The following is a 55,979-nucleotide window of genomic DNA, read 5'->3' on the forward strand; positions in this document are numbered from 1 at the left end:
TCGTCGAACACCACCTTGAACTCGCCGAGATATTTCGAATAGGACGCCGCCTGCACCACCGGCACCCTGTAGCCGCCGGGGTTGTCGACCATGGTCGGGTAGGGGCCAGCCGCCTTCGGATCGGTATTGGACAGAAGCGTGTGGCTGTGGCCGCCGACCACGATGTCGATGCCAGGGATCTTGGCGATAACGTCGCGCTCCCTGTTGTAGCCGATATGGGTCACGGCGATGATCTTGTCGACGCGTTCTCCCTTGAGTTTCTCGACCTCGGCCGTGATCGACTTGACGTCGTCCTCGATTTTGATGTTGGGGCCGGGGGAGGCGAGTTCGGGCGTGTCGTTGGTGACGGCGCCGATGATGCCGATCTTCTGTCCACCGACCTCGACGACAACAGACGGCTTGACGCGGTCGCCGAGCTTGGACTGCGCGTTGGCCTTGACGTTGGCGCCGAGCACCGGGAACTTGATCATGTCGAGGAACGGCGCCAGCGCCGCCTCGCCGTCGTCGAATTCATGGTTGCCGAGTGCCATGGCGTCGAACTTCATGTCGTTGAGGAACTCGCCTTCGACCTTGCCCTTGTATGTCGTGTAGAACAGCGAACCCTGGAAATTGTCGCCGGCGCTGAGCAGCAACACGTTCTGGCCTTCCAGCTTCTTGCGTTCCTGGGCAATGGCGGTGATCAGCCGGCCGGCGCCGCCGATGCATTCGCCCTTGGTCTCCTCCTCGGCCGAGCAGGTCGATTCGTATTTGTTGTTGCCTTCGATGCGGCTGTGCCAGTCATTGATGTGCAGGATGTTCAGTGTGTAGTCGGCAAAGGATGCGCCGGCCGACAGGCCAAGCGTCGAAGCGGAAAGGGCGGCAATGGCGGCAAGCTTCTTCATCTTCGTCTCCCGGTAGGCTGATCAGAGGCGTCTGGCGCCCTTGCTTGACTGGGTATTACAGCCAGCCTTTCGATCATGTTCCCATCGCGTTCGGGCCGACGCAAGCGGAAATGCGGCGGTATCTCCAGGCGCGAAACCCGGGATATGCCGGTACAAAAAAGAACGGCGGCCGAGGGGCCGCCGTTCTTTGTGACTGGAATGTTCGCCGAGTTCAGGTGCGCCGCGTCAGCACGAAATTCTGGCCGGCGGAGCTGGTGCAGTTGAGCTGGCTGGTCGACACCATCAGGCAATTGAAGCTTACCGGGGTTTGGCGGATCAGCGAGGTGCCGCTGATCTGCACCGACGTGGCGCCGGTCATCGTGTAGCTGCCATCGGCAAGCTTCTGTCCCGTGTCGGTGGCGACGGTCGTGAAGGTGCCGCCGGTGAAGGTCGACAGGCCGGTGCCCTTGGCATCGATCCAGGAACCTTCGACCCCTTTCGGGGCGGCGGCCATGGGCGGCGTATCTGGGCCGCTGGTGGCACAGGCAGCAAGCATCGAGGCAAGGGCGCCCGCCAGGCCCGTCGAAAGAACTTTGCGCGCAATCGTCATATGAAATCCTCTCCAAACGCGTCGTCCCAGAAATCGGGCCGATTTCTGGGAATTGACGCGAACGTCCAAAGTGCCGGGGTATGCTTTAGGCGTTCAACGGACGCACATCGCCACCCCAGGCCGCCTCCCTTCAATCGCCCGATTTCCGGGCGATTGCAAGGCAATGGCGCATGGTCCGGGTGCTGCTATCGGACGAGGATGTTGCGGAATTGCCACGGGTCGCTGCGGTCGAGGTCCTCCGGGAAGAGACCCGGGCGTCTGTCGAGCGGCGTCCAGTCGGTATAATAGCCCTTGACCGGCCCGAGATAGGGCGACTGCACGTCCAGGCAGCGTTTGTAATCCATCTCGTCGGCCTCGACGATGCCGGCGGCGGGATTCTCCAGTGCCCAGACCATGCCGGCCAGGACAGCCGAGGTGACCTGCATGCCGGTGGCGTTCTGGTAGGGGGCCAGCTTGCGCGCTTCGGCGAGCGACAGCTGCGAACCATACCAGTAGGCATTCTTGTCATGGCCGTAGAGCAGGACGCCGAGTTCGTCGACACCGTCGACCAGTTCGTTCTCGTCGAGCACGTGGTGCACCGGCTGCGGCTTGCCGGCGGCACCGAACATCTCGTCCAGCGACAGCATCGCATCGTTGCAGGGATGATAGGCGTAGTGGCAGGTCGGGCGGTATTGAACCTTGCCCTTCTTGGAGCGCACGGTGAAGAAATCGGCGATCGAGATCGCCTCGTTGTGCGTTACCAGCAGGCCATATTGCGGTCCCGGCGTCGGGCACCAGGAGCGCACGCGGGTGTTGGCGCCGGGCTGCTCCAGGTAGATCGCGGCCTTGGAGCCATGCTTGTGCTTCTTGCCGTTCTTGGGCATCCAGGTCTCATGCGTGCCCCAGCCGAGCTCGGCTGGCTGCAACCCCTCGGAGATGAAGCCCTCGACCGACCAGGTGTTCCAGAACACATCCATCGGCTTGGGCTTCTTGGTCCGCTGGGTGTCGCGCTCGGCGATGTGGATGCCCTTGACGCCGGACTTCTTCATCAGCTTGGCCCAGCCCTCGCGGTCGTCCTGCGATGGCTCGGAGAATTCCATGCCAAGATCGGTGGCGAGGTTGACCAGCGCCTGCTTGACGAACCACGACACCATGCCGGGATTGGCACCGCAGGTGGATATCGCAGTGGCGCCGCCCGGCTTGTCGTGCTTTTCCTTGATCAGCGCCTCGCGCAACGCATAGTTGGTGCGGCTGGCGTTGTCGGCCTTGGCGTCGAAATAGAAGCCAAGCCAAGGCTCGACGACGGTGTCGATGTAGAGCACGCCGAGCTTGCGGCAGAGCCGCATCAGGTCCACCGAGCCGGTATCGACCGACAGGTTGACGCAGAAGCCCTGGCCACCGCCATTGGTCAGAAGCGGCGTCAAAAGCTTCTTGTAGTTCTTCTCGGTCACCGCTTCCTGGACGAAGGCGATGCCGCGCTCGTCGAGCAGCTTGCGATCGGTATCGCGCGGGTCGAGGACTGTCATGCGCGACTTGTCGAACTTGAAATGGCGCTCGATGAGCGGCAGCGTTCCGCGTCCGATCGAGCCGAAGCCGATCATCACCACGGGGCCGGTGATCTCACCGTAAACGGGCCAGTTTTCGTTCGCCATTTTATCGAGCACTCCTTCAACTACGTCCAAAAGCCGGGCAACTGCGTTCAAAAGCTGGGCAACTGCGTGCAAAAGCCCGGCATTTTCGCCCAACGGCCATGCGCTACATCACAGATCATTGTCACAAACCAGCGAAAAGCGCCAACCAGCGACTACGCGTCCTTGGCCATTTGGTTAAGGACAGCGATCAGCCGATCGCGATCCGATGTCAGGCCCTTGTAGTCGAGCTGGGCGACATCGAGTGCTTCGAGCTGCGCGGCAAAGGACGCTGCCAGCGTCGCCCGGTCCGGGTGCCGCGCCAGCACGGCGAGCGGGTCGAGATGGATGCGGATGGTGAACAGGATGTCGCGTGAGGCGGGCAGTTTGCGCAGCGTCTGGCGCTCGACCCGGATGAAGGCGTGCGTCTTCACGTCACCGTCGGGGAAACGCGTCGGCCGGCTGGTGGCGCGGTCGATGCGCTCGATATTGGACAGTGGATGGTAGAGTGCATCGCCTGATTGGATCGACCAATTGTAACGTTCGACAGCCTGGCCCTGCAGGCCATCGAACATCCGGTTGATCAGATCGGCCGGCCTTGTGCCTGGGCCGAAGCCCGGCACCGGGTCGTGGATCCGCTGCAGCGGCTTGCCGAATTTTTCGACAAGCGACCAGGACGAGGGAAAGCACAGCGAACCCGCCGCGAGCCGCCAGCCATCTTCGCCCCGCCGCATGAGGATCAGGTCTTCCTGGACCAGCAGCGAGGCCGCGACGAGGGGGGCTCCGGCGAGGCTGGAGGGGATCGTGGGACGGCTCGTCGCACCCACGACCGCAACGCCCGCATCGCTGCGCCGGTGGGTGTCGGGAAATCTTTCCGGCAGGTAAGCGCCGAGCAGTTCGAGCACTTCCTGCTGGGCGTCACGCGTACCGTCCTGCTCGACGAAGACGCGTTCAGGGATTTCGGCATAGAGCCGGCGCTTTTTAGCGAGGTAGGGCAGCAAATGGCCGTCTACCTCGATCCAGTTCGCGGGGTCGAGCGGCTTCAGCCCGATGGTGAAGAGTTTCGACGAGCCGTCATAGGGCGTGTGGGCGGGTAGGGACGTCATGCCTCAGATCAGTTGACTTCAGATTAGTTTGGCCGGGATCAGCCCGCGCAGCGAATTGCCGACGAACAGCGCCTTGGCGGATTTCAGGTCATTCAAGCTGTAGATCGCTTCACTGGCGCGGCCTTCATCCAGAAGCGCGCCGCGCAGTACGCCAGGCAGCAGGCCGCAATCGAGCCGGGGCGTTGCCAGCACGCCGTCGCCGAAATCGGCGAAGACATTGGTGATCGTGCCTTCGCAGATCTCGCCGCGCTCATTGGCCAGCAGCACCTCATCGGCCTGGGTGACGAGGTATTCGGAGCGGGCATGGGTGTAGGGCTGCCGCCGGCTGGTCTTGTGGCGCAGCAGCATGTTGCTCGAATCGAGCCTCGTCCGCGCCAGCCGCAGCGCCCATACCTTGTCGGCGGCAAGCGGTTCATAGGGCTGCGCCGAGGCATTGGCCTGGCCATTGCGCGACAGGGCGAGCCGCGTGCGCATGGCGACGGGCGATCGATCGACCGCGTCGCTCAGGACCTCGCCAACCCTTTGCGGATCATAGCTGAAGCCCAGTTCCGCCGCCGAGCCGTAAAGGCGGGCAAGATGGCGATCGAGGCGCAGGAAGCCCGAGGCGGGCTCCCAGCGCATGGTCTCGATCAGCTCGAAACCGGCGGTGTCCCCGTCGCGAAACGGGCTTTGAGCAGACACTCCTGGTACTCCTCTTCCGCGACCGAATCGAAGACGATGCCGCCGCCGACATTGTAGACGGCCTCGCCGCTGGCAAAGAGCGAGATGGTGCGGATCGCCACGGAAAAGCGCATCGTGCCGCCGGGCGCGATCCAGCCAATGGCGCCGCAATAGACATCGCGCGGCGTGGCCTCCAGATCGTGCAGGATCTCCATGGCGCGGATCTTCGGCGCGCCGGTGATCGAGCCGCAGGGAAACAGCGCCGCGAACACCTGTCGTATCGAGAGGCCGGGCAGCAGCTTGGCCCTGACGTCGCTCACCATCTGGTGCACTGTCGGGTAGGTCTCGATGCGGAACAGTTCTGGCACCTCCAGCGTGCCGACCTCGCTGATCAGCGATATGTCGTTGCGCAGGAGGTCGACGATCATCCGGTTCTCGGCCTGGTTCTTCTCGTCATTGCGCAGGAAATTCTTCTGCCGCTCGTCCTCGTCCGCGGTTGCGCCGCGCGGTGCGGTACCCTTCATCGGATGCGTCTCGATCATCCCCGCCGCATCGATCTCGAAGAACAGTTCGGGCGAGCGCGACAGGACGATCGGGTCGCCCAGCGCGATCAGGGCGCCATATTTCACGGGCTGGCGTTCGGTCAGCGCGTCGAAGGCGGCGAGCGGATCGCCGGACCATTGCGCGTGCACCGGAAAGGTCAGGTTGCCCTGGTAGCAATCGCCTTGCCTGATGTGCCGATGCAACCGCGAGAACCGCTTCTCGTAGTCCTCGAACGACCACGTTGCCCTTGCGTCGAAGATCGGGCCGTTGGTCGGCGTGCTTGGCGGCGGCACCGCTTCTTCATCAGGAGCATCGAAGACCCCGAGGCAGACCAGCGGGGCCCGGCGCCGGCCCGGCAGCAAGGGAACGAGTTTCGGTTCGAGCAGGTAACCGGCCTCGTAGGAGAAATAGCCGGCCAGCCATTTGCCGGCATCGTGCACGGCCTGCGCCGCTTGCAACGCCGCCGGGAAGTCTTTGGGCTCATGCGCAACGATGACATCGGCCGGCCGCTTGAAAACGAGCTGGCGCGCGCTTTCGTCGTTGCGGAAAATTGCTGCGGGCAGGGACATGGGAACCGGGATCGATGGAGCTGACGATCGCTCTATATAGGGGGCCGGGCGCGCGCAATCGAGGGAACGGCACCCTGTCCCTCAAAGCCGACCTTTGCCGGATCGAACCTTGCCGACAAAAGAAAGCGGCGGCGCCCTTGGCGCCGCCGGTCGCATGGCCTCTGTATCCGTCGTTCAGGTATTGCTGGCGGTTCCGGCCGTCGGAAACTGCTTGGCGAATTCGGCCTCGTTGCCAGCGGCGAGCAGCTTGGCCTGCTCGATCCAGCGTTCGCGCGCGATGCGGCCGTCGAAGTTCATCACCTCCTCGATCCGCTTGATGTCGGCTGGTGTCCAGCCGGCGATCTGGGCGTATGTGGTGACGCCTTGCGCCTTGAGCAGCTTTTCGTTGACTGGGCCGATGCCGATCAACCGGCGCAGATTGTCGGGCTTGCCCGACGCCGGCTTGGCCGCTGCCGGTGCGGTCTTCTTTGCAGCGGGTGCTGCCTTGGGCACGGTCGAAGTCTTCGCCGGAGCCTTGGTCGTCGGAGCCTTGGTCGTCGGAGCCTTGGTCGTCGGAGCCTTGCTCTGCGAAGCCATGGCTGCCGGTGCCGAAGCAGTTGCGAGTTTGGCGGCCGCGGGCTTCGGTGCTGCCTTTGCCGGGGCCGCCTTCGCGGCGGCTGGCTTGGCTGCCGCCGCACCGGATTTTGCAACGGCTGGCGTCGACATCAGGGCTGCCGGTGGCTGACTTGACGCCTTTGCTCCGCCGGTGCCCGACGAGGCCTGGGCCTCGCGCAGCTGACGCTCGAGGTCGGAGCGGCTCTTGCCGCATGCACTGAGTTCGCCGGTCAGGCGGTCGCTGTCGGCGCGCAGCTTGTCGCGCTCGCTGCGGGTGCGATCGAGGTCGCCGCGAAGACTGTCGAGCTCACCGCGCAGGCGCCCCCAGATGAACCAGCCGACCAACACGCCTACCAACAACGCCAGGACCACGTAGAAAAAAGTGCCCATTGTCTCTCTCCAGTCAGATCCGTCTGCCGTGGGTCATGGCCTTCGGCGCAGGACTACTCGATGATGGTTCCGCGGTTCGCGGAACAGCCGGCTTCGGTCAAGCTGTCGGCGATCGGCTTTGCCTGCCCATGGCCAACGGCCGTTGTCGCGTTCGCCTGATCGCCACGGCCGGCTGAGATTTCCCTCGCCGATCCGCATGCGCTCCGGCTGAGCTTAAACGGAAAGCTACCATAGAGCTTGCGGAAAGCTATGGGAAAACGTCGATGTAGAGTTCTTCAAGAACAAATATTTAGGGCAAGAAAAGCGCGACCCGAACATGCATTCCGGCTAAACTGTTCTTGCCGGGCGAGAGGCGTCTCAATCGTCGAGCGTTTCCAGTTCGTCAATCAGGCCGCCGATGACGCCGAGCCCGATCTGCCAGAAGGCCGGATCGGTGGCGTCGAGGCCGAAGGGCGCCAGAAGCTGCGAATGATGCTTGGTGCCGCCGGCACGCAGCATGTCGAAATATTTGTCCTGAAAGCCGCGTTCGGCATTCTGGTAGACGGCATAGAGCGAGTTCACCAGGCAGTCGCCGAACGCATAGGCATAGACGTAGAAGGGCGAGTGGATGAAGTGCGGAATGTAGGTCCAGAACACCTCGTAGCCCTCGCGCAACTTGATCGCCGGTCCGAGGCTTTCGGCCTGCACCTCCAGCCAGAACTCGCCCAGCCTGTCGGATGTCAATTCGCCGTTGCGACGCTCGGCATGCACCTTGCGCTCGAATTCATAGAAGGCGACCTGGCGCACCACGGTGTTGATCATGTCCTCGACCTTCTGGGCGAGCATGGCTTTGCGCTCGCGCCGGTCGGTGGTCCGCTCGAGCAGCGAGCGGAAGGTCAGCATCTCGCCGAAGACGGATGCCGTCTCGGCCAGCGTCAGCGGCGTCGAGGCCATCAGCGCGCCCTGGCCGGCGGCCAGCACCTGATGCACGCCGTGCCCAAGTTCATGCGCCAGCGTCATCACGTCGCGCGGCTTGCCCATGTAGTTGAGCAGCACATAGGGGTGAGCCGAGGGTACGGTCGGATGTGCGAAGGCACCCGGCGACTTGCCCGGACGCACCGGCGCGTCGATCCAGTTGCGGTCGAAGAAGGTGCGCGCGATCTCGGCCATCTCGGGCGAGAAGCGGTGATAGGCCGACAGGACCGTGTTCCTGGCCTCATCCCAGCCGATCACCGCCTGCGGCGTCTCCGGCAAGGGCGCGTTGCGGTCCCAGTGGTTCATTACCTCCATGCCGAGCCAGCGCGCCTTCATCGCATAATAGCGGTGCGACAGGCGCGGATAGGCCTCGCGCACGGCGGTGGCGAGCGCATCGACCACGCCGCGTTCGACGCGGTTGGCGAGGTGGCGTGAATCGGCAATGTCCTCGAAGCCGCGCCAGCGGTCCGAAATTTCCTTGTCCTTGGCAAGCGTGTTGGTGATCAGCGTAAAGGTGCGCAGGTTCTTGCGGAAGGTCGTGGCCAACGCCTCCGAGGCGCGGCGGCGGACCTCGCCGTCGGCATCCTGCAAGCGATTGAGGGCCGGCTCCAGCGTCAGTTCCTCGCCGTCGATATCGAAGCGAAGATCGGTCATCGTCTCGTCGAACAGGCGGTTCCAGGCGCCGCGCCCGGTTATCGATTTCTCGTGGAAAAGCTGCTCAACGCGGTCCTCGAGCTGATAGGGCTTGTCCATTCTGAGATCGAGCACCCACGGGCGGTAATGCCCGAAGGCGGGATCGGCGGCCAGCGCGCCCTCGATCGCCGCATCGTCGATCAGGTTCAGCTCGAGCGCGAAGAACAACAGATGCGCGCTGGCGTCGGTCATCTTCTCCTGGATGTCGCCATAGAGCTTGGCGCGCTGCGGATCGGCGGTATTGCCGGCATAGACGAGGCCGGCATAGGAGACGATGCGGCCGATCAGTTCCTCGAGCGCCTCGTACGCGGCCAGTGCCTCGCCCAGCCTGCCGGTAGTTCCGCGCCCGGCCTCGGCGGCGAGCGTGCCTTTCCAGCGGGCCTCGAATGCGACGGTGTCGGCCGCCGCCTTGGCAATGTCACGCTTCAGTTCCGGCGCGTCCATGCCGGCATAAAGGTCGGCGAGGTTCCATTCCGGCAGATCGCCAAGCCCGGCAGCGCCCTGACCGGACGCTGGCGCTGCAATCCGCCGATCAAACATCATGCGCATCGAGATACCTTCTTTGAATCAAATGGCCTGGGTTGAATCACGTGGCCGCAATCACGGAGCCGGACTCAACGGGAATGGAGAAGCCGGTCAAATCCTAAGGAATTCGTTCACCGGGTTTTTTGAAACCTTATTTAGAACCCTGTGCCAAGATGATCCATGGGGTTTTCGGGCGCGGGCGAAGCAAGACAGTCATGACAGGTTCCATACTCATAGTCGATGACGATCCCGTGCAGCGCCGGCTGCTCGAGGCCGCGGTGACGCGGTTCGGCCATACCGCGATCGTTGTGGATGGCGGTACCGCCGGCCTCGAAGTTCTCGACGGGCCTGGCGCCCGCGATGTCTCGGTCGTGATCCTCGACCTGGTCATGCCCGGTCTCGACGGCATCGGCGTGCTGAAGGCGATGCGCGAGCGCGACATCAGCGTGCCGGTCATCGTGCAGACCGCGCAGGGCGGCATCGAGACCGTGGTTTCGGCGATGCGCCACGGCGCTTTCGATTTCGTCGTCAAGCCGGCTTCGCCCGACAGGCTGCAGGCCTCGATCTCCAATGCGCTCAAGGTCGAGGCGGTAGAGGGCGAGGTCAAGCGCACGTCGCGCAAACGCGGCGGGCTGCTGACCTTCAGAGACATGATCACCCACAGTCCGGCCATGGACCGGGTGATACGTCTCGGCCAGAAAGCGGCGGCCTCTCACATCCCGATCCTGATCGAGGGCGAGTCGGGCGTCGGCAAGGAATTGGTGGCGCGCGCCATCCAGGGCAGCGGCGACCGCCGCTCGAAACCCTTCGTCACCGTCAATTGCGGCGCCATTCCCGACAATCTGGTGGAATCCATCCTGTTCGGCCATGAGAAAGGCTCGTTCACCGGCGCCACCGACAAGCACACCGGCAAATTCGTCGAGGCGCATTCCGGCACGCTGTTCCTCGACGAGATCGGCGACCTGCCGCTCGACGTACAGGTCAAGCTGCTGCGCGCCGTCCAGGAAGGCGAGGTCGATCCGGTCGGCGGCCGCTCGACCGTCAAGGTCGACATCCGGCTGATTTCGGCGACGCACCGCAACCTCCTGCAACAGGTCAAGGACGGCAAATTCCGCGAGGATCTGTTCTACCGGCTGAACGTCTACCCGATCTTCGTGCCGCCGCTGCGTGACCGCCGCGACGACATTCCTCATCTGGTCACGCATTTCATGGAGAAGGTGGCGCCGGCCGACCCGCGCCATCGGCTGAAAGGCATTTCGGCGGCAGCACTTGCGGTGCTGCAGGCTTATGACTGGCCCGGCAACATCCGGCAGCTCGAAAACGCCGTCTTCCGCGCCTCGGTGCTGTGCGAAGGCGATGTGTTGACCGCCGATGACTTCCCGCAGATCCGCGCGCAGGTGGAAGGCACCGTCAATCTCGACGCGGACGACACGTTGGAAGCAAGCAGCGTTGCGCCGCCGCCGTCGCTGGAGCCGCGCGACGAGGACGTTGTGCCCGACGAGACCGCTCCGGCGGCTGTGCTGCCGGCCGGGGTCCAGGCCCGCTTCGGCACGCTGCGGGCGCTCGACGAGCGCGGCAATGTGCGTGCGCTGGCCGATGTCGAGCTCGAAATGATCAAGCTCGCCATCGATCACTACAATGGCCAGATGAGCGAGGTCGCCCGCCGGCTCGGCATCGGTCGCTCGACGCTTTACCGCAAGCTCAAGGAATATGGCATCGACCCGGAAACCGGCCGCGTCGACAGGCTTGCTTCCTGAGCCGCAAGGCAGGCACCAGTTTCCCTCGTCATTATATGGTTCGACAGAGCGCCGTCGCCGGATAATGGCGGCGCTTCGACGGGGTATTGTTCACGCATTGAGGCCGGCGGTAACAGATCGTGTTCGGCCCAAGCCGGAATCCTGATCTAAACCAGCGGTTTACCAAGAAACCTTGCGGACAATTTTTGACGGGATATCGCCATGGTCTTACCGCATTTTGGCTTCAATAAGCGATGATTAACCATTAGGATCGATATTCGGATGTGAAAACGACACGTCCGTTTGGGCAAATCCGGGGACAAACGGCAGCCTGCAAGGCCTTTTGATTTGAACAGAATCGAACGACTCACAAACGGGCGGCACTATCATTTGAGCGTCTGGCCGAGATGGTTGGCGGCGGTGATTGTCGCATTTGGTTTTGTTGCCGCGGCCGCCACGGGCGCCCAGGCCGAAGTTCGTTCGCTGAAGCTCTACCATCTCCACACGCATGAGAAGGCGGAGATCGTCTACAAGCGCAATGGTCGCTACGTTCCCGAAGGCCTGAGGAAGATCAACATCATTCTGCGCGACTGGCGTCGCAACGAGCCGACCAAGATGGACCCGCGCCTGCTGGATCTGGTCTGGGAGGCGTATCGGGAAAGCGGCGCCACCGATTATATCCAGGTCGTCTGCGGCTACCGGTCGCCGTCCACCAATTCGATGCTGCGCAGCCGCAGCCGCGGTGTCGCCGAGAAGAGCCAGCATATGCTTGGCAAGGCGATGGATTTCTACATTCCCGGCGTACCGCTGAAGAAGCTGCGCAACATCGGCCTCAAGATGCAGGGCGGTGGTGTCGGCTATTACCCGACCTCCGGTTCGCCATTCGTCCACATGGATGTCGGCAATGTGCGCCACTGGCCCGGCATCAGCCGCCAGGAACTGGTCAGCCTGTTCCCCAATGGCAAGACGCTGCATGTGCCGAGCGATGGCCGGCCGCTGCCCGGCTATGAACAGGCGCTGGCCTCCTACAAGTCGCGCAAGGGTTCGGGCACACCGAATATCGAAGTGGCCAGCGCCGGCGGCAGCGGCAAGAAATCCGGCGGGTTCCTCGCTGCCTTGTTCGGCGGCGGTGGCGACGACGAAGCCGACGACAGCGCCGACGTCGAGACCGCTTCGGCCGCACCCGCGCCCAAGGCTAGAAATCTGAAGCCGGCCGCGACAGCCAAGAGCGGCAACCTGCCTGGCATCGCCATCGTGGCCCCCGAGAATGCCCAGCGCGCCGACATTCCGCAGATTGCCGACGAGCAGGCTCCGGAACCGGAGAAGGACACGCCGGAGACAATCATCGCGGCGCTGCCGGCCAAGGAAATCCCGCTGCCCGATTTCGCGCCTCGGCCGAAGGCCGATGTCGGCGCACAGACGCCTGAAAACGTTCCCTTCGCCACGGCGGATGCGACGACCACCACGGAACAGGCCGTGGCGACCGCGCAGGCGCCGGCGAACATGCCTTTCGGCAAGGCCGATCCGGCGCTGGCAGCGGCAGCGGCGGCCGATCCGGCGCAGGTCGCCGTCAACAATATCCCCTTGCCGACATGGCGTCCCGAACGCACGCTGCCGGCGGATCTCGCGCCGCCGCCCAGCAAGGATGTGCTGATGGCGCTGGCCGAAACGGCTGACCAGGGCAAGACCGCGACGGATGCGTTCTCCGTGCTGCCGACGGCGCGTCCCGAGCCGGCCAAGCCGGATGCCGTCAAGGCCGTGCTCGACGAGGCCAATGCCAAGGCCGGCGCCGCCGACGAATATCAGCTGGCCTCGCTGTCCGTAGAACCGCGTTCGGCCTTCAACGATCCGTCCGGTGTCGATGCGGCGTCGCCGCGCCAGGCTGTTGCCGGCCGGCCGGCCGGTTCGGATCCGGCCGCCGCGATCGGCGCCGGTGCGAAGACGACCCGCAAGGAAGCCAGGGCCACCGCCCGCGATCAGAAGCCTGGCCCCAGGGCCGTAGTGATTGCCGCAGCGCCGCAGGCCGCCCGCTGGGCACTGACCAGCGGCGAGAACGTCGCCACCGTTTCGAGTGCGACGACCGCGCCGGGTTACGCCTACAACATCGTGCATACGCCGCCGAGCGAGGTCTATACGGCCGGCTTCCAGCAGGACAATCAGATGGCCGACGCCAATCGCTTTACCGGCAACGCCGTCAAGTTCCTGTCTGTCGCCCGCTTCCAGACGAAGTAACGAACAGGCCGCAGTATGAGGCCGCGCCGGGCGACCCGCGCGGCTTTTTGCTGTCCCAGCGTGCGATGCATGCGGCCTCCGACCCCTGAGGATCACGCGCGGCTGAACTTCTCGTGAAGCGGGAACGGCCCGCTCATTTCCGGTTTAGTGTGGGTACGCTCCAACCCGAGGATATTCATGAAAAAGATTCTACTGGCATCAGTTATGGCGCTGGCGGCAGCATCGGCCGCGATCGCGCCATCACAGGCGGAGACCGTTGTCGTCAAGACCGACAATCATATGCACATGATGAAGAAGCACTGCCGCACCAGGGTGGTGACGCACTGGCGGCACCATCACAAGGTGACGGAGACGGTCAAGGTCTGCAACTGATCGCAGTCTGGACTAGCTAGCCAGTCAAAAAGGCCCGGTCGACGCTCGTCGGCCGGGTTTTTCATGCCGTGCGGAAAGGCGCTATTTCCCGAGTTCGCTGGCAGCGCGTGCGAGCGCTTCGATCTGATCCCACTTGCCGGCCTTGACCATGTCGTCGGGCGCCACCCATGAGCCGCCGACGCAGATGACATTGGACAGGCTGAGATAGTCGGCCGCGTTCTTGCCGGTGATGCCGCCAGTCGGGCAGAACTTGACGTCCGCCAGCGGCGAGGCAAAAGCCTTGAGCGAAGCGATGCCGCCGGACTGTTCGGCCGGGAAGAATTTCAGGAAGCGAAGGCCGGCTTCGCGCGCGGCCATGATCTCGCCGGGCGTGATGGCGCCGGGCAGCAGCGGAACCTCGCTGTCGGAGGCGGCAGCCAGAAGCTCGCGGGTGATGCCGGGGCTGACGATGAAGCGCGAACCGGCCGCGGCCGCTTCGTCGAACTGGCTGGCATCCAGAATGGTGCCGGCGCCGACGATGGCTTCCTCGACTTCGCCCGCCACGCGACGGATCGCTTCGAGCGCATCCGCGGTCCTCAGCGTGATCTCGATCGCCGGCAAACCGCCACGCGCCAGGGCACGGGCCAGCGGCACCGCATCGGCAACGTTGGCGATCTTCAACACCGGAATGACCGGCTGGCCATTGAGGAGCGACAGGAGGTTCTCGGTCTTGCTGGGCATTCGGTCTCTCCTTGTCGGCGGCGTATCGAGGGGATTTCAACCGATTAGCAGACCGGTATTGCCCTGTCCACGGAACCCATCGCGGCGCGATGTCACGCGTGGCCACTCAGCTTAAAGGTTCTTTCCCGACAGAGCCATGACAGACGGATCGAACCCGTTTCACTTGAATCGGCTTCTACTAGCGTCTAGTTGCTCTGGCAATGACAACACTGCCCGCGCCATCCCAGCCAGCCCGCGTCGCCGCGCTCTACCGTTTTGCCCGGCTCGATGCTTTCGAGGCGTTGCGCGCGCCGCTTGCGGCCTTCTGCTGCGGGCGCGGCATCAAGGGCACGCTGCTCCTGGCGCATGAGGGCATCAACGGCACCGTCGCCGGCAGCGACGAAGCGATCGCCGCGCTGATCGAACACATCGAAGCGATCGACGGCCTGTCGGGTCTCGAGGTCAAGTACAGCAGTGCCGCGGCCATGCCCTTCCATCGCATGAAGGTGCGGCTGAAGCGCGAGATCGTCACCATGGGCGTCGAGACCATCGACCCGGCGGCAAGTGCGGGCACCTATGTGGAGGCGGGCGACTGGAATGCGCTGATCTCGCAAGCCGACACGATCGTCATCGATACGCGCAACGCCTATGAGGTCTCGATCGGCAGCTTCAAGGGCGCCGTCGACCCGGCGACGGCGAGCTTTCGCGAATTCCCGGCCTGGGTGGAAGCGCATCGGGCGGATCTCGAAGGACGCAAGGTGGCGATGTTCTGCACCGGCGGCATTCGCTGCGAAAAGGCGACCGCCTATGTGAAGTCACTCGGCTTCGAGGACGTGTTCCACCTCAAGGGGGGCATCCTCAAATACCTTGAGGAGGTTCCAGCGGAGCAGAGCCTGTGGCAAGGCGAGTGCTTCGTCTTCGACGAGCGGGTTTCGGTGTCGCACGGCCTCACGGAGGGTGATGCGGAGCTTTGCCGTGCCTGTCGCCATCCGCTGACGGCAAGCGAGCTGGCTTCGCCTCGATATGCCGCCGGCGTTTCTTGCCCGCATTGTTTTGACGCCCGCTCGGACGAAGACCGGAAGCGCTACGCGGAGCGGCAGCGACAGGTCGAGCTCGCGCAAGCGCGGGGCAGGGGACCGCACATCGGGTCCTGATCGAGGGCGCCGGGGCCGGGCAAACCGGGGCACTGTCATTGCAATGTCAAGCTTCGGGACCTACCTCTTCGGCGTTCGAAACCTGCCCGTTCGGCTTGGCAAATCCTGGAGGCATCGATGTTCGATCCCAAGAAGCTTCTCGACGATCTGCTCGGCTCGCAAGTTCCCGGTGCCAGCGGCACGGTCCGCGACAAGGCTGGCCAGGCGGTGCAGATGGCCAAGGACAATCCGCTGGCCGCCGGTGCGCTAGCCGCCGTGCTGCTTGGGACCGGCGCCGGCCGGCAGGTGACGGGTGCCGCGGTGAAGCTCGGCGGACTGGCCGCCATCGGTGGTCTCGCCTACAAGGCCTACCAGAACTACAAGGCCGGCAACGCACCGGAACAGGCGCCCGCGGCTGGCGAGCCGGAATTGCTGCCGCCGCCCAAGGACACCGCCTTCCACCCGTCGCAGGCGCCGCAAGGCGAGGATGAGTTCACGCTGACCCTGGTGCGGGCGATGATCTCGGCGGCCAAGGCCGACGGCCATGTCGACGACGAAGAGCGCCGGAAGATCGCCGGCAAGCTCAGCCTCGCCGGGATCGGCACCGATGCGGAAAAATTCCTGATGGCGGAACTGGAGAGCCCACTCGACCTCGACACGCTGGTGGCGGGTGCTCATACTGATGCGCAGAAGCTCGAACTCTACACGGCGTCGCGCCTCACGATCGACCCCGACACGCGCGCCGAGCGCGGTTACCTCGACCTGCTTGCCGGGCGGCTCGGCCTGCCGGACTCGCTGATCGACCATGTCGAGGCGACGGTTTCGGCGGCGAAAGTGCCCACGGCCGAGGGTACACCACCCAATCCGCAGTGGTAACCCGGATTGGCACACAGGCCGTGGAGGCGTTAGCCATTCGTTAACTCAGGAAGCGCATGATTCTACACAGTCGGATCGGCTTTTCCTCCTCCCAAGCCCGGTTCAGATCAGGGCGGTCGCCAATGACCGCCCTTTTTGTCCGTCCTCGCCGGCTGCCCTCCAAACAAATGGGTTCACTTTTCGAGGCCATGTCCCAGTGGCCGCGCTTGCCATCGCTGCCATCATTTGCGATGCCTTCTCCACCCGAACCAAATTTGTAGATCAGGCGAGCACGCACATCGCTGCCGGAGGACATCAGCCATGACCGAGCAAAAGACCGCCATCGTCACCGGGGCCGGCACCGGGATCGGCAAGAGCGTAGCCACGGCATTGCTCAAGGCCGGCTGGAATACGGTGTTCTGCGGGCGCCGCAAGCCGGTGCTGGATGCCGCGATCGCCGAGATCGGGCCGACCGAGGCCAGAGCGTTGGCGGTTGCCTGCGACATCAGCAAGGCCGGTGAGGTCGACGATCTGTTCGAGACCGTGGCGGAGGCTTTCGGGCGGGTCGATCTGCTCTTCAACAATGCAGGCATGGGCTACAAGTCGACGCCGATCGACGAGATCCCGGTCGAGGTCTGGAACGATATCGTCGGCGTCAACCTCACCGGATCTTTCTTGTGCGCGCGAGCGGCCTTCGGCGCCATGCGCAAGCAGAAGCCGATGGGCGGCCGCATCATCAACAATGGTTCGGTGTCGGCCTATGCGCCGCGCCCGGGCTCGGTGCCCTATACGGCGAGCAAGCACGCCATCACCGGGCTGACCAAGACGCTGGCGCTCGATGGCCGCCCCTATGACATCGCCTGCGGACAGATCGACATCGGCAATGCATTGACCGACATGGCGCAGCCGATGACCGTCGGCGTGCCGCAGGCCAATGGCTCGATATCAGCCGAAGCGGTGATGGATGTCCAACGCGTCGCCGACGCGGTCGTGCACATGGCCAGCCTGCCGCTCGACGCCAACGTGCTGTTCATGACCGTGATGGCGACCAAGATGCCGTTCGTGGGGCGTGGGTGAGCAGCGCGTGCCGGCAGCGCTTTCGCCCGGGCCTCATTTTTCCGCCAGCGGCACGCCGGGCTTGAAGAGTAGAATGGGCCTGATCTCGTAAACGGCGGTCGGGTTGACACGACGAAGATCGCGGGCGATCGCGATGGCGTCATCCCTGGTGACGCAGTCGACGACATAGAGGCCGAGCAACTGTTCCTTGGTCTCGGCGAAGGGCCCATCGATGATCATACCGTCGCCCGGGCCGCGCAAGGTGCAGGCATCCCGTGTCGTTCCCAGACGCGCTGACGGCCCAAGCGTGCCTTCCGCATGAAGCCTGCCGTTGATCTTGAGCAACTCGGCCATCAGCGCCGCATCTTCCTGCGGCGTCAGCGCCTCGATCGCATCTTCCACGTGATAGGCAAGGATTGCATAGAACATGCGAGATTCCCCCATTGGTCCTGATACGGGAATTCGTAGCCGTTTTCGGTATGCCCGCACAGCCTTGGCTACGCGCCTCCGGACGGCTCATGACACCGTCATGGAATGCGGTGGCAAGCTATCCGGCTCGCGCGGCGACGCTGATGCTCACTTGGCCAGAAACGCCCCGATCCGCTCCAGCGCGCGCAGGATGTTCTCCTCGGAATTGGCGTAGGAGAGCCTGATGTAGCCTTCGCCGAGAATGCCGAAATCGGGGCCGCCGATCAGCGCCACACCGGCCTCGTCGAGCAGGGCCGAGGCGAGCTTCTTGGCCTTCCAGCCGGTCTTCGAGACATTGGGGAAGGCATAGAACGCGCCCTTGGGCGTGATGCAGGAGATGTTTGGCAGGGCATTCAGGCCCTCAACCACGATTTTCCTGCGGCGGTCGAAGGCGCGCATCATGGTGTCGACGTCGTCCTGCGGGCCGTCGATCGCCGCGATGCCGGCGAACTGGCTTGGCGCGTTGACGCAGGACCAGCAATTGACCGCCAGCTTGCGCACCTTGTCGTAGAGGTGGGCGCCCTTGTCGCCGTTCGGCCAGATCGACCAGCCCATGCGCCAGCCGGTCATCGCCCAGGTCTTGGACCAGCCGTTGAGCACGATCAGCCGGTCACGGATCTCGGGAAAGCCAAGCAGCGAGCAATGCGTCTCGCCGTCATAAGTCATGACATCGTAGATTTCGTCGGAGAGAATGGCGACGTCTGGATGCTTCTCAAGCCCCTTGACCAGATTCTCGATCTCGGCGCGCGGGGTGACGCCGCCGGTCGGGTTGGCCGGCGAGTTGAGGATCAAGAGCCTGGTCTTCGGCGTGATCAGCCCCAGCGTCTCTTCGGCCGAGAAGGCGAAGCCGTTCTCCTCGCGCATCGGCACGGGAATGGGGGTTGCACCGGTGAACTCGATCATCGAGCGGTAGATGGGAAAGCCGGGGTCGGGATAGAGGATCTCGGCGCCGGGCTCGCCGAACATCAGGATGGCGGCGAACATGGTCGGCTTGCCGCCGGGCAGGATCATCACCGCCTCCGGCGAGACCTCGACGCCGGTGGTCGTCAGCGTGCGTCGCACCACCGCCTCGCGGGTCGCCAGCAAGCCATTGGCCGGCGTGTAGCCATGGTGGCCGTCACGCAGCGCCTTGATCGCCGCCTCGACGATGTGTTGCGGCGTCTTGAAGTCGGGCTGGCCGATGCCGAGATTGACGATGTCGCGGCCCTGGCTCGCCAGCGCCGTCGCCCGGGCCAGCACGGCAAAAGCGTTTTCCTCGCCGAGACGGTCGAAGGCCGAAATCGTGTGGAGCATTTTTCCCGTCCCTGTGGTTCTTACTGTTGGCGAGCGTTTTTGTGAGCGTCCGCCCGCAAAAGTCAAACGGATTGGAGTTTTCGGTGTCGGAAAATCTCAAAGACTGGCAGCCGCGTCCGCGCCCGGAGCGCAAGGTTCTGGAGGGCCGCTATGTCAGGCTCGAGCCATTGAGGGCCGCAACACATGGCGACGGCCTCTATGAAGCATCGTCCGTGGCCGACGTCGACGGCCGCTTCGCGTGGCTGCCCGACTATCCGCCGGAAACCCGCGCCGCCTTCCAGCCCTGGCTGGACAAGGTGGAGGCGAGCGAGGATCCGCTGTTCTTCGCTATTGTCGACAAGGCAAGCGGCAAGGTCGCCGGCCGCCAGACGCTGATGCGCATCGATCCGACCCATGGCGTCATCGAGATCGGCAACATCTACTGGGGACCCCTCATCTCGCGCAAGCCGGCGGCGACGGAAGCACAGTTCCTGTTCATGAAATACATCTTCGACGAACTCGGCTATCGCCGCTACGAATGGAAGTGCAACAACCGCAACGGGCCGTCGAAGCGCGCGGCGGAACGGTTCGGCTTCAAGTTCGAGGGTATTTTCCGCCAGCATCTCATCGTCAAGGGTGAAAACCGCGACACCGCGTGGTATTCGATCATCGACAAGGAATGGCCGGCTCTGCGCAAGGCTTATGAAGCCTGGCTCGATCCGGCCAACTTCGACGCCAATGGCCAGCAGAACCGCCGGCTCGAGGATTTTCGCGCGGAATTCGGCGCCTAACGGGAGTTTGCCATTTGGCGCATATCCACGATCACAGCGGGCACGATCACGGCGGCGGCCATGTGCATGGGTCGACGGACCAGAAGCGCGTCCTGATCGCGGCCTGCCTGACCGCCGGCTTCATGGTGGCCGAGGCGCTCGGCGGCCTGTTTACCGGGTCGCTGGCGCTGCTGGCCGATGCCGGCCACATGCTCGCCGACGCCATTGCGCTCGGCCTGGCCTGGTATGCCTTCCATCTGGCGGGCCGGCCGGCAACCGGCCAGCTCACCTACGGCTTCGGCCGCGTCAAGACGCTGGTGGCCTACACCAATGGCATCGCCATTTTCGTCATCGCTCTGTGGATCGTCTACGAAGCGTGGGATCGCCTGCTGACACCGGCGCCGGTGCTGGGCGGGCCGATGCTGGTGGTGGCGATCCTCGGCCTGCTGGTCAATATCGGCTCCTTCCTGGTGCTGCATGGCGGCGATCGAGACAACCTCAACATGCGCGGCGCCATCCTGCATGTGCTCGGCGATCTGCTCGGCTCGGCAGCCGCGATCGTCGCGGCACTGGTCATCCTGGCGACTGGCTGGACGCCGATCGACCCGATCCTGTCCGTGCTGGTCTCGCTGCTGATCCTGTCCACCGCGTGGTCGCTGATGCGCGCCGCCGCCCACGTCCTGCTCGAAGGCGTGCCGCCAAGCCTCGATCGCGACCTGATCGCCGGGGACATTCAGGCAACGGTCCAGGGCGTGCGCGAGGTGCACCATATGCACATCTGGTCGCTCGACGGGTCGAGCAGCATGGCGACGCTGCATGCCTGCCTCAACGAGGGCGTCGATGCCCATCAGGCGGTCAGCGCCATCAAGAAGCGGCTTGCCAGCGAGCACGGCATCAGCCATGCCACCGTGGAACCGGAATTCGGCCGGTGCGCCGACGATGGCGACGACCATCATCACGAGCATGAGCACGATGCGGCCGCGCATCACGGCCACTATCACTAGGATCGATCGATGACCATTGATCGGACCTGCCTCAGGAGTCCTCCAGCTTTGCAACTCAGCTCGATGAACGACCGCCGTTCCGGTGCGGCATGATGGACCGTGACACGCGCAATGCGGCCATTGCGGCGGTCTGGATCATGCTTCTGTTCGGCATTGCCGCTTTCTACCTGCCGACCGTGATGTTGGCACTCGGCAGTTATTCGACCGTGCTGGCGGGTATCTTCGGCACCGTCTTCGTGCTGGCGTTTTTCCTGGTGTTCTGGTTGCGCGCGCGCACCCAGCGCAAAAATCGGAAGTAAGGGATATCGGACATGCGCATTCTGATCACTGGCGCCGCGGGCATGGTCGGCCGCAAACTCATCGCCCGGCTGGCCAAGGACGGCACGCTGCGCGGCGAGAAGATCACGGCGCTCGACCTCCACGACATCGTGCCGCCGCAGGCGCCAGCCATGGACGGCGTCAGCGTCGCGCTACACACGGGTGACCTTGCCGTAGCAGGCGCCGCGGAAAGCCTGGTTGTGTCGCGCCCCGATGTCGTCTTCCACCTCGCCGGCATCGTGTCGGGTGAGGCGGAAGCGAATTTCGACCTCGGCTACCGCGTCAACCTCGACGGCACGCGTGCGCTGTTCGACGCCATCCGCCTGGCAGGGTTTGCGCCGCGCGTCGTCTTCACGTCGTCAATCGCCGTTTTCGGCGCGCCGTTCCCGGATGTCATACCGGACGAATTCCACCCGACGCCGCTGACCTCCTACGGCACGCAGAAGCAAATGAGCGAAGCGCTGCTGGCAGACTATTCCAGGCGCGGCTTCTTCGACGGCATCGGCATCCGGCTGCCGACGATCTGCGTGCGGCCCGGCAAGCCCAACAAGGCGGCGTCCGGCTTCTTCTCCGGTATCATTCGTGAACCCTTGAGCGGGCAGGAGGCGATCCTGCCGGTGCCGCGCTCGGTCGTGCACACCCATGCCAGCCCGCGCTCGGCGGTGAGTTTCCTGATCCATGGCGCGGAGATCGAGGGCGCAGCCGTGGGGCCGCGCCGCAACCTGACGATGCCGGGTGTCGCCGTCACCGTTGGCGAGCAGATCGAGGCGCTGGAACGGGTGGCTGGATCGCAGGCGACAAGCCTGATCCGCGAGGTGCCCGACGAGACGATCTGGGCAATCGTCAAGGGCTGGCCGACCCGCTTCGAGGCGCGGCGGTCAAGGGAACTTGGCTTCAGTGCCGAAAAGAGTTTTGACGAGATCATCCGCGCGCATATCGAGGATGAGCTGGGCGGCAAGATTCCCGGTCAGTAGCGCACGGTGCCTATCCCATTCCAACGGAATGGTAGGGTCTAAACGCTGCCCGTCAGGCTCGCGGACAGCAGCAGCAGTCCGAACAGGAAGACGAAGGCCGCGCCGCCGATCTCGACGATCGAGTGGATGCGGTTGCCCATGCGGCCGTCGCCGGCGAAATACACCGCCCAGTTCTTGGCGGTCACCGCCAGTGTGGCCAGGGCCGAGACGGTGATCGCGGTTCCGATCGACATTGCCAGCACCGACAGCAGGCCGCCGAGCCAGAGCCCGTTGAGCAGCGCGAAGCTGAGAACGATCAACGCACCGGAGCAAGGGCGGATGCCGACGGCGGCCACCGCCGACCAGGCGGTGCGCCAGTCGAAGCGGTCACCCGACAGCAGCGCCGGATCGGGCGCATGCGAGTGGCCACAGGTGTCGCAGACCTCGCCGCTGGCGTGGTCGTGATGCGCATGATCATGCGCGCCGTGGCCGTAATGATCGTGCGAATGGCCATGCCCATGGTCGTGATCGCCATGCCCGTGCAGTGCGTGGGAATGAGCGTGCGCCGCATGGTCGTGAGCGCCATGCGAATGGCCGGCATGGGAATGACCGGCGTGAGCCGCCGACAGGCTGTAGGCCGGGCCCTTGCCAAACAGGCGCAGGACGGCTGGGCCGAGCTTGCGCCACAAAAGCCAGGCGCCAAAGAGGGTGACCAGGGCAAAGCTCATGATCTCCATGAACCAGGCCGCATCGGTCATCGAGATGGTGGTGCCGCGCAGGACGAAATAGGCCAGCAGCATCACCAGGATCGCCGTCAGGCCCTGCAGCAGCGCCGAGACGAAGGACAATAGGATGCCGCGCTTCAGCGCCACTTCGTTGGCCACCATATAAGACGAGATCACCGCCTTGCCGTGGCCGGGGCCGGCGGCGTGGAAAATGCCATAGGCGAAGGACAGGCCGATGAGTATCCAGATCTTGCTGTTGTCCTGGCGCATTGCCTTCATGGCGGTCGCCAGCGCGCGGTAGAATTCCTGCTGCCTCAGATTGATCCACATCAGGATATGGGCGAACGGACCGGTGGTGGGTGCCATGCCGTCATTGACGCCGATGCCGAGCGAACTCTGGGCGTGCGCGGCATTGGCGAAATGCATCATGGCAAAGGCAAGGGCCAACAGGCCGACTGCCAAACGCAGGGACGGTTTCGAACAGTTCCCGATCGGGTTCACCGGATCTATCCTTCTGGCTGACAGGTCAGTTCGAGTTTGGTGGCAAAGATCTTGCTCATGTCGGTGCCTGTCGGATCGTTGAAGAAGGCATCCGTCAGGGTCTTCTGGTTTTCCTTGATCGCTTCGTCCGGGTCCGGCCGGACGACCTTGCTCGTGCAGTTCGACGGCAGGCCCTCGACGGTGATGTTGGAATCCTCGGTGAAGTCGATCGCCGTATAGAAGGTAGGATCGTAGACGCCGATGTCGATCGTGCCGGACAGCTTGATCGGCGCCTTCGGTTCGGATTCAAACAGGATGATCAACTGGTCGTTGTCGAAATTGGCCATCAGATGCGGCGGCGGCGTCATCGCCACGTCCTTGCCGTCCTGCGTGACGAGCTGGAAATAATTGAACTCGGCCAGCGAGGCATGGACGGTGTCGGCGACCTCCTTCAGCTCCTTGTCGTCAAGCTTCAGGTCGGAGTTCTTGTCGAACTCCATCATCACCGTGCTCGAAAACAGATCGTCGAAGCGCCACAGATGACGCAACGCTTTCACACTTTGGTGATCCGGGGACAGGACCACGTCGAGGCGCGCCTCGGCGAAGACGTGCGGATGCACCTCGGCCGGTCCTGTCGCGGCAAAGATCGCCGCCAAGGCCGAGGCCAGCATGATTGCGTGCCGTTTCAGATGCATTCGCGGTCGCGATTCCCTTGGCTTTCGAGAGCGTGGTCGAAGGTTACCAGAAAGGGGGCGAAATTGGGACTGCGGGCGCATGTCACCCAAAAGTGCGCGAGGCTTTGGATAGCGCCACGCATGCAGGAGAGCTTAAAAGCGTGCGGTATCCGGGCTGCTGGGGCAGGTCAGGCGCTCTCGCGCGTCCTGAACCACTGCACCAGGAAATCGACGAAAACGCGCACCTTCGCCGGAAGGTAACGGCGATGCGGATAGACGGCGAAGATGCCGCCGCCCGACAGGATGCGGTCGTCGAGCACCGCCACCAATTGGCCGCTCTTGAGGTCTGGGGCGGCGATGAAATCCGGCAGGATGCAAAATCCAAGCCCCGACAAGGCCGCGGCGCGCGCCGCCATCGGGCTGTTGACCTCGATCGGGCCGGAGACGGCGATGCTCACCGGATCGCCATTGTCGCCCTTGAAGGGCCAGTTGTTCAGTCCGCGGCCATTGGTGTCGACGATGCAGGGCATGTGGCTGAGATCCTGCGGTCGCGTCGGCATGCCATGCTTGGCGATCAGTTCTGGAGAGCCGCAGAGCTTGATCGAAAACGGCGCCAGCCGCCTGGCGATCAGCGACGAGTTCTCCAGCCGCGAGATGCGCACGGCAAGGTCGAAGCCTTCCTCGACCAGATCGACAAAGCGGTCGTCGAGCTGGATGTCGAGCACGATGTCGGGATACTGCTTAGCGAAGTCGATCAGCGACTGGCCGATCGGCGCGTCGGCGAAGGTGCGCGGCGCCGACAGCTTGATGCGGCCGCGCACGTCGCCGGAGGACTCGCGCACGGCGTCGGCCAGGCTATCGACCTCGCGCACGATTTCCGAGGCGCGGCGGTAGTAGGTGTGGCCGGCCTCGGTCATCGAGAACTGGCGCGTGGTGCGGTTCAGCAGCAGAGCGCCGAGCTCGTCCTCCAGCTCGCGCACATATTTCGACAGCAGCGCCTTGGAGCGGCCGATCTTGCGCGCCGCCGCCGAAAAGCCTTCGGCCTCGACGACGTCGATGAAGGCGCGCATGCGGGTCAGTGTGTCCATTGTTCAGGCTCTTTGTGCTGCGTCGAGAAGTTTTCGGCCGAGCCGTATCAGGGCAATGTCGCTGCCGGAAGGGCCAAGCAGCGACAGGCCGAACGGAGCGCCGGCGACCGAGCCGATCGGCAAGGTGATCTGCGGAAAGCCGGAGAGCCCGGCCAGGCATAGAAGATGGAGCGCGCGTTCGCGGTAGGCCTGGAATTGCTCCGGTGTGCTGTCGACATAGGGTGCCGGACCCGGCACCGTCGGCAGGACAAGGAAGCCGTCCTTGCCAAGCAAGGCGCTGAGTTCGCCGCGAAAGGTCAGCCGGCGCACCTTCTCGGCCTGTGCTGTCCGGTCGTCGACCGCACGGCCAAAGCCGAACCGTTCCTCGACGCCGGGCCCGAGCTCGCGCTCGCCGCTGGTGATCCATTCGCCATGCACTGTCCAGGCCTCCTTGGCCTGCAGGCGGCGAAAGCACCAGTAGAGTTCGTCCGGGGACGAGCTGAAGCGCGTCGCTGGCGTCGCCGGCGTGCCGAACACCGTGCCCACCAGCGCCTTCATTCCGGCATATTCGGCGGCCGCCGGCCGGGCGACCATCTCGTCCAGCCAGCCGAGCGCCAGCGGGCGGTCCAGGGAATGCTGGTGCGGATCGCGGCCAAGCAACAGCTTGCCGACAGTCTCATAGGTTTCGATGTCGTCGGCGAACCAGCCGAACGTGTCGAAACTCGGCGCCAGTTGCATGGTGCCGTCGAGGGAAATGCGGCCATGCGTGGTGCGCAGCCCGATCAGCCCGCAGAAACTCGCCGGCGCGCGGATCGAACCCCCGGTGTCTGACCCCGTGGCGATGTCGGCCAACCTGCCCGCCACCGCCGCCGCCGACCCCGACGACGAGCCTCCGGTGACACGGTCGGGAGCCGCGGGGTTCACCGGAAACGGAAAATGCGCGTTCTGGCCGAACAGAGCGAAGGCGAGTTCGTCGGTCTGCGTCTTGCCGATGAAGCGCGCACCGGCGTCGAGAATTGCCTGCACGGCCGGCGCCGTGCGCGAAGCGGCGTGGCCATTGGCGAATTTCTGCAAATTGCCGCAACCGGTGCGGTAGCCGGCAACGTCGTAAATATCCTTGACCGCCAGCCGCAGGCCGGCCAGGGGTCCAAGTTCGGCATGCGCCACCGGCATCTGGCGAAGGTCGAGAAAGGCGTTGAAAGGGCCGTGCGTGCCTGTCATCGTTCGATATCCGTATACGGTTGGCCAACATTGTTCGATGGCAGAAATTTTACAACCTGCGATAAGATTTTTATTGATTGTGAAATGCTTCGCTCTTATATCGCGCTTGCCCAAAGTCGCACGTGCCTGTGGGTGTCCGCCGATCCTCGAATGGTGAGGGAAATCGGTAAGGTAACTGGAGCTAACCCCTCCAGTCGGTTTAGCGGCCAACCGCCAGACCGAGGACACCTTGAAGCAACGACGGTGCGGGCCTTTCTGGTTCTCTGCCGGTTGTCCAAAGACCGGGGTTACTGAAGAGGCACACCTTCATTGCCGGCAGTGCGGAACGGGGTTCTCCCAATCCAAGCCAAGGCAGACAAAGCGAACCGAAGCCGGGCAAGGCTAAGGTTCATCGCCGCGAGACGGCGTTTCATGGTTCCGGGGTCTCCACCGGCTGGTTCCATGGATTTTCCGTCCCGCCTTTGTTTGACCGCGTGTTCGCGAGGCCGACAGCCCGCGCCCGCACCCTTGTGCGCGCCGAAAGGCGCGATGGAGAAACCCGATGGCCACACAGCGCATCCTCGACTTCCTCGCCACCCGACGTCCGTCCGGCCCCTGCCTCGTCGTCGACCTCGACGTCGTGCGCGACAATTTCCGCGCCTTCGAGAAGGCTCTGCCCGATTCCAAGATCTATTATGCGGTGAAAGCAAACCCGGCGCCGGAAATCCTGCGCCTGCTTGCTGCGATGGGCTCGTCCTTCGACACCGCTTCCGTTGCCGAAGTCGAGATGGCGATGGACGCCGGTGCGCCGGCGGACCGCATCTCCTTCGGCAACACCATCAAGAAGGAGCGTGACATCGCACGCGCCTACCAGCTCGGCATCCGGCTGTTCGCGGTCGATTGCGTCGAGGAAGTCGAGAAGATCGCGCGCGCCGCTCCAGGCTCCCGCGTGTTCTGCCGCGTGCTGACCGATGGCGAGGGCGCCGAGTGGCCGCTGTCGCGCAAGTTCGGCTGCGTGCCCGACATGGCCGTCGACGTGCTGCGCCATGCCAGGGGCCTCGGCCTCGACGCCCATGGCGTGTCGTTCCATGTCGGCTCGCAGCAGACCGACCTGACCGCGTGGGACCGTGCTCTGGCCGACGCCAAGAAGGTGTTCGCGACGCTCGCGGAAGAAGGCATCGTGCTCAAGATGGTCAATATGGGCGGCGGCTTCCCGACGCGCTATTTGCGTGACGTGCCGGCGGCCCAGGCCTATGGCCAGGCGATCTTCTCGGCGCTGCGCAAGCACTTCGGCAACGCCATTCCCGAGACGATCATCGAGCCGGGCCGCGGCATGGTCGGCAATGCCGGCGTCATCAAGTCGGAAGTCGTTCTGATCTCGAAGAAGGCCGACAACGACAATGTGCGATGGGTGTTCCTCGACATCGGCAAGTTCGGCGGTCTGGCCGAGACGATGGACGAGGCGATCCGCTATCCCCTCGTCACCCGCCATGACGGCAGCGAGACCGCGCCTTGCGTGCTCGCCGGCCCGACCTGCGATTCGGCCGACGTGATGTACGAGAAGACGCCCTATCCGCTGCCCTTGTCGCTGACCATCGGCGACGAGGTGCTGATTGAAGGCACCGGCGCCTACACGACCACCTACTCGGCGGTCGCCTTCAACGGCTTCGAGCCTCTCCGATCCTACGTGATCTGACGGCTCATTAGAGCTGTTCAGATCATCCCAGGTGGGCGCCCGTCGCCCACTTGGGCTCGCCTGTGGAACATATCTCCGCTCGTGAAGGGATCGCGGAAATGGAAATGTCAGTCGAATTCGTAGCTCATGCGCCGGCCTTCGCCATGGTCGCCGAAACCGCTGCCGACATGGCGGCGCGCGAAGCCTTGCTCGATCGCGCCATGGGGCCGAAGCGCAAGACCAAATCATCGGAGAAGCTGCGCCGCGGCCGCCGGCCCTCGGAGGGGCTTGCCTTCGTCGCGCGCGATGCCTCGGGCGGCGTGGCCGGCACGGTGCGGCTATGGGATGTCATGCTGGGCGAGAGCGGTCCGGCAGCGCTGCTGCTTGGCCCGCTCGCCGTCGACCCGTCGCTCAAGAGTGCCGGCATCGGCTCAGCGCTGATGCGGCATGCCATCGCGGAAGCCGCGCGCCTCGGCCACGCTGCGATCCTGCTGGTTGGGGACGAGCCTTACTATGGCCGCTTCGGCTTTTCGGCTGCCAGGACCGGGGCGCTCGCCATGCCGGGGCCTTACGAACGGCACCGTCTGCTGGCCTTGGAACTGGTGGAGGGCGTGCTTGACGGCGCCAGGGGTACGCTGAAGGCGTCCGGCCGCAAGCTCAAGGCACAGGCGCCGACCTTGGCCGCATGAAGCCTTAAGCGCGACTGCCCTTCAAACGAAACGCCGCCTGAAAAGGCGGCGTTTCGTTTACCTCGAAATCGCTTCTGGCGGCCGCGCCTGTCAACCGATCAACTGGCTCAGCGCCATGGCGACGGTCATGTCGCCTTCGACCTTTATCTTGCCGGTCATGAACGCCATGGTCGGGTTCAGGTCGCCCGCGATCAGCGAATCCAGATCGTCGAGCGACAGCTTGATGGTGCAGTCGGCGGGAGCGTCCGTGGTCGAGACGGCCGCGCCGTCGATGACGATGACGCCGTCGCTGCCGGTGTCGAACTTCACGGAACGGTCGAAGCCGCTGCTGGCCACGCGCGACTTGATCTTCTCGGCTATATCCTGAACGCTCACGCTGTTCTCCCTGTCTGGTTGCATCTGTCACGCTACGCACTTCGGTCCAGCCGAAGTTCATGCGGCATCACTGGCGATCATGATCGCTGCCGCATATAGCTTCGGATTGACGTTTACGTCAACGCGAATTGCAGGGATTGGCCCCAACGCCGACTGCTCTAGGGCCACCGGCACCGGGCCGATGGCTTAGTGCGCGCTGACCGGCTTGGGAGTCTCGGTCGCCTGGGTGCTGGCATCCTGCCGCCGACGCAGCCAGTTGTCGCGGATCTCATCCTTGCTCAGGAAATTGACCTGGTCGATCAGGACCTCATGGACCAGGGTTGCGCCGACCCGGGTGTTGATCGTGTCGCGGATCGTGGCGCGAAAGGCATCGAGGTCGAGCGTCGCCTTCTTGGTGAAGTCGATCTGGGGGTTGGCGTAGAGGTAGGTGTAGACCTGGTCGGTGATGAGCGCCTCGGCCGGGATCGACAGCTTCTTTATCTGCTCCGGCTCGACGGTGTAGACGAGCTTGGCCAGAAAATAGCCGTCGATCTTGGAGTCGTGGATCAGCGGCACCGAAATGATGTCGGTCTTGACGTAGTCCAGCCCGCCCAGCATCGGCTTGGGTTTCTCACCGACGCCCTGTTCACCGGCGGCCTGGAACGAATAGAACACCGCGCCGAGCGTGGCGGCGCAGATCCAGACCGCTATGGCGATGACCTTGATCATTCTGAACGCGAGCCCGGCATTGCCGCGCTCTAACCTTTCATCCTGCCGAACTCGCCGGCGGAGTAGGTGCCGTCGGTCTCGGCGCGCTGGATGGCACTGCGCAGCAGGCTGGCGACCTCGTTGACGGCGCTCAGATGCGCCAGGATAGCGGCTTCGTTCTTCGCCAGCTTCTGGCGCAGCCGGGTCAGGCCCTCGCGGTGCTGCTCGAGGAATTCGGCTTCGCTGCCGCCCTTCATGGCCCGGGTCAGCTCGTAGAGATAGCGGCTCTTGCGGGCGTTCGACGCCTTGAGGTCATAGCTTGTATCGCTGCGGATGCCGGCGGTCTCTTCCTCGACCACCTCCTCGATGCGGCCGATGATGGCGGCAAGGTTTCCAGGCCGCGCGAAAGGAGTCGGTGCGTCCGACGCGGTGGTGCGCGCGGGCAGCTTGGCGGTGAATTCCGAAGAGTCGGCCATGTGTTTCCCAGTCCTAGATCTTGATGTCTGTTTTTTTGGTTGTCTCGTCGCCGGTCATCGACTTGGCGGCTTTGCGCTGCAGCTCCTGGACGAGCGACGTGGACAGACGGGTCTGCTGATCGATCTCGGTTTTTTCCGGCCCATTCGAGACCGGGCCGATCGGAATCTTGCGCTTGCCGTCCATGTAGTGGTCGGCGAGCAGCGACTTGGCGATGCCGATGCCGCCGCGGTCAGCCATGACGTCGGCGACACGCTCGGCGAGCTGCGATTTCCACATGTCGCCTGCGAGACCCGTGCCATAGACGCCCTCGGTGTCCTTGGGCAGCATGTTCTGGATGAAGGTCTGCAGGACCATCGCCTCGAACTTCTTGAACTTCTTGGCCGGGTCGGCTGTTGCGGCGGCCTTGTCCGCCGTCGCGCGCGACAGGATCGAGCCGGCATCGACCGAAGCCGCGGTGTCGACCGAAAACGTGCCGGCGACGCTGCCGGCGCGCTTGGTCAGCGCGGCGCGGGCAGCCTCGATATCCATCGGATCGGCAGCTCGGACGACATCCATCACGATGTCGCTGGGTGGAGAAATCGCCAAGAAGGTCCGCCTTTTGCCGGGTTTCCTTAGCCAGGACCATGCCTCAACAAGCTTGTGGCAGGCTTGCGGGGAGTGGGAAACCTATTCACCTGCTTTCGGATGCCGCTTCTGCGTGATCAGGTCCAGCCGCTCGCGGTCTGATCTCTCGCGCTCGTCGCGGTTGCGCAGGTCCCTGTAGGCGCGCTCGACCATGTTCGTGCGGGCGGTTGCCGCGGCGATGAGGGCGGCTTCTTGTCTCGCGCCTTCCAGGCTCTCCTCCTGGCGCACGACGGCCTGGGCGATGCGGCGATGATAGAGATCGGGGAACAGGCTAGAGAGGGAATTGTCCTGGTCGAAATGGCCGATCAATTCGCGGGCCTCGGTCTCGGCGGCGCTTGCCGCGGCGACGAAGGTGGCGTGGCGGGTTTCGTGCAGGGCTTTCAGCTGTCCCTGCACCTTGACCAGTTTCCTCAGACGATCCTTGCGCGTGCTCATGTCACCTCGCCAGCGTGAGGTCGACGAAGCCGTCGACGAACAGCGACAGCATGGTGCCGGCGGCGAAATAGAAGATCAGCATGCCGCCGGCCATGACGAAGGGCTGCGAGATGAAATAAATCGGGATCTGCGGCGTCAGCTTGTTGACGAAGCCGATCGTCAGATTGACGAGAATGGCATAGGCGACGAACGGGCTGCCGAGGCGGATGACCAAGAAGAAAGTGTCCGACACGGTGTCGGTGATGTCGACCAGCGCCGCCTGCGGGTTGAAGAAGACGTTGACCGGCGCGACCGTGTAGGACGCCACGAGGGCGCGGACGATCTCGTGATCGAAGTCGAAGACGAACAGCATCAGCAGCGCCGAGAACGAAATGATGGCGGCAAGGGCTGCCTGCGGCTCCGGTTCCTCGATCGCCGGTCCGCCGGAACCGCCATAGCCGATCAGCATGGCGATGGCCGAGCCCATGAAGCGAAGCGCCTCCATGTAGAGCCTGGTCATGGCGCCGATCAGCCCGCCGACCAGCAACTCCGAGATGATCATCGGCACCAGGATCTGCGGACGCGGATCGACGAAGGGAAAGATCTTGTCCCACAGGAAGGCAAGCAGGCCGCCGGTGGCGGCGATCGCGACGAACAGCCTGACCTGGACCGGGACGCGGGCGCTGGACAGGCCAGGCATCAGCATGAAACAGGCGCCGATGCGGCAGAAGGCGAGGAACGCCGCGATGACGACGGCCTGCGAGAGAACGCTCACGATATGGTCCCGAGCACCCTGATCTCGACGCCCTTGGCGATTTCGACATGGGAGAGCACCGGCAGCGTGGTGAACAGGCGCTCGATGATCATGCGCACGTAGGGGCGGGCGTCGGGCGCGGTGACGAGGACAAATCGCTCGCCGGCTTCGAGGTGTTTCTTGATCGCCTTGGTGGCGTCCTGGCCGAATTCCTCCAACTGGCGCGGATCGATGTCGAATTCGCGCACCTCGCCCTTGGCGTCGCGCTTGAGGCTCTGGTGGAAGGCGAGATCCCAGCGGTTGCCGAGGCGCAGCACCTTGAGCACGCCGCCTTCGGAGAGGTCGCCGCAGATCTGCTGGGCCATGCGGATGCGCACATGCTCGACGATCTGCTCGGTGCGGCGCACATGCGGCGCGATCTCGGCGATGGCCTCGATGATAAGATGCAGGTTGCGGATCGAGACGCGTTCGGCAAGCAGCAGCTTGAGCACCGCCTGCAGGCCAGGATAGGATATGTGGGTGGTGCAGATCTCGTCGGCGAGCTTGCGGTATTCCTGGTCCTGGCGTTCGAGCAGCGCCTTCATGTCCTTGTAGGACAGGAGCTGCGGCAGGTTGTTGCGGATAACTTCAGAGAGATGGGTGAGCAGCACCGACATGTTGTCGGCGAAGGTGAAGTTCTCGCGCTTCAGATCCTCGGCGAAGGTTTCCATGACGGAGTAGGCGCGCATGCCGAAGGCGGGCTCACGAATCTCCTCGCCTGGGATTTCGGGTATGTCGCGGTTGCCGAGCAGCACCATGATCTCGCCGACGCGCATCGAATATTCGGCGACCACGGTGCCGTGCACCTTGATCTGGTAACTTTTCGGCGGGATGGCGAAGTCGTCGGCGACACGGACTTCCGGCACGACGAAGCCGTATTGCTGGGCGAATTTCTTGCGCATCTTGGACATGCGGAAGACCAGTTCCTGGTGCGAGACCAGGAGCCGGGTGGAAAGCTGCTTGCCGATCAGCAGTTCGATCTCGGCGGTGGCGAGCGAGGCCTTGACCGAGTTCTTTTCTTCCTCGGCCTTGCTCGCTTTTTCCTGGCTCTTCAGCGCCTCGGCCTCGGCGACGGCCCGGTTGTGGCGCATTGGAATGACATAGCCGAGGCCGGCCATGCCGGCGGCGAGCGCGAAGAACGGGAACAGCGGCAGGCCGGGCATCAGGCCGAGCAGCACCAGCAGTGCGGCCGCCACGTAGAGCGCGCGCGGATGGGCGCCGAGCTGGCCGAACACGGCCTGGTTGGTCGAGCCGCGCGTGCCGCCCTTGGAGACCAGCAGGCCGGCGGCGAGCGAGACGATGAGCGCCGGGATCTGGGTGACGAGACCGTCGCCGACCGACAGCTTGATGAACACGTCGGCGGCTTCGCCCATGCCCATGCCGTGCCTGATGTAGCCGATGGCGATGCCGCCGACGATGTTGATGGCGGTGATGATGAGGCCGGCGATGGCGTCGCCGCGGACGAATTTCGAGGCGCCGTCCATCGAGCCGAAGAAGGAGGATTCCTCTTCCAGTTCGCGGCGGCGCAGTTGCGCGGTCTTGTCGTCGATCATGCCGGCGGAGAGGTCGGCGTCGATCGACATCTGCTTGCCGGGGATGGCGTCGAGGGTGAAGCGCGCACCGACCTCGGCGATGCGGGTGGCGCCCTTGGTGATGACGATGAAGTTCACTACGATCAGGATCATGAAGACGATCAGGCCGATGACGAAATCGCTGGCCATCACCAGCTTGGAGAAGCCGGCGATGACATAGCCTGCGGCGTGCGTGCCCTCATTGCCGTGCGACAGGATCATGCGCGTGGTGGCGATGTTGAGTGACAGGCGCAGCATGGTGGCAATGAGCAGCACGGTCGGGAAGGACGAGAAATCGAGCGGCCGCTGGATCCACAGCGCCACCATCAGGATCAGCACCGAAAGCGCGATCGAGAAGGCAAGCCCGATGTCGATGAGAAAGGCCGGGATCGGCAGGAACAGAACGGCCAGGATGACGACGATGCCGAGCGCGAAGAAGACGTCGCGGCCGTTCTTGGCCACCGCGCCGGGCTGGATGCTTTCGCTGATCGCCATTCTCGTCCTCGAACCCCTGGGCTGCCGAGCATGCGACAGCCCGGCGAGGGTAGCTGGCCAAGCTTGCGCGAGGGTGGGAGAGTGAGGGAATCGACTCTCTCGCGAAGGACACCTCATGCTGCTGATCATCGGTACGATCCGCCTGCCGCCCGACAGGCTCGACGAGGCAAGGCCGGTGATGGAGCGCATGGTTCGCGCCAGCCGCGCCGAGGACGGCTGCCTTGAATATTCCTATGCGCAGGATGTGCTTGATCCCGGCTTGATCCGGATCACCGAGGTGTGGCGCGCCAGACCGGCCCTGGATGCGCATTTCCGCTCGCCGCATCTTGCCGACTGGCGCGCGAGCTGGCCGGGGCTCGGCATCGGCGAGCGCAATCTCGTGCTTTACGAGGCCGGCGAAGCCATGCCGACCTGAGCGGTCCGGCGCCCGGATCCTTGCCGCGCTCCGGCTCGGTGTACGCATTGTGCTGAAAGGGCACGGTTAGTTCGCAACTGGCGGGCAGCCCCCCTCGGCCCCAAGGCGGGAAGGCCGGATCGGGCGATTTCGCGGCCATAATGGCGCCTTTGATGTCGGCATTGTGGTTGTCACGACGTGCCGCCCGGCGTATCAGGCGGGTCTTCCTTTGCCTTGATATCGGCGAGCCGCCCCGGTGCTTTCCAGAAACCAACCCCAAGTCTACGCCCGCCGGCTGCGCGCGGTTCTTTTGAGGTCAGTCCCTCTGCTGGAGGCACGCGGCATCGCCGTGGTCATGCTGGCGGGCGTTGTCGGCGTCATAGCCGGCATACTGGTCACCGCGATGAGCCAGATCGTACAGGACCTGCACGGGCTGCTGTTCGGCGTCCAGCCCGGCGGGCGGCTGTCGGGCATGTTCTCGCTCGCCAGTCCGATACAGGCGCTGATCCCGGCGATCGGCGGCATCCTGCTCGGGATATCGGTGGTCTGGCTGAGGCTCCGGAAATTCCGCACGCCGGTCGATCCGATCGAGGCCAACGCGCTCTATGGCGGGCGCATGTCTCTGACCGATACCTTCATCATCGTCGTGCAGACGATGATTTCCAGCGGCTTCGGCGCTTCGGTCGGTCTGGAGGCGGGCTATACGCAGGTCGGCTCAGGCGTCGCCTCACGGCTGGCGCGCGCTTTCCGGTTGCGCCGCAATGACGTCCGCATTCTGGTTGGCTGTGGTGCCGCCGGCGCCATATCGGCCGCCTTCGACGCCCCGCTGACGGGCGCCTTCTACGGTTTCGAACTGGTCATCGGCATCTACTCGGTCGCCAATGTCGCCCCTGTCATGACGGCTGCGATCTCGGCGTCGCTGACGGCGGAATTGTTCGGCGGCGTGCCCTTTCCGCTCGAGCTTTCAGGGTTGCCGCAACTCACCGCCAGCCAATATGTGCCTTTCCTGTTGCTCGGCCTGCTTGGCGGTGCTGCCTCGATCGCCATCATGCAACTGGTGACGTTGATCGAGCGCGGGTTCAACAGGCTGTCGGTCGATGCCTCGCTGCGCCCCGTCATCGGTGGTGTCCTGGTCGGCCTCCTCGGCCTGATCACGCCGCAGGTCCTGTCCAGCGGCCACGGAGCGCTGCATCGCGAGTTCGCCATGAATTATGGGCTGGCGGTGGTGGCCAGCGTCTTCGTGCTGAAGCTGGCGGCGTCGGCGATCTCACTGGGTTCGGGCTTTCGCGGCGGATTGTTCTTCGCCTCGCTGTTCCTTGGTGCGCTACTAGGCAAGTCGTTCGCCGGTGTCATGGCGCTCGTGTCGCCGGCGACCGGTATCGACCCCTCCGTCGCCGCCGTTGTCGGCATGACGTCGCTTGCCGTCGGCGTCGTCGGCGGGCCTCTGACCATGACCTTCCTGGCGCTGGAATCGACCCGCGACCTGACGCTCACCGGCGTGGTGCTGGCCGCCTCGATCATGGCGGCGATCCTGGTGCGCGAGACCTTCGGTTATTCGTTCTCGACCTGGCGCTTCCACCTGCGCGGCGAGACGATCCGCAGCGCCCACGATGTCGGCTGGATGCGCAGCCTGACCGTCGGCTCGATGATGCGCGAGGACATCAAGACCGTCGATGCGTCGACGACGCTGGCCGCCTTCCGCAAGGAATTCCCGCTGGGTTCGGCCCAGCGCGTGATCGCCGTCGACCCGGGGGATGAGTATGTCGGCGTGCTGATCGTGGCCGAACTGCACAGCGATCCCTCCGGGGGCGAGGTGCCGGTGCGCGACCTTGCCCAGTACAAGGATGCCGTCCTGGTGCCCAGCATGAACGTGCAGGCCGCCGCCGAGACCTTCCAGCGCGCCGGCGCCGAGGAACTGGCCGTGGTCGAGGACTTCGCCGACCACATCGTGCTCGGGCTGCTGACCGAGGGCCATTTGATGCGGCGCTATGCCGAGGAACTCGAAAAGGCCCGCCGGGACCTGTCGGGAGAGGGGTAGGCGCCGCGAACCTTCGAATTCGTCAGTGCTCGATCGGCCCCTTGGCCATCACCAACGCGGTGCCGGCGGTCGTCGGGCGCTCGATGACGCGGCGCACGCGCGGCGGCTCGTTGCCCGAGTGCAGCGCCCGCAAGCGTTCGCCGACCATGGCGTCGGCTTGGGTGATGCGACCGTTATGCCTGACATATTCGAGCCAGGTCGGCGTGTGGTAATGCTCGATCCAGATCGCCGGATTTTCGAGATCGCGCGCCAGTGTCCAGTTGCGGGCGCCGTCGCGGCGGCGGATGCGGCCGCGCTCGGCCATGGTGGCGAGGAATTCCGCCTCGTCCTCGTGCCGGATGATGTATTCGATCATAATGGCGATCGGACCGCTGCGCGGCTTCAGGTCGAGTGCCAGGTGGGGCTCCTTGAAGCGGTTGAGCGGGTCGAGGTTGAGCACCTGCTGTTGCGGCAGCGGCAGCACGAGGCCGATGGCGCCGCCGGCCAGCATGGCGATGGCTGCGGCGATCAGCGCCGTCTCGGCGCCATGCGCGTCGGCGACGACACCCCAGATCCAGCTGCCCAGTGCTATGCCCCCGAAGGTTGCGGTCTGGTAGACCGACAGAACCCGGCCGACCACCCAGCGCGGTGTCGCCATCTGCACGGTGACGTTGAAATGCGAGAGCGCGATCACCCAGCAGGCACCGCCGACCAGCAGGCCGAGCGAGGTCTGCCAGGCATGCTGGCTGACGGCGGCGTTGAAGGCGCAGGCCGCAAAGCCGGCGAAGGCACAGCGCACCATCGTCTCGCTGGAGAGCAGCTGCCGCAGCCGCACGCTGATCAGCGCCCCGCCGACGGCGCCGATGCCGAAGGCGCCCAGCATGATGCCGTAGGTCAGCGCATCGCCCTTGACCACATCGCGCGCCACCAGCGGCAGCAGCGCCAGCACCGCGCCGGCGCTGAAGCCAAAGGCGGCGCCCCTGACCAGCACCTTGCCGATATTCGGCGACATGGCGACGTAGCGCAGGCCGGCGCCCATGGCGGCCCCCAATGACTCGCGCGGCAAGGTCGAGGCCGGTAGATCCGGCTTCCAGCGTGCCAGCACGACGATAAGCCCGACATAGCTCACCGCGTTCGCCGCGAAGGCCGCGGCCGCGCCGGCGGCCGCGACGATGATGCCACCGATTGCCGGGCCGACGCTGCGTGTCAGGTTGAAGCCCATGGAATTCAGCGCCACGGCGGCAGGCACCTTGTTGCGCGGAACGATGTCGCCGACGGAGGCCTGCCATGACGGGCTGTTGAGTGCCGTGCCGCTATCGATCAGGAAGGTAAAGGCCAGCAGCGTCCACGGCGTGATCAGGTCCAAATAGGTGAACGCGGTCAAAAGCACCGAAACGACCAGCATGAAGGTCTGGGCGACCAGCATCACCTTGCGGCGATCGAAGCTGTCGGCGATGGCGCCGGCGACAAGCGCGAACAGCATGATCGGCAAGGTGGTCGAGGCCTGGACCAGGGCGACCTGATAGGGCGAGGTGGCGATGGTGGTCATCATCCAGGCGGCGCCGACGCCCTGGATCAAGCCGCCGAAATTGGAGACGAGGCTCGCGCCCCATACGGCCCGGAAGATGCCATGCCGGAACGGCGCCAGCGCCGAGACGCTTTCGCTATCCGGCTTCTCGTCAATCATGGATGGGTTCCTGCCACGGCGCGCTGATCCTTGCGGGAATCCGTTTCCCCGCATGATTTGCCGAAACTATGGCATCGCGGCGCAAAGGGCGAATGCCTTGCAGGGAAGATCATGGTCCAACAAGGGGATAGCGAAGGGCCACACGCTGGCGCCGCCACCGCAAACCGTCGCGCCCTGAATGGCACTCCACAGCATGTCGCGGCGAACAGGATTCGCCCGACCTTGCTGTAAGCTTCTGATTCTATACAGGTCGTTGTTCCGGAACCGGGAACCACTTCCGGGCGAAATGCACTAGCCGCAACCCGGACGCCTGCTAGCTGCGTTCCATCCCGGCGCAAATCTGGGCGGAAGCGTCGAGCACCCTTGCTGGAAATCGCTCAGAAACCGTTCTGGATGCGCTCGAAGATGACATTGGTGAAGGCCGATATCTGGCCGCCGATGAAGGGACCCGTAAGCGCCACCACCAGCATGATGGCGACGATCTTGGGAACGAAGGTCAAGGTGATTTCCTGGACCTGCGTCAACGCCTGGATCAAGGCAATGCCAATGCCGACCGCCATGGCGACCAGGACCACCGGAGCGGATGCGGTCAGCACCGTCCACACCGCATACTGGACGATGTCGAGTGCGTCGGCCTCATTCATGTCGGCGGTTGGCCTAGCTCGCCGGCTTGATCGACACGCCCGCGCCGACAGGGACCGTGGTGCCATCCTGCAGCACCGCGATCAGTCCGTTGCTGCCAAGCGTCACCGACGCCACCGTGCCTGTTGTCTTGCCATCGGCCGAGGTGATGTTGCGGCCTATGAGAGCGTCGGCCTGCGACAGCGCCGAGGACTGCATGATCTGGTCGAGCTTGGTGTTGGTCTGCACCGATTGCTCGACCTGGGAGAAGGTGGCGAGCTGGGCGACATACGCCGTCGAATCCATCGGTTTGGTCGGATCCTGGTTCTTCATCTCCGCGATCAGAAGCTTCAGGAAGGACTGATAGTCGACCGCCGTCTTCGAGGTCGACGTGGTGGTCTGGTTGGCGCCAACCGGCACCGTCGTCGTCATGTCCACGGTCATCAGTATCGTGCTCCCACGGCCAGCGGGCGCGCGGCGCCCGGAACATCGTCATTGCCGCCAAGTGCGCGGCGTTCGAGAGGATAAAGCGAACGGATCGCCTTCAAGGCCTCGTAGATGTGATCCTCGCCGACCATGCGGTCGACCTGTTTCAGCGCGCTGCCGATCTCGGCGTCTTCGAAACTTGCAATGAGCAGTGGCAGCGAGCGGCGGAACATCTCGCGCGCTTCGTCGGCACCAGCGGGGTTTATCAGCATGACCTGCACGATGAAATAGAGCTGCCGCAATGGCGTCGACGCGTCGTCTGCTTGGATCACATGGCTCTCGAGCAGGAACTGCACGTCGTTCATCAGCTCGATGGTGACCTTGCGGTCGACGCGGATGACCGCGCCGTTGATGTAGATCTTCTCATTGGGCTTCAGCGATAACTTCAACGTGTTGGTCATTGAATGCCGTCGCGGATGATCTGAGATACTTCGATCAGCCCCTCGAAATTGTCGGTGCGGCCCTGGCGGATGTCCTCGGCCTCGCGCAGCAGCCACAGGCCGATGGAGATCAGGTTGGCGCGCAACTCCTTGGGGAGTGCATTGTCGCTGGAGCCGAGATCCTCGACGAAGGTTGTCCAGACGCGATTGGTGAAATGCAGCGCCTCCACCGCCTCCATCGAATGCTGGCCTGCCGCGGCGGCGGCCGACAGCATGTCGATCGAGCGGGTCAGGAGGTCCCGCTCGCGGTCCTTGGCGTCCGCGACGGAGGTGCTCTGAACGTCGGCGTAGGAGAATTGGTACATCGGTGGCTCTACCGTTCCGCTGGAGGTGTCAGGTCAGGTAATTCAACAGGCTGAGCTGCTGCAGGCGCGCCGTCAGGGCGAAAGACGTCTCGATATGCTGCGTCAGATTGGCGACGCGGGTCGCCGCTTCCGCCGGATCGACTGCCTCGAGATCCAGAATGTGGCGTTCGAACAGGTCGATCTGCGTCTTCATGCGGTCGCTGGCATCGGAGACGCGCTTCTGCACGATGCCGGTCTGGGATTGGACCTGCGCGATGCCGCTCAGCGCCTCGCCGACCAATTTCTGCGAGTGGTCGATGATGGTGTCCTTCGCCGCCTGGCTGATGTTGGTGGACATCAGGCTGGAGACCAAGGCCGCCGCCATGGCGAGCTTCCTGATGCCGTCGCTGTTGGCCCCGGTCGAGGTCTCGGTGGTTTCGTTGAGCGCGATGCGGCTGACGATCTGCTGGTCGGTCGCATTCGACATGTTGGTCTGCCAGCCCGCGCCGAGGAACTGGGGCGTGACATCGTTGGTGATGAAATCGTCCATCTGGGCCGCGGTGATGTTGGCCGCGGCCGGGTCACTGGGCGGGAAGCCGAACTTGGCGACGAAGGAGGCGTCAAAGGCAGCCTTGGCGGGAGAGCCGGCGGCGGTGAAATCGTTGATCGGCTTGACGTCGGTGTTGGTGCCAGCGAACAAATATTCGCCGTTGACGCTGGTGTTGAGGATCGACGTAAGCTGCTGGATCGTTGTCTGGCCGGTCGATTGGGTCAGGCTGTCGGAGTTGTCGCCCGACGACGCGGTGGTCAGGCTGGACAGGAAAGTCTGCGCGACGCTGGAGAGCTGGCCGAGCGAGGTCTGGGTGGATGAGAGCCGGGCGGCCACCAGTCCGTTGGAATCGACAACGACGTTGAGCCGGTCGAGGTCGCGCGAAAAGGTGACGGACTGGGCGGTACGCCCACCAAGTGCCAGACCGACATCGGCGACCTTGCCGGTCGAGGACTCTTTCGTGGCTTTGACGAGATCGGCCTGCATGCGCATCTGCTGATAGCGCATGGCATTCGTAAGGGCAGCAGAGGAGACAAAGGTCATGGCTTATCCCACCGCGCTCAACAGCGCCGTCATCATGTCGTCGATGGTCTTCATCATCCGGGCGGATGCCTGATAGGTGTGCTCGAGATCGAGCATCAGCGACATTTCCTGATCGACATTGACGCCCGTTGCGTTGGACAAGGCATCGGCACTGCGCTGTGCCAGGGCTTCCTTGGCGTCGGCGGCGGTCGAAGCCTGCTGACGAACGCCCTGCAACCAGCCGATCGAATTGGCGGCGTAGTCGGCAACGCTGGAGGTTGCCGAAATCCCGGCCAAGGGATCGAACGTCATCGGCTTGTCGAGCTGGTCGCCATAGGCGACCAGAAGGTTGGAGTATGAAGCCCCGCCAGTGGTGTTGGCGACGTAGGCGACGCCATTGGCCCCCCCATCGCGCAGCAATGTCGGGTTGCCGCCGGTGCTGGGATCCATCGCGGCATTGATCTTGATCGTTCCAGCAAGGCCGTCGACGAGCGTGCCCGCGGCTGGCACCGCCGGTGCGCCCGACCAGGTGAACAGGCCCGCCGCGTTGGGCATCGACGGTGCCGTTTCGGCAAAGGCGGTGATCAGGCCGCGCGCGGTTTCGTCGAGCTGGCTCTGCATGGTCGAGGCGACGCCGTCGCGCAATTGCAGCAGGCCGGCAATGGTGCCGCTGGCGGTGGTGTTGCCGCCGCTGCCCGCCGAGACCGGTACGTTGTCGATATAGACCGTGTTGCCGGCCGCACCCGCGGCGTACCCCGAAGACGGGGCGAAGCTGACGGTGCGTGGGATCGTCTCGAACAATGTCGTGCCGTCACCCGTGGTGATGACCATGTCGTTGTCGCCACGCGTGAAGGTCGACACCGGAATGTAATTGGCGATCTTCTTCAACAATGCGTCGCGTTGGTCGAGCGCATCGGAAACGTCGGTGCCTGAACGGGTTCCGGACATGACCGCGGTGTTGGCATCCTGGAACTGGTTGAGCAGCGAGTTGAGATCCTTGACGGCGGTATCGATCTGGCCGTCGGTTTGGGTACGAAAATCCTGAATGGCCTTGGAGCCTTCATTCAGGGACCGCACGACCTGTTTGGCCGCGTCGATGACGCTCGAGCCAAGATTCTGGTTGGACGGTGAGGTGGCGTACAGCTGCAGCGCCTGCTGCAGATTGCCGATCGCTGTCGAAGGCGAGGAGGCGTTGTCGACGCCATTCACCGAGACGTCGAGCTGATCCATGCCGTTGTAGAGCGCGCTCTGGCCGGCATAGGCGGACAGAGCGCTGAGGTTCTGGCGAAACAGCAGGTCGTTGGCCGCACGCTGGACATCAACCGAACGCGCGCCGGGCGTCGTGCTGGTGACCAGCGCGATGCGGCGCGAATAGTTCGGATTGTCGGCGTCTACCACGTTGCGCGTGACGACGCTTGTCTGCCGCGAGGTGGCCAGAAGCGCCGATTGGGCGATGCTCAGTGCGGAGGAAAGCGACATGCTGGTCTTTCACGGGCGAAGCCCGGTTTATCTCTTCAGGTTGACAAGGACGTCCATCAGGTCGGAACCGGTCTGGAAGACTTTGGAATTGGCGGTGTAGCTGCGCTGGGCCGCGATCATGTCGGTCAATTCCTCCGCGATATCGACGTTGGAATTTTCGAGCGCGCCCGAGATGATCGAACCGGCCTTGCCTTCGTTGGCAAAGCCGACACGGACCGCACCGGAGTCGGTGCCTTGCGCGTAGACATTGCCAGGCAGCGCCTTGAGCTGGTCAGGGCTCTGCACGTCGGCCAGCGGAATTTTGTAGAGCGGCTTGGAGGTGCCGTCCTTGTACTGGGCGTAGATGGTGCCGTCCTTGCTGATCTGCACCTTGTCGATGGTGCTCGGCGCGTTGCCGTTCACCTGGGCGTCGGTGACGGTGAAGCCGGTGCCGAGCTGGGTCAGCTTCGACAGGTCGAGGGCAAGGCTGGCGCCGCCCGGTACGGTGAATGAAATGCCGGTCGGGGTGCCGGTGAGCTTCCCGGTGGTGGTATCGAAGGTCAGGTTGGCCGTGCCCAGGGCGCCGCCGGCAGCGTAGGGGAAGCCAGTTCCGGCTGTCGCCTTCGACTGGTCGAAGACCGCCACCTGCCAGGTGCCGGCGCCGGTGTTGGTGAAATAGACGTCAAGCAACTTCTTGTTGCCGAGATTGTCATAGGCGACCATCGACGATTTCGAAGTATACTGCGCTCCCGCCGAGTTCGTGCTGGGCAGGTTGACGGCAGCGACCGGTGTCGCACCTGCCGGCAGATTGCCGCTGAAATTGCCTTGGGTGCTCGGCGTCGCGGTCAGTCCCTGGTCGGAGATGACAACCGGCTCGAGACCTTCGAAGCCGTTCACCGTGGCCGCCGGCGTGCCATTGGCGTAGCTGTAGGCCATCAGCTGGAAACCGGCGGCATTGACCAGCCGGCCCTGTGCGTCGGGGACGAAGGCGCCGGCGCGGGTCAGGAAAGGCGTGCCGCTTGGATCCTGGACGACGAAGAAACCATCGCCGCTGACGGCAAGGTCGGAGACCGAGGTCGTGTATTGAAGCACGCCCGGATCGCTGACCGCCTGGCGGATCGTGGTGGTGACGCCGCCGGAATTATAGGCGCCACCGGTCGACGGCATGATCAATGTCGAAAATTCGGCCGAGGACCGCTTGTAGCCGGTGGTATCGGAGTTGGCGATGTTGTCGGCTGTCGTCGACAGGCGGTTCGCCTGGGCGTTCATGCCCGAAACGCCGGTCCGCATCATTCCGTAGAGGCTCATCGAGATGTCTCCGCAATATCCATGCCACTGGCTTCGAGGCTACGCGTCCTGTCTTGCGCGAGGCTGGCGCGGTGCCGCATCAGAACACGAGCCGGTAGCCGAGGAAGCGCTTGGAATCGATCGGGTCGGTGCCCAGCTTCTCGCGCAGTTTCTTGCGCAACTTGCTGATGTGGCTTTCCACCACGTTCTCTTCGACCTCTTCGTCGAAGATGCCGTAAATGGCATTGAACACCTGGGTCTTGGTGACGCGGCGGCCACGGTTGCTCGCCAGATATTCCAGGATACGGCGCTCGCGGCGCGGTAAGGGCAGCGGCTGCCCGTCGATCTCGGGATCGCGGCCGTCCATGAAGATGCGCATGGCGCCGATCTCGGTATAGGCGACGTCCTCGCTGGCGCGGCGGCGGATGGCGGTGATGCGGGCCAGGATTTCGCGGATGTGCACCGGCTTGCGGATGACGTCATCGACGCCGCTCTCGAACAACCGCAGCGTGTTTTCCAGCGAATGCTGCTCGCTGAGCGCAATGACCGGAGCTCCGGTGCGGTCGCGGATCTGGCGCGGCGAGATCGCGCCGTCGCGACAGTCGCCGATCAGGAAGGCCCGCACCGATCGCAGATCGGTGTCGGCGGCCGAGTTGACCCACTCGCCGAACTCGCCCGGCGCGAAACCGGCGCAGGCGATCCCCTCGCGGTCGAAAAGTGAATTGTAGCCCTCTGTCACGAGCTCTCGCTCGTCAACGATAACGATCATCGGCCCCGCCTCCGAATCAGCACATTTGCCCCGTGGGGAAAGGCGTATCCGCTGGCGGGAATCCTGAACAACCGTCATTTCTTGTAACTAGTTTCTTGGGAGTCCGGAATCGTATCGGTTGCATTAGCGTGCAGCCAGATATGCTTGGGGCCCAAGTCTCGGCCAAGTCGAATCGATCGCTTCGCAGCCACGGGACTGATGTATTAGAAGTGGAAAATGCGCTTACGGGTTGCAGAAGGCGCGTGCGTTCGTGGTCCATTTGCCGAAGCCGGTGGCCACCATGTTGGCGATCACCCTGCAGATATAGACCTTCTGCGCCGGGTCGTTGTCGGGTCCGGCATGATAGCGGGCGACGGCCATGGACCAGGTCTCATGGCGGGCATGGAGGCTGGCCAGGAACCGTGCCGCGTAGTCGACGTTCTGGCGCGGGTCGAGCATGTCCTCGACGCTGCGGAAATGCGAGGCATGGTAGTGATGGTTGATCTGCATGCAGCCGAGATCGATCAGCGTCTTGCCCTCGCGCCGGGCGTTGGCGAAGGCGGCAAGCGCTTCGTCCCGGTTTCTCGGGAAGACTGCTTTTCCTTCTATATTCAAGGCGTTGGGTTGAAGGCTGCCCTTGTTTCCGGTTTCCGTCAACCCGACGGCATAGAGGATGCCGGCAGGCACGCCATAGCGGTCGGCGGCACGCAGGATCTCGGGTTCGCAAGGATTGGTGGCGGCGCCTGCGCTGCTCGCGAGGCTAGATAAAAACACCGCCGCCAGCGCGCTCGCGAGAAGGCGAAGCGGCGCGGCCATGTGCTTGCGCTTCATCATGATTACCCCTTGCGGATTGCTGACCTGACTGCTGGCCGCCGGTTCCACTGTTGCCGCCGCCGGAATTTCCGGGCTGGAAGGATGACGGATCGCGGCCGGGTGCAGCGCTCACGGAGGCGGTTGCATCCGTGCGGGTTGTAGAGGGAATTGCTACCGAAGGTTGCAGGATGGTGACCTTGTCAACCTCGAAGCCCAGCCCGCGCAGCGACTTGACGATCGCCTCGCTGTCACTGGAAAGCCGGCGATAGGCATCGTGTGTTTCGGGCTTCAATTCAATCGACAGTTGTTCTCCGGAGAGCCGAAGATGGGCCGTCACCATGCCCAGTTCGGCCGGGTGAAGTTCGATCTTCAACACATGTGTCGGAACGGCAACAGAGCCTGTCAGCTGAGCGGTCGCGGAGGCCGTGGAAAGCGCCTGGTTCGGACCGCCATCGGCTGAAATGGCGCCGATCACGTTGAGGGCTGCCTGGCTTATCGGTGCCTGCGGCGGGGCGGGGAAGCTGCGCTCGGAAACGACGTCGATGCGTGCCGCCGCCGACTGCTGTTTTCCCGGCTCGGACCGCAACGCGGACTGGAGATCGGCGATCGATTTCAACTGCGGCGCCGCCTGCTTCGTCTCCACGCCCGGAACGTCCGCAGGCGCCTCGGGCAAGGGGCCGGCCGTGACCGTACTGTCATGTTTAGGGGCGCCGGCGGCATCGCGAATGAGCCGGCCGTCGAGTTTCGTCAACGGTCCGTCGACCAGCGATACCCGCTCGGGCTTGGCCATGGGTTCGAGACCGTCACGCCCGGCGGCGGATTTCTGCCGGTGGGCCTTCGGCGGAAGCTGTCCAACGACCGCGGCGTCCTGTCCCGTTCCGGCCGCGCTCTGGTCGGCCGTTTTGGTCGATGTCGAGAAATGGCGCAGGTCATGAAACGCCATCAGCAGCGCTAGATGCTCGTCGAGTGGCGTCGCGCCCGATTCGGCGGCCGGCGCGTCGGCATCGGCATCCTTGTCCGTCCCGGCGTCCTTGCCGTCCTTCATGGATTTCGCGGCAGACGATCCGCTCGGCGTGGTCCTTGCCTTGCCGGCGGGCCTAGGCTCGTCCTCGCCTGCCTTTGCCGCGAGCTCCGCGGCAAGCTTGCTCCACCGCGGATCGCGGGAGCCTGGCTCGGCCGGTGGCTGCTTCTCCGAATGGGCAGGGCTTGCGCCGCCGTGCACCATCCCTCCGAACCCGGTGTCGTCCTTCTTTCCGGACGCGGCCGGCTGCTCGGCCGTGCGCGCGGCGGTAAATCCGGGCAGGGCCGGGCCGAGGCTGGGGGTCATTTCGGGGCGGCTCCAAGCATCTGGTCGATCAGGTCTAGCTGTCGACGGGTTTTCGTCATGGCGGCGTCGGTCGGGTCTGTCGTGTCGGCGCTGGCCGCGACCGCCGGGGCCGATGCCGGCAGGACGGTTGCCGCGTCGGTTGCCGGCGCGGATGTGTTCGGCGCAGCGGGCGCAGCGGGCGCAGCGGCCAGGGGCGCCAAGGCCGGCTTCTCGGACACGGCACCCTCGACGGGTGGCAATCCGGCGGCATCCGTGGTCGATGCGGCCGCAATTTCGGGTTCGGGCGATGGTACGACCGGCGCGGGCGCCGGATTTGCGACCGGAAGGGAAGCAGGCGGCGCCACCACTTCGCCGGCGATCGCCTGGGCCGCGTCGAGCAAGGCCCGGTCGCCGTCCGATAATTTGCTGCGGTCGATCTTGCCAAGTTTGGTGCGCACGTCCTCGATCGTATCGGAGGTCACCGTGGACAGGCTGGAATAGAGCAGGGCGCGCGGATCGTCCTGATTGGTGTTGCCGTCGCGACCCTGTTCGGCCCGCGCCGAGGCGAAAGCCGACAAGTCACTCATGCCGTCAATCGCGGCGCGGCGCGCGATACGCAGATAGATCACCTTCTCGCGCTCGGGGTCCATCATCGAGGTGATGTCGGCCAGCTTGTCCTGGCTGATCGACATATGCAGTGCAATGACGCCGGAGACGAAGGAGTCGGCGAACTGGCTGGCGTAAGGCGAATAGAGGTAGCGCTCGACATATTGGGTGGAGGCAAGCGCGAACCGCGCCGCGTCGCCCTGCGTCACGGCAATGCCGACCGAGCGCCGCAAGGCCGCTTCCTCGACCAGAGTGCCGGGGCTGAGCAGCTTGGCCTCATCGAGCAGCGTGAGTGCGGCCGCCGGCTGATCCGTGGCAAGCAATGACCCTTTGACCAAAGCGAGGAACGCGCCGAGGTCGCCTGGCAGGGTCATCGGGTTGATCGGCCTCAGGGCTTCGATCGCCTCGCCTGGCCGGCCGTTCAGATAGTCGATCACCCCTTTGGCCATGGCAAGGTTCCGCGGATCGGAGGCGGCGCGCGACACGGCCGCCTCGACGGTCACCGGATTGCCGCCGCTCATGCCGTAGACCAGCAACGCGCGAAAATTCTTGGGATCCTTGAAATCCTCGGCGTCCGCCGCGCGCAAACGCGCATCGGTCATCTCGAGCAGCTTGGCCTGCATCGGCATCGCGGCATGATCGCCGGCCGCGATGCGGTCCTGAACGAGCTGCAGCGAGCGGACCAGCTGATAAGGCTGCAGCGTGTCCTGGGCGAGGCCCGCAGACGGACAAGCCGCGGCCAGCAGCAACAGGCCTATCATGCGGCTGGTGAGCGCCGCCCGTTTCATCCGCCGGTTGCCATCAGGATCTCGATGCGGCGGTTGGCCGCCGACAGCGGATCAGCCGCATCCTTGGGCTGGCGATCGGCGAAGCCGGCAACCTCGGTGATGCGGCGTTCATCGACGCCGCCACGCACGAGCATGTAATAGGCCGAGTGCGCGCGCGCCGTCGACAGCCGCCAATTGTCGTAGCTGGCATCGCGGAAGGGACGCGCATCGGTGTGACCGTTGATGCTGATGGTGCCTTTCTGGCCGTTGACGATGCGGCCGATCTTTTCCATCGCCAGTACCAGTTCGCGGCTCGGCACCGCCGAGCCGACCTCGAACATGCCGAAGTCGAGCTGATCGGTGATGGAGATGACGACACCCTTGTCGGTGGCTTCCACCGAGACGCCGTCATGCAGCTTGTCGCCGGGCTTGAAGGCATCGGCTAGCTGCTGCTTGACGTCGGCAGCCGCCTTGCTCGCCGCGGCGGTCGGAGCCTTGTCCGCCGCCTCGGATTGTGTGGACTCCTGCATCGCAGCGGTCGTGCCCGCCTTGGCCATGTCCGCGGCCTTGCTGTCTCCAGCCTCGGCCTTGGTATCGCCGGCCTTGGCATCAGCAGTCTTGACCATTGTCGCCGCGGCGTCCTTGCCATCCCCGGCCAGGGGCTCCAGTGGCGCATCCTTGATCGGCGGCGCCGGCGGCACGGCCTTGACCTTGGCGATTTGTGTCTCGGCAGCCTTGTCGCCGGGCTTGAGCGGATCGCCCTCGACCCTGGGGCGCTGGGCACTCGCCTCGGCGCCGGGCGCGGCGACCTGCTGCGACCAGAAGTCCGGCTCGAAAGGATCGCGGTAGGACGCGCCCCCCGAGGCGCCCGTCGCCGGGCCGGAACTCTGCGCGCCGCCATCGCCCTTCTGGCTGACATTCTGCATGACGCCGGTATCCGTGGCGATCTCCGAAAGCACCGCATAGGGGTCGGCGAAAAGATGCTCGTCGGACTGTTGGGACTGCTGCGGCTCCTGCTTGTCCTGTTTGCGATTGGACGAGCCCGCGGCGCCGGTGCCGTCCTGTCCAGCCTTGGTGGTCGCTTCCTGCGGGTCTTCGGCCGTCGGCCCGGCCGTGCGCGGTCCATTGCCGAGATCCTTAAGGCCCTTGCGGCTCGATTCGCGGTCGACCAGCTTGACGGGGTTGAAATAGCTGGCGACGGCCGTCTTGGTCTGTTCGTTGGCGGCATTGATCAGCCACATGACCAGGAAGAAGCACATCATGGCGGTCATGAAGTCGGCGAAGGCGATCTTCCAGACGCCGCCATGATGACCTTCGTCGTGGTCGTCATGGCCGCGCCGCACGATTATGATCTCGTGCCTGCCATGATCGGCTTCGGCGACGCTCATGACAGGACCTCGGACAGGGTTGCCGACCATTCGGCCATGCGCGTCTCGAACACGGCCTCTTCGATGGTGACCATCAGGTCGAAGCCGGGCGCCTCGATGAAGTCGAGGTTTGCGGCGCGTGACCCAAGCGACGCCTTCAGCGTTTCGAACAGCGAGAGCGGCCCGCGAACGGCGATGCGCACCGCTTCGCCATCGCCAACGGCTTCGCGGATCGCGCCGGCGAGCGCTTCGAGCGAGCGCTTCCGCAGATCGTCGCTGACAACGCCGCCGATGATGCGGGCGACCGTGGCGGCGACAAGATCCGTCACGCGCGCCTCCATGGCGTCGATGCGCGACGAGACCGCCTTGCCGACATCGCCGCCGAAACTGTCGAGAAAGGCCTTTGCTTCCTCGGCATTTGCCTGGCGTTCCGCTTGCAGCGCTGCTTCATGGGCCGCGGCAAGCCGTTCGCCGAGCGCCGCCTCCGCCTGGGCAACGGCTTCGGCGATCAGCGTGCCGATATCGGCCGTCGGTGCTGCCGCCTCGGGCTTGTGCTCGGCGGTGGCCTGCGGCTGGCTGGCGCGTTGCGCGCGCGTGCCGAAATCCGGGAGAAGATCAAAGAGGGCTGCGGAGGGCATGGTCTACGCCGCGACTTCCTGGGCCGCCCATTTGCGCAGGATCTGCGCGGTGCGTTCCTCGTTGATGTCGACCATGCGGGCAAGCCGCTCCTGCGGAGCCGGCCTGATCTTCTGGCGCAGATCGTCGAGCGGGGTGGCGCCGGCACGCGTGCCGGGCAGAGCGCCAATGGCGGCACCCGCATCGGCCGAAGCGGCTGCCTCCGGGGTGGGCAGGGAGCGCTGGACCTCATCGAAATTGGGGCCTGCTATAGCGGGCGTCGCCTTTGCCGTCAGCGCGGCCGCCATCGGCCGCAGGCCGAAGAAGGCGACCAGGAACACCACCACGATGAAGGCGCCGGCATTGATCAGCGTGCCGGCATGCTGGCCGATGGAATCGAGCATTCCCGCCTGTGGCACCGCCTCGCCGTCCAGCCCGTCGATGAACTCGACCGCCGAGACGTCGATGACGTCGCCGCGCTTGTCGTCGAAGCCGGTGGCGGAGCTTACCATCTTCTGGATTTCGGCGACGCGCTTGGCGATCTGGTCCGGTGTCGCGTCCTTGCCCAGGATCGTCTTCAGCCGGTCCTGGTTGACGACGACGGCGATCGACATCTTGGTGACGCTGTAGCCATTGGAGACGGTGGCGATCTTCTTGGAGTTGATCTCGTAGTTGGTGATCTCCTCCTTGCGGTCGTTGGCCGAGGAGGTCTGCGGACCTTCGGTGCTGGTCGCCTGGGTCTCCGGCAGGTTCTGCTCGACGCTGGCCGGGGTCGAGGCCTGTTTCTGGTTGCTGTTCTCGTTGGCGCGCACCGATTGCACCGAGCGCTCGACACGGGACTCCGGATCGAAGATCGTCTCTTCGGTCTGGCGGGTGTCGGTGTTGACATCAGCTTTGACGCTGGCGCGGAAATTGTCGGGCCCGAGATAGGGCGTGAGCGCGCGGCGAATGTTGTCGCCGATCTGCGCCTCCACGGTCTGCTCGACGCCGAGCGTGCGAGCGGCACTGGTGTTGGATGGATCATCGCCCGCGGCCAGCAGATTGCCGTTGGAATCGAGCACCGTCACCTTGTCGGCCGACAGGCCAGGGACTGCGGCGGCGACGAGATGGCGGATCGACATGGCGCTCTTCTCCGCGTCGATGCCGGCGTAGCGGATGACGACCGACGCGGAGGGCTGCTGTTCGTCGCGACGAAAATTGGCGCGCTCGGACATGACGATGTGGACGCGCGCCGCCTTGATGCCCGATATCGACTGGATGGTGCGGGCGATCTCGCCTTCGAGCGCGCGCACCCGGGTGATCTGCTGCATGAAGGAGGTGAGGCCCATCGCGCCGACATTGTCGAATAATTCGTAGCCGGCATTGGCGCTGGTCGGCAGACCCTTTTCGGCAAGCAGCATGCGCGCCTGCGCCGTGGTGCCGGCCGGAACCAGCACGGAGGTTCCGTCGGCGCCGACGTCGAAGCCGATGCCGGCCTCGCCCAGCACCAGGCCGATCTGGTTCACGTCGGAGCGATCGAGCCCGACATAGAGCGTGTCGTAGGCCGGGCGGTTGAGGTAAACCGAGGCAATGCCGATGACGCCCATCACCAAGACGGCGATGCCCGCCAGCATGGCCAGGCGCCTGACACCAAAGCCGCGGAGATTCGAGATGATGCTCTGGATCTGTTCCGGCACGATTGAGCGACTCCCAGCATGACTGTCCGCCGGAACACTAGCTCCCGAAGCTTGTGCGAAAATGAAATCGGGCCGCGCTTGCGGCGCGGCCCGTGAATTTCGAAGTATCCGTCAGCTAGGCCAAGGTTAGCCGTTCTTGAACAGCGACAGGATCGACTGCGAGGAGCTGTTGGCGATCGACAGCGACTGGATGCCGAGCTGCTGCTGGACCTGGAGCGCCTGGAGGCGGGTCGATTCCTTGTTCATGTCGGCATCGACGAGCTGGCCGACGCCGCGATCGATCGAGTCCATCAGGCTCTGCGTGAAGGTCTTCTGCAGGTCGATGGAGCTCTTGGCCGCACCGAGAATGGTGGCGGAGTCGGTCAACTGGCTCATGACCTTGTCGATCTTGCCGACCATCTGGGTGATGATGTCGTCGGTCACGCCAGCCGCGGTGATATCGAGATTGTAGGCGGAAACATTGTCGATCCTGGGAACCACCGCCCCGGCCGCGGTCTGGCCGGCGTTGTTGGCGGCAATGTCCGTGCCGCCGCCGGCGATTGCGGCCGCATAAGCGGTATCATACAGGTCCTGGGCCGCCGCCGTGGAATAGACCGAGGTCTGGCGGTCAAGCGTGCCCTGGTTCTTGACGGCGGTGGAGAGACCGGAATCGAACAGCTTGGTGCTCTCGACATCGATGTCGATCGTCCCGAGCGAGATGGCGCCCGACGATGAGCGATTGAAGGACGACACGATCTTGGCGTCGGCCTGGACGCCGTCATTGGCGGCGGCGACCTGCGTCGATGTCACCGAAAGATAATTCGAGCCCGAAAAGGTGGCGGCATCGGCAAAGGACTTCATCTGCGCCTGGAGCGCGGTGATTTCAGTCTGCGTCTTTGCCTTGGCGGCACCCGTCTGGCCAATGGTCGAAAGCAACTTGGTCTTGATCTTGCCGATCGTATCCAGCGCATTGTTCATGCCGGTATAGGCAGTGTCGACTTTCGAAGCGCCCAGGCCGAGCGCGTCCTGGACTGTCGACAGCGCCTGGTTGTCGGAGCGCATCGTCGTGGCGATCGACCAGTAGGCGGCGTTGTCGGAGGCCTCGGAGACCCTGTAGCCCGTGGAGATTCGGGACTGCGTTTGCTCGAGCGATTTGTTGGTGGCGTTAAGGCTTTGAAGTGCGGTCAACGCCGCGGCGTTCGTCATGATGCTCGCCAAGAAACTCGCTCCTTTTTCCAGACCGGTCTTTCTCAAACCGGCGTTGCCCTCGCGAGCCGCTCGACCCGCTCGTGGATTACCGTCACCCGATCGGGCCGATTCGGCAATCCGTTGTAAGTCATTGGTTAACCATGACTAGCGCGTTATGGTTAACGGCCTGTTAAAAGCCAGCTTTCGAGGGTTAAGAAACGAGGGTTGCGCGGGGCTGGAGCAAACGCAAAACGGGCCGCGCTTTTGGCGCGGCCCGTTTGCCTGGTTTGATCGGTCGAGAGGGATCAGCCGCGGAAGAGCGACAGGATCGACTGCGACGAGCCGTTGGCGATCGACAGCGCCTGGACGCCGAGCTGCTGCTGAACCTGCAGGGCCTGGAGGCGGGTCGATTCCTTGTTCATGTCGGCATCGACGAGCTGGCCGACGCCGCGATCGATGGAGTCCATCAGGCTCGAGGTGAAGGTCTTCTGCAGGTCGATGGAGCTCTTGGCGGCGCCGAGCTTGGTGGCAGCGTTGGTCATGCCCTTCAGCGCGGCATCGACGACGTTCATCATAGCCTGGATCTGGGTGTCGCTCGCAGCGGTGGTGCCCGAGAAGATCTTCAGGCTGGCGACCGAATAAGTGTCGGTGGCCCCCGCGGCAGCGCCCAGGGTCGGGTTCGAGGCCGCAGCCGCGACGCTGCCATCGGTGCCGAGGCGGTCGGCGTCGAGGATACCTTTCGTCACGCCCGTAGCGGTGCCGGCTTCATACAGCTTGATGCTTTCCACGTTGACGTCGATCGTCGAGATCGAAACCGCGCCGGTTGCGCTGCGGTTGAAGGCCGAAACGATCTTGACGTCGGCCGCGGTCGTGGCGGTGGCGCCGCTGTTGACCGAGAGCATGTTGGTGCCGGAGAAGGTGGCGCCATCGGCATAGGCCTTCAACTGATTCTGAAGAGCGGCGATTTCGACCTGGGTCTTTTCCTTGGAAGCGTCCGTCTGGCCGTAGGATGCGGTCAGCTTCTGCTGGATCTGGTTGATGGTCGTGATCGCGCTGTCCATGCCGGTGTAGGCGGTGTCGACCTTCGAGGCGCCGAGGCCGAGCGCGTCCGAAACGGTGGACATCGCCGAGTTGTCCGAGCGCATCGTGGTGGCGATCGACCAGTAGGCGGCGTTGTCCGACGCCTGGGAGACGCGATAACCCGTCGAGATGCGGGCCTGGGTGGTGTCGAGGTTCTTCTGGGTGGCGTTCAAGCTCTGCAGAGCGGTCAACGCCGAGGCGTTGGTCATGATACTGGCCATGGCTACTCGTACCTTGTTTTACAGGGTGTTTTTTGCATACCGGTTTGTCCGGTATGACGGAGCGGCATCATGCCAATGACCGTTGCGTTTGGGTCACCCGCCATCTGCGAGCGACTATGGCGGCGAGTCCCTACCAAACGACTAAACTGGACGGTTAATCGAAAATAATTCGGAGGAATTCGATGACGCGGCGCGCTGCCTCATTCCGCAGGCAGGCCATACCCGATGTCGAGCGCGCACGGTCAGGTGAAAGAGCGCACCAGGCTGCCGACGAGCAGGTTCCAGCCGTCGATCAGGACAAAGAACAGGATCTTGAACGGCAACGACACGACCGTGGGCGGCAGCATCATCATGCCCATCGCCATGGTGATGGTGGCCACGATCAAGTCGATGACCAGGAATGGCAGCACGATCAGGAAGCCGATCTCGAAGCCGCGCCGGATCTCGGAGATCATGAAGGCAGGCACCAGAATGCGCAGATCGACCGTCTCCTTCGCAACGACCTGGCCGCGTTCGCGGGCAAGGTCGGCGAAAAGGTCGAAATCCTTGTCGCGCACATTGTGCAGCATGAAGGTGCGGAACGGATCGGAAATCTTCTCGAAGGCCTCTGTCTGGCTGATCTGATTGTCCATCAACGGCTTGACGCCGGTATTCCACGCCTGATCGAAGGTCGGCGCCATGACATAAAAGGTCATGAACAGCGACAGCGAAATGAGGATGAGGTTCGCCGGCGTCGATTGCAGGCCAATGCCGGCACGCAGGATGGAGAAGGCGATGACGAAGCGGGTGAAGCTGGTCACCATGATCAGCAGCCCCGGCGCCACCGACAGCACGGTGAGCAGGCCGAACATCTGGATGATGTAGCCGACGGTGGCGCCATCGGCCTTGCCGATGCCGCCAAGGTCCAGTTGCTGGGCCGCCGCGACGGAGGTGGCGGCGCCAATCAGTGCCGCGGCAAGAAGGAATTTTCTCATTCGAGCAGCAATGTCCTGACGAGAACCTGTTTGACGTGCCCCTGACTGCGGATCGAGGCGCGTTCGTCGAGATCGGCCTTCAGATGCTGGTAGCCGCTGGCGCCTTCGATCTGGTGCATCTTGAGGGTACGCACGAAGGCCAGAAGATCCTGCTGGACGTCCTCCGCCATCGCCGGCGGCTGCGGAGCGTCGTAGACCACGGACACTTCCATCCTGATCCAAGTGTCCGCGGGCGAGGCAATGTTGGTGGTGATCGGCGCCAGCGCGACGAGCGTCGGCCCCGCGCCAGCTTGTTGAGCGGCTTCGGGCTGGGGTACCTTGCCCTCGTTTTCAGGCGCGACTGGCACCGACGATGGTGCGCCGACGCCCTTGAGATAACCGCCCGACATCCAGCCCATGCCGATGGCGGCGGCCGTCACCACGAGCAGCATGGCGCCCTGCACGGCAAGGGAAGGACCCTTGCGAGGCTGAATCTGATCGACATTGGCCATGGTGCCGCGCTCTCCAATGCCTAGAACGGAAGAACCTGGTCGAGGACCTGCTGGCCATAAGCCGGCTGCTGGACCTCGCTGACGCGGCCACGGCCGCCATAGGAGATGCGCGCCTCGGCGATGCGTTCATAGGAGATGGTGTTTTCCGCGCCGATGTCCGACGGGCGCACCATGCCGGCGATGGTGAGCACCCTGAGCTCGTAGTTGACGCGCACTTCCTGGGAACCCCTGATCATCAAATTGCCGTTGGGGAGGACCTCGGTGACGACGGCGGCGACGTTGAGCTCCAGGTTTTCAGAGCGCTTGATTTCGCCGTCGGCATTGGTTTCGGTGCTGGAACTCAAGCCGGCGTCACCCTTGCCGCTGGTGCTGTTGCCTTCCCATCCGAGCGTGACGTCATAGCCCAGCTTGCGTGCGGCGGTGCGGCTCCGGTCGTTCTGGTTCTTGAAGTTGGCCTTGTCGTTGAGCTTGATCCTG

The 55,979-nt window shown here is 64.2% G+C and carries 56 protein-coding genes (2 of these 56 only partly in view); 14 read left to right on the forward strand and 42 right to left on the reverse strand.

Annotated features, from left to right (window positions below; genetic code table 11):
• From FJ943_RS10740 to FJ943_RS10775, 8 genes are all read right to left on the reverse strand, one after another.
• Window positions 1-881: the start of a bifunctional UDP-sugar hydrolase/5'-nucleotidase gene (locus FJ943_RS10740; RefSeq protein WP_140721366.1), read on the reverse strand. The gene continues 1,228 nt to the left of window position 1, outside the view; 881 of the gene's 2,109 nt are visible here — the first part of the coding sequence; the start codon lies at window positions 879-881; the stop codon falls past the left edge of the window.
• A gap of 211 nt (window positions 882-1,092) precedes the next feature.
• Window positions 1,093-1,470, reverse strand: coding sequence for a hypothetical protein (locus FJ943_RS10745; RefSeq protein WP_015315847.1), 378 nt, complete (start codon window positions 1,468-1,470; stop codon window positions 1,093-1,095).
• A gap of 185 nt (window positions 1,471-1,655) precedes the next feature.
• Entirely contained in the window at window positions 1,656-3,101 is a 1,446-nt protein-coding gene (locus tag FJ943_RS10750; RefSeq protein ID WP_140721369.1) for a homospermidine synthase, read from the reverse strand.
• A gap of 152 nt (window positions 3,102-3,253) precedes the next feature.
• Window positions 3,254-4,183: a DUF3445 domain-containing protein gene (locus FJ943_RS10755; RefSeq protein ID WP_140721372.1), complete on the reverse strand. Its 930-nt coding sequence runs from the start codon at window positions 4,181-4,183 to the stop codon at window positions 3,254-3,256.
• 18 nt (window positions 4,184-4,201) lie between these two features.
• Complete coding sequence (locus tag FJ943_RS10760; RefSeq protein ID WP_140721375.1) at window positions 4,202-4,864, reverse strand: aminotransferase class IV family protein; 663 nt, start codon at window positions 4,862-4,864, stop codon at window positions 4,202-4,204.
• Window positions 4,813-5,955, reverse strand: a complete 1,143-nt coding sequence (locus FJ943_RS10765) for an aminodeoxychorismate synthase component I (protein WP_140721378.1) — start codon at window positions 5,953-5,955, stop codon at window positions 4,813-4,815. Before FJ943_RS10765 ends, FJ943_RS10760 begins: the two co-directional genes overlap by 52 nt.
• A 174-nt stretch (window positions 5,956-6,129) precedes the next feature.
• Window positions 6,130-6,939, reverse strand: a complete 810-nt coding sequence (locus FJ943_RS10770; RefSeq protein ID WP_140721381.1) for a proton-conducting membrane transporter — start codon at window positions 6,937-6,939, stop codon at window positions 6,130-6,132.
• Between the two features lie 357 nt (window positions 6,940-7,296).
• Window positions 7,297-9,135, reverse strand: a complete 1,839-nt coding sequence (locus tag FJ943_RS10775) for a M3 family oligoendopeptidase (protein WP_181174535.1) — start codon at window positions 9,133-9,135, stop codon at window positions 7,297-7,299.
• Window positions 9,136-9,326: 191 nt separating this feature from the next.
• Here FJ943_RS10775 and FJ943_RS10780 point away from each other — a divergent pair, with 191 nt between their 5' ends.
• The 3 genes from FJ943_RS10780 (at window position 9,327) to FJ943_RS10790 (ending at window position 13,451) form a co-directional block, all read left to right on the forward strand.
• Window positions 9,327-10,868: a sigma-54 dependent transcriptional regulator gene (locus tag FJ943_RS10780; protein ID WP_140721383.1), complete on the forward strand. Its 1,542-nt coding sequence runs from the start codon at window positions 9,327-9,329 to the stop codon at window positions 10,866-10,868.
• Between the two features lie 399 nt (window positions 10,869-11,267).
• A complete protein-coding gene (locus FJ943_RS10785; RefSeq protein ID WP_246671854.1) occupies window positions 11,268-13,079 on the forward strand; it encodes a DUF882 domain-containing protein in 1,812 nt (603 codons plus the stop codon).
• A 177-nt stretch (window positions 13,080-13,256) separates the two neighbouring features.
• A complete protein-coding gene (locus tag FJ943_RS10790; protein ID WP_140721389.1) occupies window positions 13,257-13,451 on the forward strand; it encodes a hypothetical protein in 195 nt (64 codons plus the stop codon).
• Window positions 13,452-13,532: 81 nt separating this feature from the next.
• On the opposite strand, the gene FJ943_RS10795 is transcribed toward FJ943_RS10790, so the two are convergent.
• Window positions 13,533-14,171, reverse strand: a complete 639-nt coding sequence (locus FJ943_RS10795) for a 2-dehydro-3-deoxy-phosphogluconate aldolase (protein WP_140661795.1) — start codon at window positions 14,169-14,171, stop codon at window positions 13,533-13,535.
• 200 nt (window positions 14,172-14,371) lie between these two features.
• On the opposite strand from FJ943_RS10795, the gene FJ943_RS10800 reads away from it, so the two are divergent.
• From FJ943_RS10800 to FJ943_RS10810, 3 genes are all read left to right on the forward strand, one after another.
• The gene (locus FJ943_RS10800) at window positions 14,372-15,304 is read left to right on the forward strand and encodes a rhodanese-related sulfurtransferase (RefSeq protein WP_015315859.1); all 933 of its coding nucleotides are present in this window, start codon (window positions 14,372-14,374) and stop codon (window positions 15,302-15,304) included.
• A 117-nt stretch (window positions 15,305-15,421) separates the two neighbouring features.
• On the forward strand, window positions 15,422-16,159 hold the full coding sequence (locus tag FJ943_RS10805) for a tellurite resistance TerB family protein (RefSeq protein ID WP_140721392.1): 738 nt from the start codon (window positions 15,422-15,424) through the stop codon (window positions 16,157-16,159).
• Between the two features lie 300 nt (window positions 16,160-16,459).
• The gene (locus FJ943_RS10810) at window positions 16,460-17,215 is read left to right on the forward strand and encodes an SDR family oxidoreductase (protein ID WP_140721395.1); all 756 of its coding nucleotides are present in this window, start codon (window positions 16,460-16,462) and stop codon (window positions 17,213-17,215) included.
• Between the two features lie 33 nt (window positions 17,216-17,248).
• On the opposite strand, the gene FJ943_RS10815 is transcribed toward FJ943_RS10810, so the two are convergent.
• Entirely contained in the window at window positions 17,249-17,623 is a 375-nt protein-coding gene (locus FJ943_RS10815) for a YciI family protein (protein ID WP_015315862.1), read from the reverse strand.
• 147 nt (window positions 17,624-17,770) lie between these two features.
• On the reverse strand, window positions 17,771-18,955 hold the full coding sequence (locus FJ943_RS10820; protein ID WP_140721398.1) for a pyridoxal phosphate-dependent aminotransferase: 1,185 nt from the start codon (window positions 18,953-18,955) through the stop codon (window positions 17,771-17,773).
• A gap of 83 nt (window positions 18,956-19,038) precedes the next feature.
• Here FJ943_RS10820 and FJ943_RS10825 point away from each other — a divergent pair, with 83 nt between their 5' ends.
• The 4 genes from FJ943_RS10825 to denD all read left to right on the forward strand — a co-directional run bounded on the left by FJ943_RS10825 (window position 19,039) and on the right by denD (window position 22,000).
• Entirely contained in the window at window positions 19,039-19,725 is a 687-nt protein-coding gene (locus FJ943_RS10825) for a GNAT family protein (protein WP_140713423.1), read from the forward strand.
• A 14-nt stretch (window positions 19,726-19,739) separates the two neighbouring features.
• On the forward strand, window positions 19,740-20,708 hold the full coding sequence (locus FJ943_RS10830) for a cation diffusion facilitator family transporter (protein WP_015315869.1): 969 nt from the start codon (window positions 19,740-19,742) through the stop codon (window positions 20,706-20,708).
• 89 nt (window positions 20,709-20,797) lie between these two features.
• Entirely contained in the window at window positions 20,798-21,007 is a 210-nt protein-coding gene (locus FJ943_RS10835) for a hypothetical protein (protein ID WP_015315870.1), read from the forward strand.
• 12 nt (window positions 21,008-21,019) lie between these two features.
• Entirely contained in the window at window positions 21,020-22,000 is a 981-nt protein-coding gene (denD, locus tag FJ943_RS10840; RefSeq protein ID WP_140721401.1) for a D-erythronate dehydrogenase, read from the forward strand.
• A 38-nt stretch (window positions 22,001-22,038) separates the two neighbouring features.
• Here the strand turns inward: denD and FJ943_RS10845 are convergent, their stop codons facing one another.
• The 4 genes from FJ943_RS10845 to FJ943_RS10860 form a co-directional block, all read right to left on the reverse strand.
• Complete coding sequence (locus FJ943_RS10845) at window positions 22,039-23,133, reverse strand: nickel/cobalt transporter (RefSeq protein ID WP_224622467.1); 1,095 nt, start codon at window positions 23,131-23,133, stop codon at window positions 22,039-22,041.
• Between the two features lie 77 nt (window positions 23,134-23,210).
• Entirely contained in the window at window positions 23,211-23,879 is a 669-nt protein-coding gene (locus FJ943_RS10850) for a DUF1007 family protein (RefSeq protein ID WP_140619413.1), read from the reverse strand.
• Window positions 23,880-24,046: 167 nt separating this feature from the next.
• Window positions 24,047-24,946: a LysR family transcriptional regulator gene (locus FJ943_RS10855; RefSeq protein ID WP_127275856.1), complete on the reverse strand. Its 900-nt coding sequence runs from the start codon at window positions 24,944-24,946 to the stop codon at window positions 24,047-24,049.
• A 3-nt stretch (window positions 24,947-24,949) separates the two neighbouring features.
• On the reverse strand, window positions 24,950-26,146 hold the full coding sequence (locus FJ943_RS10860) for an amidase (protein WP_140721404.1): 1,197 nt from the start codon (window positions 26,144-26,146) through the stop codon (window positions 24,950-24,952).
• A 541-nt stretch (window positions 26,147-26,687) separates the two neighbouring features.
• Here FJ943_RS10860 and odc2 point away from each other — a divergent pair.
• Both odc2 and FJ943_RS10870 read left to right on the forward strand, forming a co-directional pair.
• Entirely contained in the window at window positions 26,688-27,821 is a 1,134-nt protein-coding gene (gene odc2 / locus FJ943_RS10865; RefSeq protein ID WP_015315876.1) for an ornithine/lysine decarboxylase, read from the forward strand.
• 98 nt (window positions 27,822-27,919) lie between these two features.
• Window positions 27,920-28,489: an N-acetyltransferase gene (locus FJ943_RS10870; protein WP_140721406.1), complete on the forward strand. Its 570-nt coding sequence runs from the start codon at window positions 27,920-27,922 to the stop codon at window positions 28,487-28,489.
• A 90-nt stretch (window positions 28,490-28,579) separates the two neighbouring features.
• On the opposite strand, the gene FJ943_RS10875 is transcribed toward FJ943_RS10870, so the two are convergent.
• The 7 genes from FJ943_RS10875 to flhA all read right to left on the reverse strand — a co-directional run bounded on the left by FJ943_RS10875 (window position 28,580) and on the right by flhA (window position 33,925).
• Window positions 28,580-28,864 (reverse strand): SCP2 sterol-binding domain-containing protein, encoded by a 285-nt coding sequence (locus tag FJ943_RS10875; RefSeq protein ID WP_140661803.1) that lies wholly within the window; start codon window positions 28,862-28,864, stop codon window positions 28,580-28,582.
• 186 nt (window positions 28,865-29,050) lie between these two features.
• Window positions 29,051-29,572 carry a hypothetical protein gene (locus FJ943_RS10880; protein WP_140721409.1) on the reverse strand — a complete coding sequence of 174 codons (522 nt, stop codon included), beginning with the start codon at window positions 29,570-29,572 and terminating at the stop codon, window positions 29,051-29,053.
• Window positions 29,573-29,601: 29 nt separating this feature from the next.
• Window positions 29,602-30,027: a hypothetical protein gene (locus FJ943_RS10885; protein WP_015315880.1), complete on the reverse strand. Its 426-nt coding sequence runs from the start codon at window positions 30,025-30,027 to the stop codon at window positions 29,602-29,604.
• A gap of 13 nt (window positions 30,028-30,040) precedes the next feature.
• Window positions 30,041-30,613, reverse strand: coding sequence for a rod-binding protein (locus FJ943_RS10890; protein ID WP_181171429.1), 573 nt, complete (start codon window positions 30,611-30,613; stop codon window positions 30,041-30,043).
• 81 nt (window positions 30,614-30,694) lie between these two features.
• A complete protein-coding gene (locus FJ943_RS10895) occupies window positions 30,695-31,087 on the reverse strand; it encodes a hypothetical protein (RefSeq protein ID WP_140721412.1) in 393 nt (130 codons plus the stop codon).
• A gap of 1 nt (window position 31,088) precedes the next feature.
• Entirely contained in the window at window positions 31,089-31,841 is a 753-nt protein-coding gene (gene fliR / locus FJ943_RS10900) for a flagellar biosynthetic protein FliR (protein WP_140619428.1), read from the reverse strand.
• Window positions 31,838-33,925: a flagellar biosynthesis protein FlhA gene (flhA, locus tag FJ943_RS10905; protein ID WP_015315887.1), complete on the reverse strand. Its 2,088-nt coding sequence runs from the start codon at window positions 33,923-33,925 to the stop codon at window positions 31,838-31,840. Before flhA ends, fliR begins: the two co-directional genes overlap by 4 nt.
• A gap of 115 nt (window positions 33,926-34,040) precedes the next feature.
• On the opposite strand from flhA, the gene FJ943_RS10910 reads away from it, so the two are divergent.
• Both FJ943_RS10910 and FJ943_RS10915 read left to right on the forward strand, forming a co-directional pair.
• Entirely contained in the window at window positions 34,041-34,340 is a 300-nt protein-coding gene (locus FJ943_RS10910; RefSeq protein ID WP_015315888.1) for a putative quinol monooxygenase, read from the forward strand.
• A gap of 235 nt (window positions 34,341-34,575) precedes the next feature.
• Window positions 34,576-36,357 (forward strand): chloride channel protein, encoded by a 1,782-nt coding sequence (locus FJ943_RS10915; protein ID WP_015315889.1) that lies wholly within the window; start codon window positions 34,576-34,578, stop codon window positions 36,355-36,357.
• Window positions 36,358-36,379: 22 nt separating this feature from the next.
• Here the strand turns inward: FJ943_RS10915 and FJ943_RS10920 are convergent, their stop codons facing one another.
• The 20 genes from FJ943_RS10920 to flgH all read right to left on the reverse strand — a co-directional run.
• A complete protein-coding gene (locus FJ943_RS10920) occupies window positions 36,380-38,023 on the reverse strand; it encodes an MFS transporter (protein WP_140619434.1) in 1,644 nt (547 codons plus the stop codon).
• A gap of 377 nt (window positions 38,024-38,400) precedes the next feature.
• On the reverse strand, window positions 38,401-38,667 hold the full coding sequence (gene fliQ / locus FJ943_RS10925) for a flagellar biosynthesis protein FliQ (protein ID WP_013893193.1): 267 nt from the start codon (window positions 38,665-38,667) through the stop codon (window positions 38,401-38,403).
• A 13-nt stretch (window positions 38,668-38,680) separates the two neighbouring features.
• Window positions 38,681-39,088 (reverse strand): flagellar hook assembly protein FlgD, encoded by a 408-nt coding sequence (gene flgD, locus FJ943_RS10930; protein ID WP_140661809.1) that lies wholly within the window; start codon window positions 39,086-39,088, stop codon window positions 38,681-38,683.
• A complete protein-coding gene (flbT, locus tag FJ943_RS10935; RefSeq protein WP_015315892.1) occupies window positions 39,088-39,531 on the reverse strand; it encodes a flagellar biosynthesis repressor FlbT in 444 nt (147 codons plus the stop codon). Before flbT ends, flgD begins: the two co-directional genes overlap by 1 nt.
• Window positions 39,528-39,875 carry a flagellar biosynthesis regulator FlaF gene (flaF, locus tag FJ943_RS10940; RefSeq protein WP_015315893.1) on the reverse strand — a complete coding sequence of 116 codons (348 nt, stop codon included), beginning with the start codon at window positions 39,873-39,875 and terminating at the stop codon, window positions 39,528-39,530. Before flaF ends, flbT begins: the two co-directional genes overlap by 4 nt.
• Before the next feature lie 28 nt (window positions 39,876-39,903).
• Window positions 39,904-40,947 carry a flagellar hook-associated family protein gene (locus FJ943_RS10945; RefSeq protein ID WP_015315894.1) on the reverse strand — a complete coding sequence of 348 codons (1,044 nt, stop codon included), beginning with the start codon at window positions 40,945-40,947 and terminating at the stop codon, window positions 39,904-39,906.
• 3 nt (window positions 40,948-40,950) lie between these two features.
• The gene (flgK, locus tag FJ943_RS10950) at window positions 40,951-42,405 is read right to left on the reverse strand and encodes a flagellar hook-associated protein FlgK (protein ID WP_140721415.1); all 1,455 of its coding nucleotides are present in this window, start codon (window positions 42,403-42,405) and stop codon (window positions 40,951-40,953) included.
• 27 nt (window positions 42,406-42,432) lie between these two features.
• The gene (locus FJ943_RS10955) at window positions 42,433-43,692 is read right to left on the reverse strand and encodes a flagellar hook protein FlgE (RefSeq protein WP_140721444.1); all 1,260 of its coding nucleotides are present in this window, start codon (window positions 43,690-43,692) and stop codon (window positions 42,433-42,435) included.
• 79 nt (window positions 43,693-43,771) lie between these two features.
• Window positions 43,772-44,440 carry a response regulator transcription factor gene (locus tag FJ943_RS10960; RefSeq protein WP_015315897.1) on the reverse strand — a complete coding sequence of 223 codons (669 nt, stop codon included), beginning with the start codon at window positions 44,438-44,440 and terminating at the stop codon, window positions 43,772-43,774.
• Window positions 44,441-44,662: 222 nt separating this feature from the next.
• A complete protein-coding gene (locus FJ943_RS10965) occupies window positions 44,663-45,250 on the reverse strand; it encodes a transglycosylase SLT domain-containing protein (RefSeq protein ID WP_181174543.1) in 588 nt (195 codons plus the stop codon).
• Window positions 45,180-46,559, reverse strand: coding sequence for a flagellar hook-length control protein FliK (locus FJ943_RS10970; RefSeq protein ID WP_140721447.1), 1,380 nt, complete (start codon window positions 46,557-46,559; stop codon window positions 45,180-45,182). The genes FJ943_RS10965 and FJ943_RS10970 overlap by 71 nt, the downstream gene beginning before the upstream one ends.
• Window positions 46,556-47,932 (reverse strand): chemotaxis protein MotC, encoded by a 1,377-nt coding sequence (locus FJ943_RS10975; RefSeq protein ID WP_140721450.1) that lies wholly within the window; start codon window positions 47,930-47,932, stop codon window positions 46,556-46,558. Before FJ943_RS10975 ends, FJ943_RS10970 begins: the two co-directional genes overlap by 4 nt.
• Window positions 47,929-49,299, reverse strand: a complete 1,371-nt coding sequence (locus tag FJ943_RS10980) for a MotB family protein (RefSeq protein ID WP_140721453.1) — start codon at window positions 49,297-49,299, stop codon at window positions 47,929-47,931. The genes FJ943_RS10975 and FJ943_RS10980 overlap by 4 nt, the downstream gene beginning before the upstream one ends.
• Window positions 49,296-49,916: a hypothetical protein gene (locus tag FJ943_RS10985; RefSeq protein ID WP_140721456.1), complete on the reverse strand. Its 621-nt coding sequence runs from the start codon at window positions 49,914-49,916 to the stop codon at window positions 49,296-49,298. The genes FJ943_RS10980 and FJ943_RS10985 overlap by 4 nt, the downstream gene beginning before the upstream one ends.
• A gap of 3 nt (window positions 49,917-49,919) precedes the next feature.
• Complete coding sequence (gene fliF / locus FJ943_RS10990; RefSeq protein ID WP_023781317.1) at window positions 49,920-51,569, reverse strand: flagellar basal-body MS-ring/collar protein FliF; 1,650 nt, start codon at window positions 51,567-51,569, stop codon at window positions 49,920-49,922.
• 126 nt (window positions 51,570-51,695) lie between these two features.
• Window positions 51,696-52,766, reverse strand: a complete 1,071-nt coding sequence (locus FJ943_RS10995) for a flagellin (RefSeq protein ID WP_140721459.1) — start codon at window positions 52,764-52,766, stop codon at window positions 51,696-51,698.
• Window positions 52,767-53,041: 275 nt separating this feature from the next.
• A complete protein-coding gene (locus FJ943_RS11000) occupies window positions 53,042-54,037 on the reverse strand; it encodes a flagellin (RefSeq protein ID WP_140721461.1) in 996 nt (331 codons plus the stop codon).
• Between the two features lie 242 nt (window positions 54,038-54,279).
• A complete protein-coding gene (gene fliP, locus FJ943_RS11005; protein WP_015315906.1) occupies window positions 54,280-55,011 on the reverse strand; it encodes a flagellar type III secretion system pore protein FliP in 732 nt (243 codons plus the stop codon).
• On the reverse strand, window positions 55,008-55,502 hold the full coding sequence (locus FJ943_RS11010) for a flagellar basal body-associated FliL family protein (RefSeq protein ID WP_015315907.1): 495 nt from the start codon (window positions 55,500-55,502) through the stop codon (window positions 55,008-55,010). Before FJ943_RS11010 ends, fliP begins: the two co-directional genes overlap by 4 nt.
• A 20-nt stretch (window positions 55,503-55,522) precedes the next feature.
• Window positions 55,523-55,979: the 3' portion of a flagellar basal body L-ring protein FlgH gene (gene flgH, locus FJ943_RS11015; RefSeq protein ID WP_140713460.1), read on the reverse strand. 248 nt of this gene lie beyond the right edge of the window; 457 of the gene's 705 nt are visible here — the last part of the coding sequence; its start codon lies beyond the right edge, outside the window — the gene reads right to left on this strand; its stop codon occupies window positions 55,523-55,525.

Origin of the sequence: Mesorhizobium sp. B2-3-10, assembly GCF_006442275.1 — a bacterium.
Taxonomy (GTDB): Bacteria; Pseudomonadota; Alphaproteobacteria; order Rhizobiales; family Rhizobiaceae; genus Mesorhizobium; species Mesorhizobium australicum.

Bases quoted from the DNA above. Each gene is read 5' to 3' on its own strand.
- FJ943_RS10745 (WP_015315847.1), bottom strand. From the start codon at position 1,470: ATGACGATTGCGCGCAAAGTTCTTTCGACGGGCCTGGCGGGCGCCCTT.
- FJ943_RS10750 (WP_140721369.1), bottom strand. From the start codon at position 3,101: ATGGCGAACGAAAACTGGCCCGTTTACGGTGAGATCACCGGCCCCGTG.
- FJ943_RS10755 (WP_140721372.1), bottom strand. From the start codon at position 4,183: ATGACGTCCCTACCCGCCCACACGCCCTATGACGGCTCGTCGAAACTC.
- FJ943_RS10765 (WP_140721378.1), bottom strand. From the start codon at position 5,955: ATGTCCCTGCCCGCAGCAATTTTCCGCAACGACGAAAGCGCGCGCCAG.
- FJ943_RS10770 (WP_140721381.1), bottom strand. From the start codon at position 6,939: ATGGGCACTTTTTTCTACGTGGTCCTGGCGTTGTTGGTAGGCGTGTTG.
- FJ943_RS10775 (WP_181174535.1), bottom strand. From the start codon at position 9,135: ATGCGCATGATGTTTGATCGGCGGATTGCAGCGCCAGCGTCCGGTCAG.
- FJ943_RS10780 (WP_140721383.1), top strand. From the start codon at position 9,327: ATGACAGGTTCCATACTCATAGTCGATGACGATCCCGTGCAGCGCCGG.
- FJ943_RS10790 (WP_140721389.1), top strand. From the start codon at position 13,257: ATGAAAAAGATTCTACTGGCATCAGTTATGGCGCTGGCGGCAGCATCG.
- FJ943_RS10795 (WP_140661795.1), bottom strand. From the start codon at position 14,171: ATGCCCAGCAAGACCGAGAACCTCCTGTCGCTCCTCAATGGCCAGCCG.
- FJ943_RS10800 (WP_015315859.1), top strand. From the start codon at position 14,372: ATGACAACACTGCCCGCGCCATCCCAGCCAGCCCGCGTCGCCGCGCTC.
- FJ943_RS10805 (WP_140721392.1), top strand. From the start codon at position 15,422: ATGTTCGATCCCAAGAAGCTTCTCGACGATCTGCTCGGCTCGCAAGTT.
- FJ943_RS10810 (WP_140721395.1), top strand. From the start codon at position 16,460: ATGACCGAGCAAAAGACCGCCATCGTCACCGGGGCCGGCACCGGGATC.
- FJ943_RS10815 (WP_015315862.1), bottom strand. From the start codon at position 17,623: ATGTTCTATGCAATCCTTGCCTATCACGTGGAAGATGCGATCGAGGCG.
- FJ943_RS10820 (WP_140721398.1), bottom strand. From the start codon at position 18,955: ATGCTCCACACGATTTCGGCCTTCGACCGTCTCGGCGAGGAAAACGCT.
- FJ943_RS10835 (WP_015315870.1), top strand. From the start codon at position 20,798: ATGATGGACCGTGACACGCGCAATGCGGCCATTGCGGCGGTCTGGATC.
- denD (WP_140721401.1), top strand. From the start codon at position 21,020: ATGCGCATTCTGATCACTGGCGCCGCGGGCATGGTCGGCCGCAAACTC.
- FJ943_RS10845 (WP_224622467.1), bottom strand. From the start codon at position 23,133: ATGATGCATTTCGCCAATGCCGCGCACGCCCAGAGTTCGCTCGGCATC.
- FJ943_RS10850 (WP_140619413.1), bottom strand. From the start codon at position 23,879: ATGCATCTGAAACGGCACGCAATCATGCTGGCCTCGGCCTTGGCGGCG.
- FJ943_RS10855 (WP_127275856.1), bottom strand. From the start codon at position 24,946: ATGGACACACTGACCCGCATGCGCGCCTTCATCGACGTCGTCGAGGCC.
- FJ943_RS10860 (WP_140721404.1), bottom strand. From the start codon at position 26,146: ATGACAGGCACGCACGGCCCTTTCAACGCCTTTCTCGACCTTCGCCAG.
- odc2 (WP_015315876.1), top strand. From the start codon at position 26,688: ATGGCCACACAGCGCATCCTCGACTTCCTCGCCACCCGACGTCCGTCC.
- FJ943_RS10870 (WP_140721406.1), top strand. From the start codon at position 27,920: ATGGAAATGTCAGTCGAATTCGTAGCTCATGCGCCGGCCTTCGCCATG.
- FJ943_RS10880 (WP_140721409.1), bottom strand. From the start codon at position 29,572: ATGATCAAGGTCATCGCCATAGCGGTCTGGATCTGCGCCGCCACGCTC.
- FJ943_RS10885 (WP_015315880.1), bottom strand. From the start codon at position 30,027: ATGGCCGACTCTTCGGAATTCACCGCCAAGCTGCCCGCGCGCACCACC.
- FJ943_RS10895 (WP_140721412.1), bottom strand. From the start codon at position 31,087: ATGAGCACGCGCAAGGATCGTCTGAGGAAACTGGTCAAGGTGCAGGGA.
- flhA (WP_015315887.1), bottom strand. From the start codon at position 33,925: ATGGCGATCAGCGAAAGCATCCAGCCCGGCGCGGTGGCCAAGAACGGC.
- FJ943_RS10910 (WP_015315888.1), top strand. From the start codon at position 34,041: ATGCTGCTGATCATCGGTACGATCCGCCTGCCGCCCGACAGGCTCGAC.
- FJ943_RS10920 (WP_140619434.1), bottom strand. From the start codon at position 38,023: ATGATTGACGAGAAGCCGGATAGCGAAAGCGTCTCGGCGCTGGCGCCG.
- fliQ (WP_013893193.1), bottom strand. From the start codon at position 38,667: ATGAATGAGGCCGACGCACTCGACATCGTCCAGTATGCGGTGTGGACG.
- flgD (WP_140661809.1), bottom strand. From the start codon at position 39,088: ATGACCGTGGACATGACGACGACGGTGCCGGTTGGCGCCAACCAGACC.
- flbT (WP_015315892.1), bottom strand. From the start codon at position 39,531: ATGACCAACACGTTGAAGTTATCGCTGAAGCCCAATGAGAAGATCTAC.
- flaF (WP_015315893.1), bottom strand. From the start codon at position 39,875: ATGTACCAATTCTCCTACGCCGACGTTCAGAGCACCTCCGTCGCGGAC.
- FJ943_RS10945 (WP_015315894.1), bottom strand. From the start codon at position 40,947: ATGACCTTTGTCTCCTCTGCTGCCCTTACGAATGCCATGCGCTATCAG.
- flgK (WP_140721415.1), bottom strand. From the start codon at position 42,405: ATGTCGCTTTCCTCCGCACTGAGCATCGCCCAATCGGCGCTTCTGGCC.
- FJ943_RS10955 (WP_140721444.1), bottom strand. From the start codon at position 43,692: ATGAGCCTCTACGGAATGATGCGGACCGGCGTTTCGGGCATGAACGCC.
- FJ943_RS10960 (WP_015315897.1), bottom strand. From the start codon at position 44,440: ATGATCGTTATCGTTGACGAGCGAGAGCTCGTGACAGAGGGCTACAAT.
- FJ943_RS10965 (WP_181174543.1), bottom strand. From the start codon at position 45,250: ATGAAGCGCAAGCACATGGCCGCGCCGCTTCGCCTTCTCGCGAGCGCG.
- FJ943_RS10970 (WP_140721447.1), bottom strand. From the start codon at position 46,559: ATGACCCCCAGCCTCGGCCCGGCCCTGCCCGGATTTACCGCCGCGCGC.
- FJ943_RS10975 (WP_140721450.1), bottom strand. From the start codon at position 47,932: ATGAAACGGGCGGCGCTCACCAGCCGCATGATAGGCCTGTTGCTGCTG.
- FJ943_RS10980 (WP_140721453.1), bottom strand. From the start codon at position 49,299: ATGAGCGTCGCCGAAGCCGATCATGGCAGGCACGAGATCATAATCGTG.
- FJ943_RS10985 (WP_140721456.1), bottom strand. From the start codon at position 49,916: ATGCCCTCCGCAGCCCTCTTTGATCTTCTCCCGGATTTCGGCACGCGC.
- FJ943_RS11000 (WP_140721461.1), bottom strand. From the start codon at position 54,037: ATGGCCAGTATCATGACCAACGCCTCGGCGTTGACCGCTCTGCAGAGC.
- fliP (WP_015315906.1), bottom strand. From the start codon at position 55,011: ATGAGAAAATTCCTTCTTGCCGCGGCACTGATTGGCGCCGCCACCTCC.
- FJ943_RS11010 (WP_015315907.1), bottom strand. From the start codon at position 55,502: ATGGCCAATGTCGATCAGATTCAGCCTCGCAAGGGTCCTTCCCTTGCC.